Genomic DNA, 44029 nt, shown 5'->3' on the forward strand with positions numbered 1-44029 from the left:
TTGCACCATCAAAATCCCCGCCGCAATGACCGAGGCCCCCAGCGCATCCGACAGCCCAAACCGTTCCCCCAGCAGCGCCGCTGCGATGGTGACGCCGAAAAACGGGCTGAGAAAGTGAAACGTCGCCGCGCGCACCGCGCCGATATGGGTGACCAGCCGGAACCAGACAAAGGTCGCCGCGATCCCCGGCACCAGCACGGTATACAGAAACGCAATCGCCAGTTGCGGCGTCACCCGGATCGCGACCGGCCATTCCAGCCATGCCGCCGCCGGCAGCAGCGCCAGCGCGCCGACGCCCATCTGCAAGCCGACGATCATCAGCACATTGGCGCGACTGCCCGCCCCGCGCGCCACCAGCGTCGCGGCGGTCAGCGCCACCACCCCGATCAGGCACCAGGCCAGCCCCAGCAGGTCCAGCCCGTGCGACAGGCGCACCCCCATGATGGTGGTCACGCCGATCACCCCCAGCACCAGCCCCGCCACCGCCATTGGCCGCAGCGGCTGGTTCAGCACCACCCAGCCAAAAAACGCCACCAGCAGCGGCATCATCGAGGCGATGATCGCGGCGGCAGATGCCTCGACCCGCTGCATCGCCAGCCAGTTAAAGCCCAGATACAGCGCGTTCTGGCACAGGCCGAACAGGATGACGGTGCGCCATTCGGCCCGGTTCAGCCGCCAGCTTTGGCCCATGGCGCGGGCCAGCCCCACCGCCAGCAGCGCCGACAGCGCAAAGCGGATCGACAGCGCGGTCAGCGGCGGCGCCGCGGTCACGATCATCCGCGTGGTGGTAAAGGCCGAGGCCCACATGGCCGCGAAAGCCAGCCCCATGACGATTGCTTTTGCGTCCATTGCCTTCCCCAAGCGCCCCGACGGCCATCGCGGCAAGGTGCAAAGCGCGGCAGGCCGGGTCAAGGGCGAAAGCCGCCCGTCCGGCCCCAACCGCCGGATCGGGCAAAGAAAAAGGCCGCCCCAAGGGCGGCCCCGCGCGCAACGATCCGGGTGGATCAGTTGTTGACGCTGTCTTTCAGCGCCTTGGCAATGGTCATCTTGACCACTTTGTCGGCGGGTTTGGTCATCATTTCCTGGGTCTGCGGGTTGCGGACCTGACGCTCGGGGCGGGCACGGCAGGCGATTTTGCCAACGCCCGGAATGGTCAGCGCGCCGCCTTCGGAAACGGTGCGGGTGATGACCGCGGCAACAGCGTCCAGCGCGGCAGCAGCGGATTTCTTGTCCGAGCCAAGCTCTTCGGCCAGTTCGGCAACGAACTGGGTCTTGGTCAGCGGTTTGGCAGCAGGCGTGTTGGCCATGTTCTGTCTCCTCGTTCGGTTCCCCATCGGGGTTATTCGTGTCACCACCTAAGCGGCATACATCCTGCTACACAAGGTTTTGCCGCGCGTTTCAAGCGCCTTTGCATGTTTTCCACCGGGAAATGCGCTGCTTTGTCGCTTTTGACGGCTTTTCACCGCCTACAAAAAGGCAGTTTCGGCAAAAGACCGCAGCTTGCGGCTGTGAATCCGTTCCAGCGGCATGTCCCGCAGCTTTTCCATCGCCCGCACCCCGATCAGCAGATGGCTGGCCACCTGTGTGCGGTAAAATTCGGTTGCCATGCCGGGCAGTTTCAGCTCCCCATGCAGCGGCTTGTCGGACACGCAGAGCAGCGTGCCATAGGGCACCCGAAAGCGGAACCCGTTGGCGGCGATGGTGGCGCTTTCCATGTCCAGCGCGATGGCACGGCTTTGCGACAGGCGGTGCACGGGGCCGGACTGGTCGCGCAATTCCCAGTTGCGGTTGTCGATGGTGGCGACGGTGCCGGTGCGCATGACGCGCTTCAGCTCGTATCCGTCCAGCCGGGTGATCTCGGCCACGGCTTCTTGCAGGGCGACCTGCACCTCGGCCAGCGCCGGGATCGGCACCCAGACCGGCAGGTCGTCATCCAGAACGTGATCCTCGCGCAGATAGGCATGGGCCAGCACGAAATCGCCAAGGCTCTGGCTGTTGCGCAGCCCGGCACAGTGACCGACCATCAGCCACGCATGTGGCCGCAGCACGGCAATATGGTCGGTAATGGTCTTGGCGTTGGACGGGCCGACGCCGATATTGACCAGCGTGATCCCCTGCCCATCGGCGCGTTTCAGGTGATAGGCCGGCATTTGCGGCATTTTGGGCAGCACCGGCAGGTCGCCATCGGGGCTGTCGATCTGTTGGTTGCCCGGCGCGACAAAGGCGGTATAGCCGCTGTCACCCCCCAGCACGCCACGGGCGAAGGCCTCGAATTCGTCGACATAGAACTGATAGTTGGTGAACAGCACGAAATTCTGGAAATGCTCGGGCGCGGTGGCGGTGTAATGCGCCAGCCGCGCCAGGGAATAGTCGATGCGCTGCGCGGTGAAGGCGGCCAGATGGCGGCTGCCATCGGGGTTGGTCTCGGACATGCCATTGACGATGTCGTCATTGACATTGTTCAGGTCCGGCACGTCGAACACATCGCGCAGCGAATAGTCCAGCACCCCTTCCTGCGGCACATTCAGCGCGCTTTGCGTCGAGACCGCGAAATGCACCGGAATCGGGGTTTCGCTTTCGCCCACCGCCACCGGCACATCGTGGTTCTTCATCAGCAGGCGGATCTGCTGGGTCAGGTAATGGCGGAACAAATCGGGCCGCGTCACCGTCGCGGCATAGACGCCGGGCATGGCGACATGGCCAAAGGACAGGCGCGAATCCGTATGGCCGTGATGGGCCACCGACAGCCGCAATTCAGGGTAAAACGCGCGGTAACGCGCCTTGGGCCGCACCCCGTTCAGCGTATCCACGAAATGCTGGTGCAGGAAACCGGTCGCGCGGTCATACAGCGCCGTCAGCCGCTGAACCGCGGCTTCGGGGGTAGTGAAAATCTCGCGCTCGACCGGTTCGGGTGTCTCGACCGGAAGAAAACGGCTGTCCTGCGCCATGGGATGAACTCCTCAATTTTGCGGACCATGCCACCCGCGCCGGGGCCTGACAAGCCACGCGCGGATGCGGTGACGGGCGGGGCTGGAAATGACCCTGCCGCCTGCTTATCTGCCCCGCATGACACAGACCCAGATCCCCTGGTCCGTGCTGGATCTGGCCCCGGTGCCGGAAGGCTCGGACACCGCCACCGCGATTGCCAACAGCGTCGCGCTGGCCCGCCACACCGAGGCGCTTGGCGCCCACCGCTTCTGGCTGGCCGAGCATCACAACATGCCCGGCATCGCCAGCGCCGCCACCAGCGTGCTGATCGGCCATGTCGCAGACGCCACCACGCGCATCCGCGTCGGCGCCGGCGGGGTGATGCTGCCCAACCACGCGCCGCTTCAGATCGCGGAACAGTTCGGCACGCTGGCCACCATTCATCCGGGGCGCATCGACCTTGGCATCGGGCGGGCGCCGGGGGGTGATGGCGCCGTCGCCCATGCCCTGCGCCGCAATATGTCCCGTGACGAAGATTTCCCCAATGATGTGGTGGAACTGATGTCCTATCTTGGCCCGGCCCGTCCGGGCGCGGCGGTGCAGGCGCACCCCGGTCAGGGCACGAATGTGCCGGTCTGGATTCTGGGATCGTCGCTTTACGGCGCGCAGCTGGCGGCGGCTTTGGGCCTGCCCTATGCCTTTGCCAGCCATTTCGCGCCTTTCGCGCTGGATCAGGCGCTGCAAACCTATCGCACGCGGTTCCGCGCCGGGCTGACCAGCGACACGCCCCGGTTCATGCTGGCGGTCAATGTCATCGCCGCCGATACCGATGCCGAGGCGGAATTGCTGGCCACCTCGATCCGTCAGTCTTTCGCACGGCTGCGCATGGGCCGCCCCGGCCTGATGCCGCCGCCCCGCGCCGACTGGGACCGCGACATTCCCGCCCCGGTCCGTCAACAGGTCGAGGCCGCGCTGTCCATCACCGCCTGTGGCGGCCCCGACCGGGTGGGCGCGCAACTGGCGGCGCTGATCGCGCGCTATCAGCCCGATGAACTGATCCTGACCGGCCAGATCCACGACTTTGCCGCCCGCAAACACAGCTTTGACATCGCGGCGGCGGCCATGCACAAGCTGGGGGCATGAAACACGCCCTCATCCTTGGCCACGGCTATTCCGCTGCGGCGCTGACGCCCCTGCTGCTGGCCGATGGCTGGCAGGTTTCCGGCACCACCCGAGGCCGCCACGACGCCGTTGCCGCCAGCGGCGCGCAACCGCTGGACTGGGGCGACGGGGATGCCATCCGCAGGGCCATCGCCGGGGCGGACGCGATTCTGGTGTCGGCCGGGCCGGATGCCAGCGGCGACCCGGTTCTGGCCCGGTTTCGCGATGATTTGCAGGCCGCGCAGCCCGGCTGGGTCGGCTATCTGTCGACCACGGCGGTGTATGGCGATCACGACGGCGACTGGGTGACCGAGGATACCGCCACCGACCCCGCCAGCGCCCGTGGCAAGGCCCGTGTGCAGGCCGAACAGGCGTGGCAGGCACTGGCCGGACAGGCTGGCTGGCCGCTGCATATCTTTCGTCTGGCCGGCATCTATGGCCCCGGTCGCAGCCCGGTGGACAAGCTGCGTCAGGGGACATCGCGGCGCATCATCAAGCCGGGCCAGATCTTTTCGCGCATCCATGTCGATGACATCGCGCAGGCACTGGCCGCCAGCATTCGCCAGCCACGACCCGGCGCGGTCTATAACCTGTGCGACGACCACCCCTGCCCCCCGCAGGAGGTCATCGAATATGCCGCCGCCCAAACCGGCCTGCCCCTGCCCAGGGCCGAGGATTTCGCCACCGCACAGATGACCCCGATGGCGCGGTCCTTCTATTCGGAATCCAAGCGCGTCTCGAACGCGCGCATCAAGGCCGATCTGGGACTGCGCCTGATCCACCCGGATTATAAATCAGGGCTGGCCGGGCTGATTTAAGGGCGCATCCCCGTATGGACAAGGAACGATCCTGCGTTGCCGCGTGCTATGAGGCCAAAGCCGGTTCATCCCCGCGTGGGCGGGGAACAGTGTATTTTGAAATTGTTCGCGCGCATTGGTTTCGGTTCATCCCCGCGTGGGCGGGGAACAGATGCTGTGACTCCTGCCGGTGCCGGGCAAGCTCGGTTCATCCCCGCGTGGGCGGGGAACAGTAATAGCGCCCACCAACCCGCGCCATAGAACGCGGTTCATCCCCGCGTGGGCGGGGAACAGCCCACCACCTCGAACAGCAGGCGGGGCAGCCCCGGTTCATCCCCGCGTGGGCGGGGAACAGAGCCGCGATCGGTCGCGCGCCGGGATCAGCTGCGGTTCATCCCCGCGTGGGCGGGGAACAGGGAACCAAAGGACTGATGCAGGTTGGGGCGGCTGGTTCATCCCCGCGTGGGCGGGGAACAGATCGCGCGGCCTATCTTTGCAGGTCGGACGGGCGGTTCATCCCCGCGTGGGCGGGGAACAGCAAATTTTCGGGCGTCAGGGACATTTTCTGTCCGGTTCATCCCCGCGTGGGCGGGGAACAGGATCGAAACCTGCTGGTTGGATGACGAATTCACGGTTCATCCCCGCGTGGGCGGGGAACAGATCGCGCCGGGCTGGATGGTGGCGTGAATTTCCGGTTCATCCCCGCGTGGGCGGGGAACAGATCGGTTGTCGTTTTTCCCATGACTCGACTCCCGGTTCATCCCCGCGTGGGCGGGGAACAGGACCCGGCGCTCGGCTCGGGCACGCACCCGGCCGGTTCATCCCCGCGTGGGCGGGGAACAGACGAATTGCTGATCTCGATCTTCCTGTTCCTGAGGTTCATCCCCGCGTGGGCGGGGAACAGCGGTCCTCAAGCCGGACCTCGATCTCATCGGACGGTTCATCCCCGCGTGGGCGGGGAACAGGGCAACTGGAACAACGGCAGCAATGCTGGCGTCGGTTCATCCCCGCGTGGGCGGGGAACAGCGGTAGGTGGCCAGCACATCCGCGCCCGCGACCGGTTCATCCCCGCGTGGGCGGGGAACAGGGCAAGCTCCGCCTCGGGGTTGCAGTAGCTGACGGTTCATCCCCGCGTGGGCGGGGAACAGTCTTGCTGCAGTTTATTGATCTTACAGCACAATCACGATTTTAAAAAGCGTACCGAGGTTTACAGCCCCTTTTTCGGTGCAAATCTGACCAGATGCAAGGCGTCGAATTTCACCGGCACAGGCCGGCAGCAACCGGTTTGTTCAGACGACGATATCGAACAGCCAGCCAATGCCAGCGGTGATGGCCATGGCGACGCTGCCCCAGCACATCACGCGCAGCACCGCGCGCAGCACCGGCGCGCCCCCGGCCCGCGCCCCGGCAGCGCCAAGCAGCGCCAGCGCCAGCAGCGTGACCAACAGAACCACCGGGATGATGCGGCCATCAGGTGCCAGCAACGCCGCCAGAACCGGCAGCGCCCCCGCCACGGTGAATGTCCCCCCCGAGGCCAGCGCCGCCTGCACCGGATTCGCGGCGTGGACCTCATGCATCCCCAATTCGTCACGCAGATGGGCGCCAAGGGCGTCATGTTCGGTCAATTCGCGGGCCACCAGCCGCGCGGTGTCGGGCGCCAGACCGCGCGCCTCATAGATGGTGACCAGTTCTTCCATCTCGATATGCGGGTTCTCCCGCAGCAGGCGCTGCTCGCGCGCGATGTCGGCCCGTTCGATGTCGGACTGCGAACTGACCGACACATATTCCCCCGCCGCCATCGACAAGGCCCCCGCCCCCAGCCCGGCGAACCCGGCCAGAAGCACCGGTTCGGCGCTTGCGCTGGCACTGGCAACCCCGACGATCAGCGAACTGATCGACACGATGCCGTCATTTGCCCCCAGAACCGCCGCCCGCAACCAGCCGCTGCGGGTGATGTAATGGGGGTCCTCGACATGCCAGGAAAACAAGCCGCTCATGGTCTTTGCCCTTGCAACACAATCTTGGCCCGCGGCCATCCGGTGCCGCGGTTCATCATCCGGGTCAGGCCAAAGGCCGGGGCGTGGTTACGCGCGGCGCCCCGTTGCCAGCGTCACGCCCAGAACCTCAAGCACCTTTTCCTCGATCTGCGGGGCGTTCATGCCGGCGCTGGCATACATCGCCTCGGGGCTGGCATGGTCGATAAAGGTATCGGGAAGGACCATGCTGCGGAACCGCAGGCCGCCATCGAACAGGCCATGCCCGGCCAGAAGCTGCGCGACATGGCTGCCAAAGCCGCCAATCGCCCCTTCTTCAACGGTGATCAGGGCCTCGTGTTCGCGGGCAAGGCGCAGGATCAGGTCGCAATCCAGCGGCTTGGCAAAGCGCGCGTCGACAACCGTCGGGGCCAGCCCCCGCGCCGCCAGCGATTCACGCGCCGCCATCACCTCGGACAGGCGGGTGCCGAAGGACAGGATGGCCACGCGCCCGCCCTCGGCCACGACCCGCCCGCGCCCGATCTCAAGCGGGGTGCCGCGCTCGGGCATGTCGATGCCCGTGCCCTCGCCACGCGGAAAGCGGAAGGCGATGGGGCCGTCGTCATGGGCACAGGCGGTGGCGACCATGTGGCGCAGCTCGGCCTCGTCGGCGGCGGCCATCACCACCATTCCCGGCAGATTGGCCAGAAACGCCACATCGAAAGCGCCGGCATGGGTTGCCCCATCGGCGCCCACCAGCCCGGCGCGGTCAATGGCAAAGCGCACCGGCAGGCGCTGGATGGCCACATCGTGAACGATCTGGTCATAACCGCGTTGCAAAAAGGTGGAATACAGCGCGCAGAACGGCTTCAGCCCCCCGGCGGCCAGCCCGGCGGAAAAGGTCACGGCATGTTGTTCGGCAATGCCGACATCGAAACAACGACGGGGAAAGCGTTCCGCGAACAGGTTCAGCCCGGTGCCATCCGGCATGGCGGCGGTCACCGCGACGATTTTATCGTCACGCGTGGCCTCGTCGACCAGGGTTTTGGCAAACACGCTGGTATAGCTGGGGGCGTTCGATTTCGCCTTGGCCTGCTGGCCGGTCACCACGTCGAACCTGCCCGTCGCATGTCCGCGATCGGCGGCGCGTTCCGCCGGGGCATAGCCCTTGCCCTTGCGCGTGATCGCATGGATCAGCACCGGCCCCGTCGCCCGCGATTTCAGCACCCGCAACAGCGGCAAAAGCTGGTCCAGGTCATGCCCGTCGACCGGCCCGACATAGGAAAAACCCAGTTCTTCGAACAGGGTGCCGCCGACGGTCATGCCTTTCAGCATTTCCTTGGCACGGCGCGCGCCCTCTTGCAGGGGGGGCGGCAACAGGCTGACCGCGCCCTTGGCGGCGGCCTTCAGTTCCTGAAACGGGCCTTCAGTATAAAGCCGCGTCAGATAGCTGGACAGCGCCCCGACCGGCGGCGCGATGGACATTTCATTGTCGTTCAGCACCACGAACAGCCGCTTGCCCAGATGGCCGGCATTGTTCATCGCCTCGAAGGCCATGCCCGCCGACATGGCGCCATCACCGATCACCGCAATGGCATCGCCCGGATCGCCGCCCAGTTCACGGGCCATGGCAAACCCCAGCGCCGCGCTGATCGAGGTGCTGGAATGCCCGGCCCCGAACGGGTCATAGGGACTTTCCGACCGCTTGGTGAACCCCGACAGCCCGCCACCCTGACGCAGCGTGCGGATACGGTCGCGACGCCCGGTCAGGATCTTGTGCGGATAGCACTGGTGCCCGACATCCCAGATGATCTTGTCGCGCGGCGTGTCAAACACGGCGTGCAGGGCCACGGTCAGTTCCACCACCCCCAGACCCGCGCCCAGATGGCCGCCGGTTTCGCTGACCGCGCTGATGGTTTCGGCGCGCAGCTCGTCCGCCAGCTGATGCAACTGGCGGTCGGTCAGCGCCTTCAGGTCGGACGGCAGGCTGACGCGGTCCAGCACGGGGGTTTGGGGTCGTTGGGGGGTCTCTGTCATGGCTTGCCCCCTCCTTCGGGGGCGGCTGTCCTAGGTGTTACGCTCGATCACGAAGCGCGCCAGCTGGCGCAGCGGTTCCGCCCGGTCGTCGAATGGCGCAAGTGCGGCGACGGCCTCTTCGGTCAGGGCGGTGGCGCGGTCGCGCGCGCCCTCAAGCCCCAGCAGCGACACGAAGGTCGCCTTGTTCGCCGCGGCATCCTTGCCGACGCGCTTGCCGGTCTGTTCAGGGTCGCCGGTGACATCCAGAATGTCATCCGCAATCTGAAAGGCCAGCCCCAGCGCGCGGGCGTAATCCTGCATTGGCCTGGGATCGGCACCGGCGATCAGCGCCCCCGAGGCGGCGGCAAAGCTGATCAGCGCGCCGGTCTTGGCGCGTTGCAGGCGGGTGATCTGGTCCAGCGTCAGGGGCTGGGGCGCGTCCTCGGCGGCGATGTCCAGCGCCTGACCCCAGACCATGCCCTGCGCGCCCACGGCACGGGCCAGTTCCTGAACCAGCGCAATCCGGGTGTCCGCCGCGCCGATGGCCGGGTCGGACAGGCGTTCGAAAGCCATGCTTTGCAAGGCATCGCCCGCCAGAATGGCCGTGGCCTGCGACCATTGCACATGCACCGTCGGCATTCCTCGGCGCAGGTCGTCGTCGTCCATCGCCGGCAGGTCGTCATGGACCAGCGAATAGGCGTGCAGCGCCTCGACCGCGGTGGCGACGGGCAGTGCCGCCGCATCGTCCACGCCATGCAGCCGCGCCGATTCCATCACCAGAAACGCCCGCACCCGTTTGCCGCCAACGCAGGCATAGCGCATGGCATCGGCCAGATCGCCCTGCGGCAGCGGCGCCATTGCGTGGTCCAGCGCGGCCTGCACCTGTGCCTTAACCGCATCCAGCCGGGCCTGCATCACAGGCCCTCGGCCGGGGTGGTGCCGGTGGGCTGGCCGCTGGCGTCGAGGGTAATTTTCTCGACCCGTTCCTCGGCTTCTTTCAGGCGGGCCTCGCAATGCTGGCGCAGCGCGGCACCGCGTTCATACAGGGTGATGGATTGTTCCAGCGTGGCGTCGCCATGTTCCAGCTTGCCCACCACGGCCTCCAGTTCCTTCATCGCGTCCTCGAAGGACAGCGCCTTGATGTCATCGGCCATGTCGCACCTTTGTCAGCCAGTCGGAACGGCGATCATATCGCCCTTCACGACCGGATGCCACCATCCGGGGTCAGGCTTCAAGACCGATATTGTCGATCAGCCGCACCGGTCCCAGCCATGCCGCCGCCAACAGCCGCGCCGGGGCCGTGGGGCGGTCCAGCGGCGTCAGGTCATGGGCGTGGCGCAATTCCAGATATTCCACCCGGTCGAACCCGGCGGCCACGACCTGTGCGCGGGCCGCATCCAGCGCCTGCGCCACCGGCTGACCGGCGCCGATGGCACGGGCGGCATCGCGCATCGCGGCGTAAAGCGCCGGGGCGGTGGCGCGGTCGGCGGGCGACAGCCGCTGGTTGCGCGACGACATGGCAAGCCCATCCGCCGCGCGCAGGGTCGGGCAGCCATGCACGGTGACGGGCAGGTTCAGATCCGCGACCAGCCGCCGCACGATCTGAAGCTGTTGCCAGTCTTTTTCCCCGAAAAACGCATCATCGGCCTGGGTCATGGTGAACAGCTTGGTCACCACCGTGGCCATGCCGTCGAAATGACCGGGGCGGAAATCGCCGCACAGGCCCTGCGACAGCCCCGCCACCGACACCGTCGTGGCAAACCCCTGCGGATAGACCTGCGCCACATCGGGCGCGAACAACAGGTCAACCCCATGCGGGGCCAGCGCGGCGCGGTCGCTGTCCTCGGTCCGGGGATAGGTCGACAGATCGTCAGGGTTGTCGAACTGGCGCGGGTTGACAAACAGCGTCACGATGACCCGGTCACAGGCGGCCCGCGCCGCCGCGACCAGCGACAAATGGCCGTCATGCAAGGCGCCCATCGTCGGCACCACGGCAACGCGCTGACCCGCCGCCTTCCACGCGGCCACGCGGGCGCGCAGATCATTGAGGTTGCGTATCAGGTCCATGACCTAGCCCTCGGCAAAGGTGTGTTCGGGGGCCGGGAAGGCGCGGTCGCGGACCTCGGCGGCATAGGCGGCGATGGCGGCCTCGGCATCCTGCGCCAGCTGCGCATAGCGTTTGACGAATTTGGGCCGGAAATCCGCGAACAGCCCCAGCATGTCATCCACCACCAGCACCTGACCGTCGCATTGCGCCGACGCGCCAATGCCGATGGTCGGCACGGCAATGTCGCGGGTGATGCGCCCGGCCAGCGCCTCGGGCAGTTTTTCCAGCACCACGGCGATGGCCCCGGCATCGGCCACGGCGCGGGCATCGGCCAGCACACGGTCGCCATCCGCGCCCCGCCCCTGCACGCGATAGCCGCCAAGCGTGTTCACCGCCTGCGGTGTCAGCCCGACATGGCCAACCACGGGAATGCCGCGCGCGGTCAGAAAGGCGATGGTGTCGGCCATATGGGCACCGCCCTCCAGCTTGACTGCCCCGGCGCCGGTTTCGCGCATGACCCGCGCGGCGGCGTCAAAGGCGGCGGCGGGGCCAGCCTCGTAGCTGCCAAAGGGCAGGTCGACCACCACCAGCGCCTTTTGCGCGCCGCGCATGACCGCCTGCGCGTGCAGGATCATCATGTCCAGCGTGACGCCAAGGGTCGATTCCATGCCGTGCAGCACCATCCCCAGGCTGTCGCCCACCAGCAGCAGGTCGCAATGCGGGTCGGCCAGCCGCGCGATCGGCGTGGTATAGGCCGTCAGGCAGACCAGCGGCACCCCACCCTTGGCGGCGCGGATGTCCTGCGCCGTGCGGCGGCGGATCTGTGTCGAAGCACTCATCTTGGGTTCCCCTCCCCCCCCTCAATTCGCTTGCCGGGGGTTTTAGCCGCAGTGCAGCAATTCACCAAGCGTTTCGTGACGTTTCCGTGTCAGGAACCGGGCTGGCCCGCCAAAAGCCGCGTTCCGTCATCGCCCCGGATCATCACCTGCATCAATGTGCCCTCGGGCTGATCGGTATCAAAACGGACTTCGGTGAACTGTTCGGTGCGGCCCAGTCGCGGGCCTTCGGTCAGCACGGTGTGGCGGGTGCCGTGCTGCGCCTGCAAATGCGCGGCCAGCGCCGCGTCACCCACCGCCCGCAGCCGCGCCGCCCGGTCGCGGATAACCCCGCCCGTGACCGCAGGCATCCGCGCCGCCGGCGTGCCCTTGCGCGCGGAATAGGGGAACACATGCAGAAAGGTCAGCCCGCATTCCGACACCAGCCGGACCGAGTTTTCGAACATCGCGTCCGTTTCGGTCGGGAAACCCGCGATGATATCGGCCCCGAACACGATATCGGGGCGCAGCTTGCGCGCATCCTCGCAAAAGCGGATGGCATCGTCGCGCAGGTGGCGGCGCTTCATCCGTTTCAGGATCATGTCGTCACCCGCCTGCAAGGACAGGTGCAGATGCGGCATCAGGCGCGGCTCGGACGCGATGGCCAGCATCAGGTTCTGATCGGCCTCGATACTGTCGATGCTGGAAATCCGCAGACGCGGCAGGTCCGGCACCAGCCGCAGAATCCGCATCACCAGGTCGCCAAGCCGGGGCTGGCCGGGCAGATCGGCCCCCCAGCTGGTCAGGTCGACGCCGGTCAGCACGACCTCGTTAAAGCCGCGCCCGACCAGTCGCTTGATCTGTTCGACCACGACGCCCGCCGGAACGCTGCGCGAATTGCCGCGGCCATAAGGGATGATGCAGAACGTGCAGCGGTGGTCACAGCCGTTTTGCACCTGAACATAGGCGCGATGGCGGCCGAACCCGTCAATCAGGTGGCCCGCGGTTTCGCGCACCGACATGATGTCATCGACCTGCACCTTTTCAGTATCGCCAATCAGGTCGGGCGCGCGCAGGCCGACCCATGTTTCGGGCTGCATCTTTTCGTGATTGCCGATGACGCGCGTGACCTCGGGCATGGCGGCGAAGGTCTGGGGTTCGGTCTGCGCGGCGCAGCCGGTCACGATGATCGGGGCGCCGGGGTTTTCGCGTGACAGGCGGCGGATCTCTTGCCGGGCCTTGCGGACGGCCTCGGCGGTGACGGCGCAGGTGTTGACGACCACCGCGCCCTCCAGCCCGGCGGCCTGCGCCATCTCGCGCATGGCCTCGGATTCGTAGGCGTTCAGGCGGCAGCCAAGCGTGGCGAAAACGGGCGGCTTTGCGGTCATGACGCCATCCAGTCCGGGGTCAGGACGCCGCTGAACACATGCGCCGTGGGGCCGGTCATCCAGACGCCGTCCGCGCGCCAGTCAATCTCCAGCTGGCCACCATCGACAATGACCCGCACCCGGCGTTCGGTCAGGCCCCGCCGCGCCGCCGCAACCGCCGCCGCGCAGGAACACGACCCCGAGGCCAGCGTCACCCCCGCCCCGCGTTCCCAGATCCGCAGGCGGATGGTGTCGCGGTCGATGACCTGCACGACCTCCACATTGGTGCGCTCGGGATAAAGCGGGTGGTGCTCGTGCGCGGCACCAAAGGCTGGCAGATCAACAGCATTCGCATCCGCGACGAAAAAGGTAAGATGCGGGTTGCCCATTCCGGTGGCCACCGGGTCGCCCGCGATGGGCAGGTGGTCAATATCGACCGCCTGCGCCAGCGGGATCGCGCGCCAGTCCAGCACCGGGGCACCCATATTGACGCGGGTCAGGCCGTTGCCCGCATCCTCGGCCAGCAGGGTGGCGTGGTCGGTGCGCAGGCGCAGGTGGGTCTGGCCGGTTTCATCCATCAGCCGCCGCGCAATACAGCGCGTGGCATTGCCACAGGCCCCGGACCGCGACCCATCGGCGTTCAGAAACACCAGCCGCGCGTCCGCCTGATCGTCGTCATGGATGGTCGCAAGCTGGTCAAACCCCACCCCCATATGCCGGTCCGCGATCCGGCGCACCAGATCGGGCGCGGGCAGGACACCCCCCGCGCGCAGATCAAGAATCACGAAATCATTGCCCAGACCGTGCATTTTGACGAAGGGCAGGCCGTTTTGCTGCTGTTCCATCGCGCCGATATAGGGCCGCCGAAAAGATTTTGCCAGAGACCGCATTTTTCCGCTTGACCCCACCGGCGCCAAACCCTAGGAAGCCCCCCACAAGCGTGGGCCCGTAGCTCAGTTGGTAGAGCAACTGACTTTTAATCAGTGGGTCACAGGTTCGAATCCTGTCGGGCTCACCACTGTATTTCCAGACATCACTGTGTTTCCACACAGCGTCAGACATTGACGCCGCAAGGCGGGTTTGGCCTGTGGTGGCGTCTTGTTTTGCCCTGGCGGTGCGCTGCCGGGGGATGGCCGTTATTGGCGGCTTGGGATCACGCGAGGTCAGGCGCGACCGGTCAGGTTGCGCGGGGCAGGATTTTTCATGAAACAGGTAAACTGGTGCCGCAGAAGGGACTCGAACCCCCGACCCACGCATTACGAATGCGTTGCTCTACCAGCTGAGCTACTGCGGCGCCTGCCGGTCAGGCAGATGCCGCGCCGGATAGCATCTTCCGGCGCGGGGGAAAAGGGGGGTCAGCGTTTTTTCACGCCCCCGTCAGGGGTCTCAGGCAAGTCAACTTCGGGCGGCTCGACATCGGGACGCACCGGCAGGTAAGTCGCCTGCGCCTCGACCAAGCCCGATTCGGCGGTCGCGATCGGGTGCGCATCGCCCGCATCGACAGGCCGCGCAGCAGCGTCGGGCGCAGGGCGGGGCGCCTGACGCGGAACGGAGCGCGGCGGCGATGACACCTCGGGGTCGGTGACGGTCGATGACGGCTCGTAATCCGGTTCCGGGGCAACCATGCCGGGCTGGACGGGGCGCGCCCCGGACGCCGGGCGCGGGGCCGGTCGGGCCGGGCCGCGCGGGGTCGGCGCGTCCAGATCGTCGGGCGTGACCATGCCGGGCTGCGCCAGCGGCGTGGTGCCGGCGGGCCGGGCCGCGTCATCGGCACCCTCGGCATAGGCATCGGCCTCGGCAAAGGTGCGGGTGACATGGTCGGCGGACCCGGCAGGGCGGCCCACGATCAGGGGCAGCATCTCGGCCCCGGTGGGGCTGACGCTGGCGGCGGCGCTGCGGGCGCTGTCCGGTTCGCGCCAGGTCAGGGTGTCGAAACCGCCGCAGCTGTCACAGACCGGCGCCCATTCGGCCATGACATTGTGGCATTTGTCGCAGACCCATTGCGGGCCACGGCTGGCGGTCAGCGCACGCGCCAGCCAGCCACGCACCACGGCGTCATCGGCACCTTCGCCACGCTCGATCGCGGCCATGATGGACAGGGTGCGCGTGGTCGGGTGGGTTTCGGCCAGCTTGCCAAGGGCGCGGCGGGCGGCGGGGAAATCCTCGGCGGCAAGGGCCAGTTCGGCCTTCAGCAGATGCGCTTCCTCGTGGTCGGGGTTCTTGCGGATCAGGTCCCCGAACCGGCGCTGACGGGCCTGCGGGGCCTCGTCCGGGGCGATCTCGGCATAGGCGGCGGCAATGGCGGGGTGGGGCTGAACCGACCAGGTCTTTTGCAGCACCCGGCTGGCATTGCGCGTGTCGCCTTTGGCGATATAGCTGCGCGCCGCCAGCACCGCCGCCGGCACCAGATCGGGCGAGGCCGCCGCCGCCGAAATCGCGGCTTCGCGGGCGCTGATATTGTTGCCATGGGCCAGCACGTCGGAGGCCTCTTGCAGGGCCAGAACGGCGTCGCGGCGGATGTGAACATCCTTGGGCAACTGGCCCTGACGGCGCTTGTCCTTCAGAACCTGACGCGCGCCCTTCCAGTCATGTTCGCGCGCCTGAAGCTGCAACAGCGTGTCCTGCACCTCGCCATGGCGGGGCTTCAGCGCATAGGCTTTTTCGGCCAGTTTCAATGCCTTGGCGGTGTGGCCCTTGTCCAGTTCCTGCCGCATCAGGCCGCGAATACCGACAAAGCGGGTGCGGTCATCGCCCAACAGCCGGCGATAGACACGTTCGGCGGTGGCGGAATCGCCCGCGACCTCGGCGGCCTGCGCGGCCAGCAGGTCGGTCACATGCGGCTGGTCAAGGTATTTCGCGGCTTTCGCGGCCTTGTCCTGCGCCAGCTTACCCTCGCCCGAGGCAACGGCCAGCATCCCCTCGGACAGCGCGTCATAGCCCTTGCGCTGGCGCGAGCGCGCGAAATAACGGTTGATGGCGGTCTCGTCCCCCATCAGGAAGCGCAGGAACGCCACCAGCAGGCCGACCAGCCGCAGCGCGGCCCATCCCAGCACCACCAGCACCGCCAGCGCCACCAGCGCCGTCACCGGCCCCAGCGTATATTCGGTGCCGTCATAGGTCAGCATCAAGGGCTGGCCATTTTCGGCCAGATGAATGGCCCCCAGCGCCACCGCCAGCACCACGGCAAAGAACAGCAGAATTTTCAACAGCGACAACAGCATGGCACGCCCCCTTATTTCGCGTCCGAGGACAGGTCGTTCAGCGCCGCCTGCGCCGCGGCGTGGCGGCGGGCCTGACCGATCCAGCCGTCCATCGCCTGTCGGGCGCTGTCGGGCAGGCTGTCGATCTCGGCCAGCGCGGCGGCGATGTCGCCCGCCTTGACCGCCGCGCCCGCGCGCGACAGCACCGCATCGGCATCGCTGCCTGCACGCGGGGTCACCGACCGGGCGCCAGTCTGGGCCTTCAGGAAATTGCCGATCACGCCCATGGCGCCATCGCGTTGCGATTTGTCCTGCAAGGCGGCGCGCAGCCCGGCGCGGGCGGCCTCGTCAAAGCCCTGCTGAAGGCTGACCAGCGACGGCACGTCCTGCGCCAGCGCTGCCGGGGTCTCGACCCCCGCTGCGTTCAGGTCGGCCAGCGCGGCGGCGGTGTCGCCGCCTTCGGACAGCGCGCCATGCAGCCGCGCCACGGCGGCCTGACCCAGCGCCGATTTGCTGGCGGCGATCACGTCGGATTCCAGCTTGTCAGCCTGCGCGCGGGCTGCGTCGATCTGTTGGCGCACATCCTCGGCGGCCTTGGTCATGCGGTCCTGCATCGCCTCGGCATCCTGCGCCAGCGATTGCAGTTTTTTCGCGGCCTCCGGGTCCAGCGCCGGGCGCTGGGACAGTTCCGCCACGCGGTCTTGCAGGGTGGATACGGTTTCCTTCAGCCCGGCCAGCTCTGCCGGGCCAATGGCCGCGACGCCCGTCGCCTGACCCGCGGTCGAGGGGTCGCCCGCCCCGCCCTTGTCATCCTTGCCCCCGGCATTCGCGGCGGGCACGGATGCGGACAGCGCCGCAACCGCCTGATCCAGCGCCGCGATCTGTGCGGCCTGCTGGTCCAGCTGATCACTTAGCCCCTGTGGCAGGGCCGCAGGTTCGGCGGCGGCATCGGTTTCGGACCCGGCCTTGGGGGCGGCAGCATCCAGCGCCTGCCGCGCGGCATCGGCCCCCGCATCGGCACCGGCCTGCGCACCCGCGTCACGCCCGGCATCGCGGGCGGCGGCAAGGGCCTGATCGGTCAGCGCCTGCATATCCGGGGCGGCGGCCGGGGCGGTGCGCCAGCCTTCGGGCAGTTGCGGCATGACGTAATACATCGCGGCGGCCCCCAGCCCGGCAGCGACGACGCCACCCAGAACCGTGGGCAGGAACCCGGTCTTGCGCACCACCACCGGGGCCGGTTTTGCAGCAGGCCCCGCATCGGCGCTGGCTTTGGACGTGGTGGGCGGAACGCTGCTGGGGACGGTCTTATCAGCGGGCTTGTCGGCGGGCATGGCCGGGGTCGCGGGTTTCGCGCCGGATGTGCCGACAGATGTCCCAGCGGACTTTACATCAGCCTGTTCCGGCGAGGCGGGCTTGGCCGCCTTCGCGTCCTGCGCGCCGCTGGCTTTGGGCTGTGCCGCCGGGCGGTCGCCATTTTCCCCCAGCAGGGTCGATTTCACCGGCTTGACCTGCCCGCCTTTGGCCGCTGCATCGCCGCTGCCCGCCGTCACCGGGGCCGAGTCGACCGCCCGCCCCTGCTTGGGCTGCGGGCGTGGGTCGGATGCGCCTTTCGCGGATGCTGTCGCCGTGGCTTGCCCGTCAGCGGCCTGTTTGCCCTGACCCGTCTTGCTGCTGTCCAACCGTCCGTCCCCCTCTTGGATCTGCCCGTGCCGCGCCGGTTCGGCGGGCCGTCGCATGTCTGTCGCGCAACTTTGCCGCGCATCTGCTGCGCAGCTTAGCCGCGACGCGGCAATCGCTCAACCCGCCTGCGATGTGGTTCGTTCCGCCTGCCAGACCGCCGTGACGGCACGACACATCGCCGCTGCATCGGGGCTTTGTGCAATCACCCGCTGGCGGGCGGGGCCGGGCCATTGCGCATCGGCGGCGGCGCTGATCGACACCACCACCGGATTGGCGCGCATCTGACCCACCGCCTGCGCCAACAGCCGGGCCGAGCGCGGCGAAAACAGCGTCACGATGACGCGCGCCGCCGAATCGTCCAGCAACGCGCGGGCGGCGGCATCCAGCGGCTGTGCAATCTGGTCATACACCACCACCCCCGGCACCGGCAGCACCCGCGCCACATGGCGGCCATGCGGATGCACCAGTCCGGGACCGGCAGCGCGGATCAGCGGTTCAAGCCGCAGGGCGTCGCCCGGCCCCTCGGTCACGGCAAAGCCACGGGCACGGGCGGCCGCGGCGGTGCGCGGTCCGACGCACAGCGCCGGCCGGCCGCGCCCCGCGCCCGCCATCGCCACCGCATGTTCCGAGGTAAATACCAGCCCCCGCGCCGCATCCAGCAGCGCCGGGTCAAAGGCGACCGGCGCAATGGTCATCAGCGGCGCGATCAGCGCCCGCATCCCCTGCGGCAGCATCGCCGCGAACCGGTCCGAAGCCGCCTGCGGCCGGGTCAGCAGCACCACCGGATCGGCGGATGCGGGCGGCAGGTGCGGAACGGACGCGGCGGCCATTGGTTTTCCTTCCGTCGGGTGTTAGCTTCACGGTTGTTTCCCCGACCGGCTTAGGCGCTGCTGCCCGCGCCGGCAAGCATCACGAGCCTTCGCCGACATGAGCTTAACCATCCTGGGCATCGAAAGCAGTTGCGACGACACCGCCGCCGCCATTGTCCGCGACGACCGCACGATCCTGTCATCCGTCGTTGCGTCGCAAACCGACCTTCATGCCGATTTCGGCGGCGTGGTGCCCGAAATCGCCGCCCGCGCCCATACCGAAAAGCTGGATTTGTGCGTCGAACAGGCGCTGGAACAGGCCGGGCTGGGGCTGACCGATCTGGACGCCATCGCCGTGACCGCCGGGCCGGGGCTGATCGGCGGGGTGATGGCGGGGGTGATGCTGGCCAAGGGGCTGGCGGCGGGGTCGGGCCTGCCGCTGATCGGGGTGAACCATCTGGCCGGTCACGCGCTGACCCCGCGGCTGACCGACGGGGTCGAATATCCCTATCTGATGCTGCTGGTGTCAGGCGGGCATTGCCAGTTTCTGCATGTCGCCGGACCCGAGGCGTTTACCCGGCTTGGCGGCACCATCGACGACGCCCCCGGCGAGGCATTCGACAAGGCCGCCAAGATGCTTGGCCTGCCCCAGCCCGGCGGTCCCGCGGTCGAGTCCTGCGCCCGCAGCGGTGACGCCAGCCGCCACCCGATGCCGCGCCCGCTGCTGGACCGCCCCGGTTGCGATATGTCGTTTTCGGGGCTGAAAACCGCCATGCTGCGCGCCCGCGATCAGCTGGTCGCGGTGCAGGGCGGGCTGTATGAACAGGACCGCGCCGATCTGTGCGCGGCGTTTCAGGCGGCCGTGGCGGCGGTGCTGGCCGAAAAGACCCGCCGGGCGCTGGCCGCCGCGCCCGCGCCGGTTCTCGCGGTGGCGGGCGGGGTCGCCGCCAACACCGCGATCCGGGCGGCGCTGGAACAGGTCGCGGCACAGGCCGGGGCGCGTTTCGTCGCGCCCCCCCTGCGGCTGTGCACCGACAATGCCGCGATGATCGCATGGGCCGGGATAGAGGCCTTTCGCGCCGGGCGCCGCGACGGCATGGACTTGGCCGCCCGCCCGCGCTGGCCGCTGGACAGCAAGGCCGCCCCGATGCTGGGCGCGGGCCGCAAGGGGGCCAAGGCATGACCCGCATCGCCGTTCTGGGGGCCGGCGCCTTTGGCACCGCGCTGGCCATATCGGTGGCGGCACAGGCCGATGTCACCCTTTGGGGCCGCGATACCGGCTGGTCGCGCGGTCCGGCGGCGCTGGGGCGCGAAAACCCCCGCCTGCCGGGGGTGGTGCTGCCGCAGGCGCTGTGCGTGACCGATGATCTGGACCGCGCCCTGGCGGGGGCGCAGACCGTGCTGCTGGCGCTGCCGGCCCAGACGCTGCGCGGTTTTCTGACCGAAAACGCCACCCGGCTGTGCCCCCCCGCGACCGGTCCCCGCGCGCCCGTCACCCGCGCGCTGGTCAGTTGCGCCAAGGGCATTGACCTGACCGACCTGACCGGGCCGTCCACGCTGATCGCCCATGCCTGCCCGCAGGCCACCGCCGCCGTGCTGACCGGACCCAGCTTTGCCGCCGATATCGCACGCGGGCTGCCCACCGCGCTGACGCTGGCCTGCACCGATGCGCCGGCGGGCAAGCGGCTGCAACATGACCTGTCGACCCCGGCGCTGCGGCTGTATCGCAGCACCGATGTGGCGGGGGCGGAACTGGGCGGGGCGCTGAAAAACGTCATTGCCATTGCCGCCGGGGCCGCGATTGGCGCCGGGTTCGGGGACAGTGCCCGCGCCGCCATCGTCACCCGCGGCTTTGCCGAAATGCTGCGGCTGGCCCCGGTTCTGGGCGCCCGGCCCCAGACCCTGAACGGCCTGTCCGGGCTTGGCGACCTGATGCTGACCTGCACCTCGGAGCAGTCGCGCAATTTCCGCTTTGGGCTGTCACTGGGGTCCGGCGCAGGTTTCGACCCCGCCATCACGGTCGAGGGCGCGGCCACCGCCCGCGCCGTCACCCGGCTGGCCCGCGAAAAGGCGCTGGACCTGCCGGTTTCCGCCATGGTGGCGCGGCTTGCGGCGGGCGATCTGGCGGTGCAAGACGCGATGAAATCCCTGCTGAACCGACCTTTGAAAGAGGAATAACCCCGATGCCGCTTTTCGCCCTTATCTGCCGCGACCGCGACGGCGCGCAGCAAACCCGCCTTGATAACCGCGCCGCGCATCTGGCCTATCTGAAGGACAGCGGCGACCGCGTGGTCATGGCTGGCCCGTTTCTGGACGGCGCGGCAATGACCGGGTCGCTGGTGGTGCTGGACATGCCCGACCGCGCGGCGGCACAGGCCTGGGCCGATGCCGACCCCTATGCCCGTGCCGGACTGTTCGACAGCGTCGTGATTGAGGAATGGAAAAAGGTGATCGGCTGATGGCATACTGGCTGTTCAAATCCGAACCCAACGTGTTTTCCTGGGACGATCTGGTGGCCAGGGGCCAGCAGGGCGAAGAATGGGACGGGGTGCGCAACTATCAGGCGCGCAACTTCATGCGGCAGATGGCGGTGGGCGATCAGGGGCTGTTCTATCACTCCAATATCGGCAAAGAGGCCGTCGGCATCGTCGAAATCATTGCCCCGGCCCACCCTGACAGCACCGCCGCCGACCCGAAATGGGAATGTGTCGATATCCGCGCGGTCAAACCGCTGGCGCGTGCGGTTTCGCTTGACGACTGCAAGGCGGAACCGCGACTGTCAAAGATGGTTCTGGTCAATAACAGCCGGCTGTCGGTCCAGCCCGTGACCGGGGATGAATGGGCCACGATACTGGAAATGGCCGGCATGTAAGCCACCGGAGCGCAAAGGACCAACCTGAAGGAGGGCAGGAATGGAACTGATGATCGTAATCGCCGCAGCCATCGTCGCATGGGCGGCAGGGTCGCTGTGGTATATGGTGTTTGCCGGGCCGTGGGTGCGGATTTCATCGCTTCAGGTGGAAAACCGCGGCGCACTGCGCAGCGGGATGCCGATGCCCTATCTGATGTCCGGGCTGGCGATGGTCGTGTTCGTGGGGATGATGCGCTATCTCTGGTTGCGCGCTGGCATCGACAGCCTTGCCGAGGGGCTGGTTCTGGGCCTGATGGTGGGCGCGTTCATCATTCTGCCATGGACGGTGATCAACCACAGCTATGCCCGCCGCCCGCTGATGCAGACGCTGATCGCCGGTGGCTATGTCATTCTGGCCGGCGGGGTCGCGGGGGCGATTCTGGGCGCCATCTGACCGCAGTCTGGCGCATGTCCCGGCAGGGTGTCGATTTGGCTGGTCCGACCTGTTGCCTTTTGCCGCATTTGGCCTAGGTTGCGCGGCATCAGATCCAAAGGGACTTTACCATGCCACAACGTCTGCACCTGGTTTTCGGCGGCGAACTGACCGACCCCCAGCGCACCGAATTTCGCAATACCGACGACATCCATATCGTCGGTATCTTTCCCGATTACGCCAGCGCCCACGCGGCATGGAAAGCCGAATCGCACCGCACCGTGGACAGCGCCCATACCCGTTACTTCATCGCCCATCTGCACCGCCTGCGCGACGAGGAACGCGAGGCCAGCACCACCGAGGAACTGGGCGCCTGATGTCGCTGACCCGGTCCCTTGGGCTGTGGTGGCATCTGCGCCGTCACAGCGGGACCGTCGGGCTTGGCCCGATCCGGGTGCCGGGCGGGTCCGGGCCGCTGGTCTGGATCTGCTGCACCGATGGCGGCGACAGCGCCCTGCGTCAGGTGCTGCGCGCCTTGCAGGCGCACCCGGTCCTGCGCATCGCCATCAGCCTGCCGGGGGCTGGCACGACCGCCCCGGCCACCACCCTGCCCGAAATGTCGGGACAGCAGGTGTCCATCGTGCCCGGCCCCGGCCATGACCCCCGCGCGACGCGCAAGCTGCTGACGGCGCTGCGCCCGGACGCAGTGCTGGCGCTGGGGTCGTCGGTTCCAGCGGCACTGGCGGTGGAATGCAGCGATGCCGCCCTGCCCCTGCTGCTGGCCGAAATGCAGTGCAGTCAGAATTGCCACGATCACTGCATCTGCCAGTATCGGCTGGCGGCGCGGGCCAGCCGCATTCTGGTGACAGATGAAAACAGCCGTCAGGTGATTCAGGCCTGCGGTGCCCTGCCCGACCGGGTCAGCGTGACCGGGCCGGTCTCGGACCTGCGCGAACCGCTGGGATGTCTGGAACCCGAACGCGCCATGCTGGCCGATCAGCTGGCGCGGCGTCAGGTCTGGCTGGCCGCCGCCCTGCCCCCGTCCGAGGAAATCGCCTGGCTGACTGCCCATCGCGCCGCGCTGCGCCACAGCCACCGGGCGCTGGCCATCGTCATGCCCGCCGACCCGGCGCGCGGCCCCGACCTGACCCGCTGGCTGGAATCCGAGGGGCTGACCGTGGCCGAACGCGCCCGTGACGAGGAACCCGAACCCGATATTCAAGTGCTGGTGGCCGACGATCCGGCGGAAATGGGGCTGTGGTATCGGCTGGCCTCGGTCTGTTTCATGGGCGGCACCCTGTCGGGCCATGACAGCGCCGCGCGCCACCCGTTCGAGCCTGCGGCACTGGGGTCAGCCATCCTGCACGGCCCCTATACCGAGCGCCACCAGACCGCATGGGGCCAGCTGGACGGGGCTTGCGCGGCACGTCCGGTGCGCGATGCTGCCGGGCTGGCGCAGGGGGTGGCCGACCTGATCGCCCCCGATCAGGCCGCGCAACTGGCCACCAATGCATGGGCCGTGGCCACCGGCGGCGCCGAGGCCGCCCAACAGATCGCCCAAGCCTGCCTGCACGCCGCGCAGGCCCATGCCGAAAGGATCAGCGCATGACCGGCCACCGCGCCCCCGCCTTCTGGTTTCGCCGCCCGCCGGTGCTGGCGGCCCGGCTGTTACAGCCGCTGGGGGCGCTGTATGCCCGCGCCACCGCCCGCCGCCTGTCGCGCGGGGCACGGGCCAAGGTGGGGGTGCCGGTGATCTGTATCGGCAACCTGAATGCGGGCGGCACCGGCAAGACGCCGACCGTAACCCTGTTGATGCAGATGTTACAGGCGCGCGGGGTCGCGGCACATGTGGTCAGCCGCGGCTATGGCGGGCGCGAAGCCGGGCCGCTGCGGGTGTCGGAACGCCAGCATGATGCCGCACAGGTGGGGGACGAACCGCTGCTGCTGTCGGCCTTCGGCCCGGTCTGGGTGGCGCGCGACCGTCTGGCCGGGGCGCGGGCGGCGGTGGCGGCAGGGGCGCAGGCGATCTTGCTGGATGACGGGTTTCAGGACCCGGCCCTGCGCCATGACCTGTCGCTGATCGTGGTCGATGCCGCCAAGGGCTTTGGCAATGGGTTGTGCATCCCCGCCGGGCCGCTGCGCGAACCGGTGCCGGTCGGGCTTGGCCGTGCTGACCTGTTGCTGTCCATCGGCCCGCCCGCGATGCAGGACCGCTTTGCCGCGACGCCCCTGCCGCCCGGCCTGCCGCATCTGCGCGGCACGCTGGCACCGTTGCAGACCGGCATCGACTGGCAGGGGCACCGGGTGCTGGCCTTTGCCGGGATCGGCCACCCCGAGAAATTCTTTGCCACGCTGCGCGGGCTTGGCGCCGATCTGGCGCGGGCCGAGCCGCTGGACGATCACCAGCCGTTCACCCCGGCGCTGCTGACCCGGCTGACGACCGAGGCCCGCGCCCTTGGCGCGCAACTGGTCACCACCGAAAAGGACGCCGTGCGCCTGCCCGCCGATTTCCGCCAACAGGTGCTGGCCCTGCCGGTGCGGCTGGTGCTGGATGATCCGGCCCCGCTGGACGCCGCGCTGGACGCGCTGTTTCCGGCCTGATCGCCCTGTATATTGCCCGTTAAACTGGTCGTGAATCTGGCCCCGCAGACGGTCCCATCAAAGCCTGAGCCACCGCAGCCTGACCCACAGCGCCCGGACCCACAGCGCCCGGACCTGACACCCTTGCCCTGACGCCCCCGAACCCGCCGCGCGCTGCCCCATCACACCCGGCCACGCAGCCCCGCGCGTGGCCACGCAAAAGGGCGGACCACACGGCCCGCCCTTTCCAGTCGCCCCAGCGATGGGGTCGGTGATGTGAGGTCAGTTGCCCCCGGCGGCCTTGTCATCCGCCTGTTCGGCGGCAGGGGCCGGTTGGGCGGTTTTTTCAGCTTCGGCCAGTTTGGCGTCGATGATCGCCTTCAGCTTGTCCCAGTCCTGATTGGGCACCTGTTCGCCGGCGATGACAAAGCTGGGGGTGGCCTCGACCTTGTCGTCGGTGGCGTGTTTCTGGAAGGTCGCGACCAGCTGTTCGACCTTGGCGGTGTCGTTCCAGCAGGCATCGACCTGTTGCGCGCTGATCCCGGCCTTGGCGCCGATCTTTTTCAGATTGGCGGCGATTGCCTCGCCATCCTTGCCGCTGATCCAGTCGCGCTGTTCGTCAAACAGCATTCCGCCCACGGCATAATATTTGTCATCGCCGCCACAGCGCGCCAGAATGCCCGCCCACAGCCCGACCGCGTCGAAATAGATGTCGCGCTGAACGAACCGCACCTTGCCGGTGTCGATGTAATCGGCCTTCAGTTTGGGGAAGGTCTCGGTGTGGAAATCGGCGCAGTGGCTGCAGGTAAAGCTGGCATATTCAAAGATCGTCAGCGGCGCATCCGCTGACCCCAGCGCGATGTCAGGCAGGATCGCCGGCGCGGCAGGCTGGGTCGCGGGGGCGGCCGGGGCCTTGGGGGCCTCGGCGGTCTGGGCCAGCGCCGGTAATGCGGCGAAACCAAGCGCCAGCGCGGTCAGCGCGGGGCGAAGCAGGGTCATGGGAATACCTTCCTTTTGTGATTCCGGTCCCGTCGGGACAAAATATTCTGGGCCAAACGCAACAGCTTGTTGCGCAGTTCACTGTCATCGAATTGCGGCACCATATCCTGCGCGGCCTGCTGGCGGGCGCGTTCCGCCGCCGGGTCGGGGCGGGGTTTGGGCGCCGGGGCGAACACCGCCTGCCCATCGGCAAAGCCCGTTGGCGCGGTCTGGGTCACGCGCACCCGCGCCACGGCGTTGAAACCGTAACAGGCATTGACCTTTTCGCGGATCAGCGGGGCCTGCATCTCGACCATGGGGGCGGTCGGGCCGGTGGTCAGCAGCACCAGCGTGGCGCCGAACCCGTCGCGCGGGTGGGTGATGCGCACGGGGCGACAGATCGCGGCCAGATCGCGGCCCACCACCTCGGGCCAGTTGGTCAGCAGGCGCGACACGGCAAAGCCCCGGCTTTCCCCGGCCTGCCGGATGCGGCCCGCCAGCAGGGTCGAGGCGGCCTCGAACCCGCGCATCCGCCGCCGGGGCGGCGCGTCCTGCCCCTTTGGGCGACGCGTGCTGCGCGATTGCGGTTTTGCCATGCGGTCCCCCTGTTGCCCGCGCCGGTGATCGCCTGCGCCCCTGTCGGTGGCCGGCAAATCCCGATAAACTGGTCCCAACATGACACATCGCGCCTGCGGATGCCAGAGGGCGACCGCACAAGGATTTTAAACATTGCGTGACGACCCCGCCGCCATCGCCCCCCTGCTGCTGGACTGGTATGACCGCCACGCCCGCGACCTGCCATGGCGCGTCGGGCCTGCGGCGCACGCGGCAGGGGTGGTGGCTGACCCTTACCGCGTCTGGCTGTCGGAAATCATGCTGCAACAGACAACGGTGGCGGCGGTCAGGGGCTATTTCCAGCGTTTTACCGACCGCTGGCCGGATGTGGACGCGCTGGCGGCGGCGGATGATACGGATGTGATGGCCGAATGGGCGGGGCTTGGTTATTACGCGCGCGCCCGCAACCTGTTGGCCTGCGCGCGGGCGGTGGCGGCGCGGGGCGGGTTTCCGCGCGATTATGCCGGGCTGATCGCGCTGCCGGGGGTTGGCCCCTATACCGCCGCCGCGATTGCCGCGATTGCCTTTGACCAGCCCGAAACCGTGGTCGACGGCAATGTCGAGCGCGTCGTGGCGCGGCTGTTTGCCGTGCCGGACCCGCTGCCCGGTGTCAGGCCCCGGCTGCGCGCGCTGGCCGATACGCTGACCCCGCAGCGGCGCCCCGGCGATTTCGCGCAGGCGATGATGGATCTGGGGGCGACGATCTGTACCCCGCGCCGTCCCGCCTGTGGCATTTGCCCGCTGCACCACCCCTGCGCCGCCCGCGTGGCGGGCCTTGCCGCCGACCTGCCCCGGCGCGCGCCCAAACCGGCCAGGCCGCTGCGGCACGGTCAGGTCTGGATCGGGCTGCAACGCGGTGCGGTGCTGGTCGAACAGCGCCCGCCCAAAGGCTTGCTGGGGGGCGTGCTGGCCTTTCCGTCCGCCCATTGGGACGGGCGCGACCTGCCGCCGCCCGCGCAGGCCGACTGGCACCGGATTGGCACGGTGCGGCATGTCTTTACCCATTTCACGCTGGATCTGGACGTGCATTTCGCGCGTTTCACCGCCAACCCCCAGCGCGGTTTTCTGATGCCGCTGGATGATTTTCACCCCGACGCCCTGCCCGGCCTGATGCGCAAGGCATGGGCGCTGACAAAGGACCACCGATGACCAACCCGACCGATGGCTTTACCCTGACCCACACCATGATCCGCATCGCCCGGCCCGAACGGTCGCTGGCATTTTACCGCGATGCGCTGGGGATGCGGCTGGCGCGCAGGCTGGATTTTCAGGACTGGAAATTCAGCCTGTATTTCCTGCAAGCACCGGGGAATGGCGCGCCTGCGGATTCGCTGTCGCAGACCTTCAGCCGCCCCGGCCTGCTGGAGCTGACGCATAACTGGGGCGACGAGGACGCGCAGTTCCACGATGGCAATTCCGACCCCAAAGGTTACGGCCATATCTGCATCGCCGTGCCCGACCTTGCCGCCGCCTGCGCGCATTTCGACGCGTTGGGGGTGCGTTTCCACAAGCGCCCGGACGAGGGCGGGATGAAAAACGTCGCCTTCATTCTGGACCCCGACGGATACCGGATCGAGGTTGTCCAGCCCGACCTGATGGACGGGGTCGTGGGGTTTGCCGACAAAACCGCCTGATCCGCACCAACGCAACGCTGGATCGGCGGGAAAAACGCGATTATCCTGTCAGTCAGGCTGATTTGACAGGTTGTTATGCCCGCTGGACCCCGCGCTGCGCTGCCCTTCTGGCTGTCCCTTGGGATGGTGCCTTTGGTGATTCTGGCGGCAACACAGGGTGGCTGGTGGTTTTTGTGCCTGCCCGCCTATGGCTGGCTGATGGTGACGCTGATGGATGCGGCGCTGGGGCTGAACACCGCCAATCCCGACCCGCAGACGCCGGAACGCGACCTGATCTGGTATCGCGCCATCACGCTGATCTGGTTCCCGATCCAGTTCTGCCTGATCTTTGGCGGCATCTGGTATGCCACCCACAGCGGGCATCTGTCGGGCTGGGAAAAGGTCGGGCTGTTTTTCGGCATCGGCGTGGCCAGCGGCACCATCGGCATCGTGTACGCGCATGAATTGCTGCATCAGCGCAACCCGCTGGAACGCTGGCTTGGCGACCTGCTGCTGGCCTCGGTGCTGTATTCGCATTTTCGGACGGAACATCTGCTGGTGCATCATTCCTGGGTCGGCACCCCGCGCGACCCGGTGACCGCGCGCTATAACGAGGGTTTTCACCGGTTTTTTCTGCGCGTTCTGCGCGACTGCCCCCGCAGCGCGTGGCGGGCCGAGTCAAACCGGCTGCGCCGCGCCAACCGCCCCGTCACCGACCGGCGCAACCCGTTCTGGCGCTATGCCGCGTTGCAAGGCGCGATGCTGGCGCTGGCGGCGCTGATCGGCGGCTGGCTGGGGCTGGCGCTGTTCGTGTGGCAGGCTTTCGTCGCGGTCTGGCAGCTGGAGCTGACGAATTACGTCGAACATTACGGCCTGACCCGGCGGCATCTGGGGGCGGGCAAATATGAACATGTCCGTCCGCATCATTCGTGGAACGCGGCGCATACGGCGTCGAACTGGCTGCTGATCAACCTGCAACGCCATTCCGACCACCACTATAAACCCGACCGGCGCTTTCCTTTGCTGCAAACCTATGACCGGGATCAGGCGCCGCAGCTGCCGCTGGGATACCCGGCGATGACCTTCATGGCGATGGTGCCGCCGCTGTGGCGACGGCGCGTGAACCCGCGGGTGCGGGCGTGGCGGCAACAGTTTTATCCCGATATTCAGGATTGGGCGCCCTATAACCGCGCCGAAACCCCGATGCCGCGCAGCGCGCTTTAGCGGCGGGCCAGAATGCGGGCAATGCCGAACAGGCTGATGCCGATCCAGAAGGCCTCGATCACCGCCGAGGCCAGATTAAAGTTGAAATACAGCGAAATCGACAACAGGATCGCCCCGGTCAGGTTGATCAGCGGAAACGCGATCTGGTCGGCGCGCAGCCACCCCGCCTGCGTCGCCAGATAAGCCCCCACCACGCAGGCGGTGCCGGAAAGTCCGATCAGGTCGGGCAGTGTCAGCATCGTTCTTCCTTTTTCGCACCAACGGCCAGATGGCCCTGTGGCCGGTTCTGAACCGGCAGGGGCGTTACGCCGTTTCGGACGGAATGAAAAGGCCCTGCCGGGCAGATGCGCGGCAGGGCAAGGCGGATTCCGGCCGCACGATGCGAACAGGCCGGAACCATGGCGAAACCGTAAAAACCTTAATTGGCGCGGGGGGCATCGGCGGCCGACATCTCGGCCCGGATCTGCTGGCGCAGGATGTCGATGGGGACCATGCGCCCTTCGCGCTTGAAATGCCAATAGGTCCAGCCGTTGCAGGACGGCGCCCCTTCCAGCTTGGCACCGACCTGATGGATGCTGCCCTTGACGTCATTGCCGATCAGGCTGCCATCGGCGCGCACCTTGGCCTTGTGGCGGTTGCCGATGGAAAACAGCTCTTCGCCCGGACGCAACATGCCGCGTTCGACCACCTGACCAAAGGGCACGCGCGGTTCGGCGCGTTTGCCGGTGGTGGTGGACAGCGCGCTGGAATCAAAGCGGCGAATCCGCGACAGGCGCTTTTCGGCGGCGGCGCGATAGGTGTCCTCGCGCTCGATACCGATGAAATCGCGCCCCAGCATCTTGGCCACCGCGCCGGTGGTGCCGGTGCCAAAGAACGGGTCCAGCACCACGTCGCCGGGGTTGGTGGTGCCGACCAGCACCCGGTGCAACAGCGATTCGGGCTTTTGCGTGGGATGGGCCTTGTCGCCATTGTCGTCTTTCAGACGCTCGCCACCGTTACAGATCGGCAGCACCCAGTCGCTGCGCATCTGCACACCCTCGTTCAGCGATTTCAACGCCTCATAGTTGAAGGTGTATTTCGCGCCCTCGGATTTGCTGGCCCAGATCAGCGTTTCATGGGCGTTGGTCAGGCGCTTGCCGCGAAAATTCGGCATCGGGTTGGATTTGCGCCACACCACGTCGTTCAGAATCCAGAAACCCTGATTCTGAAGCTCGGCCCCCATGCGGAACACGTTGTGATAGCTGCCGATCACCCAGATCGCGCCATTGGGTTTCAGCAGCCGCCGCGCCGCCGCCAGCCAGTCGCGGGTAAAGCGGTCATAGGCGGCAAAGCTGTCGAACTGGTCCCAGTGGTCGTCGACCGCATCCACCTTGCTGTTGTCGGGGCGATGCAGATCGCCGCGCAATTGCAGGTTATAGGGCGGGTCGGCAAAGATCAGATCGACGCTGCCGGCGGGCAGGCTGTTCATGATGTCGATACAGTCGCCAGCCAGAATCTGGTTCAGCGGAAGCGACCGCGCGGACGCGGGTTTGGTGTCGGTTTTGCTCATCTCGGCCTCAAGGAAGTGCTGCGGCTTTGCGCCGTCTGTCTGCCCCTAAAGATGAGTCACAGATGATTCGCCGTCAATTTCTTTTTTGAATCAACGGGTTGAGTTTTTGCCTTGCCACAAGATATTGTGGACGGGTGCGAAGGAACGCCTATGATGCGGGGTCACCCCCAAATCTAGCAGCGCCTTTTTATGCGCCGGCGTCGGATAGCCCGCATTCTGTTCCCAGCCATATCCGGGGTGCTGTTGCGCCAAATCAACCATGATGCGATCACGCAACACCTTGGCCAGCACAGACGCCGCCGCGATCGACAGCGACCGGGCATCGCCCTTGACGATGGCCCGCCCCGGCAGGCCCAGATCGCGCGGCACGACATTGCCGTCGATCAGCGCAAGGTCGGGCCGGCGCGGCAGCCCCGCCACCGCGCGGCACATCGCCAGATGGCTGGCGTGAAAGATGTTCAGCCGGTCGATATCTGCCACATCGACATGGGCAACGGACCATTCGGTCTGATCCATGATCTGCTGCACCAGCGCCTCGCGCCGGGCGGCGGTCAATTTTTTGGAATCGTTCAGCCCGTCTGGGATCTGTCGCGGGTCCAGAATCACCGCGGCGGCGGTGACCGGCCCGGCCAGCGGCCCGCGACCGACCTCGTCCACACCGGCGATGCAGCGCGCGCCATCGTCCAGCGCCGCCTGTTCAAAGGAAAAATCGGGGATTGTCGTCATCACAGCCATGCCGCCCGCAATGACCGCAACCGGGCGCCAAGGCAACCCCGCCGCCCTCTGTCGGGGTGACGCAACGTCACGGCAACAGCCGAACCCCCGGACAGACGCCAAAACCGGGCAGTTCAATTTAACGTTAGCGTCAGCCTCGACGGTTTAGTATGGTCTGACCGGCCTGACAGCGTTAACAGGCCACGTCGAACAAGGCCCCCTGCCCTTTTGGACAGGTTCTTCCTGACCGGTGAACGTGTCACACAGATGATGGGGGGCAATAATCACGAACCGGGCACAATGCCCCAAACTCGTCGATCAGGTTTTTAAAATGAAAACGTTTTCCGTACACAGCCTTGTTCCCGCGCCCGGCGGAACACGCGGCAAAGTCCGTCGGACCCACACCTGGCTTAGCGTCAAGGCCGAGGTTCTGGACCGCATCCGTTCCGGTCGCTGGGGGGCGGGCCAGATGATCCCCACCGAACACGCACTGGCCGCCGAACTGGGCTGCGCCCGCGCGACGGTCAACCGTGCGTTGCGCGAACTGGCCGACAGCGGCATTCTGGAACGCCGCCGCAAGGTCGGCACCCGCGTCGCCGCACAGCCCGATCCGGGCGCGCTGGCCAGCCTGCCCATGCTGACATCGCAGATCGAAAAGACCGGCATGGCCGCCGTTTATCGCCTGCTGACACAGGACACGGTGCCCGCCCCCGCCGATGTGGCCAAGCGGCTGCACCTGCCCGAGGCGACGCCGCTTTTGTATCTGGTCAGCCTGTTTACCGCCGACGACGCGCCCTATTGCGTGGAACATCGCTGGATCAACCCGGCGCTGATCGGTGACCCGCAGCCGGATTTCACCCGCATCAGCGCGAATGAATGGGTGCTGACCCATCCGGGCGCACCCATGGCAATATGATCATCCACCCCGACAGCGCGCGCACCGATTGCTGCAACCTTCAGGTCACCAAGGGCCAGCCCCTGCTGGTGATCGAGGCCGACAACTGGGCCGGCGCGCAACCCATCAGCCTGACGCGCCAGTATTTTCCGCCCACGCATCAGTTGCACCTGCCCATCTGAACGCCAGCCCACCTGACCATCGGGATCGCCCGCGCCAGCCAGCCACCATTTGCCAGACCCAGCCTGTCAGCCAGCCGCCAGCCTGCCCCGCCAGGGCGCGGCATTCACCGGCACGTCAGGGCGGGTCCAGCGGCAATTCGAGGCCAGCCCGCCGCGCCGCACACCCCCGCCCCCCTTAACCGCAGATGCGGGCGCGGGCCTGCGCGGCCTCGGCAATCAGGCCCTTCACAATCGCGGCCAGCGGCTGCGGGCTGTGGGTCAGCGCCAGCGCCTGCCCTGCCGCATACAGCCCCTGTTCCACATCACCGCTGCGATAACCCTGCCGCGCGATCTGGCCCGATACCAGCGGCAACAGATCGGCAATGGTGACATCGGGCTTTTCACGTTCCAGCCGCGCCACGGCATCGGTGGTGGCATTGCGCAGCGTGCGCACGGTATTGCGCACCGACTGCATGGTCAGCACCGTGTCGCGTTCATTCGCCTGCGCGATACGCTGTTTAAAGGCGGGATGGGCCGGGATCTCGTCCGCGACCAGAAACCGGGTGCCGATGACCACGCCCGCCGCGCCCATGGCCAGTGCCGCGATGATCTGGTCACCGGTCGCGATGCCGCCGCCGATCAGGAAGGGAATGTCCAGCGCCCGCGCCGCCATGGCCGCATTGACCATGGTGCCGGTCATGTCCATCCCCGGATGACCGCCGCATTCCGCCCCCACGATCGACACCATATCGACCCCGGCGCGCTGTGCGCTGACGGCATAGCGCACCGCCGGAACCTTGTGGATCAACAGCGCATTACCCTGACGGATGATCGGCATGTATTCCTCGGGGGACCGCCCCGAGGTTTCGATATAATCCACGCCCTCATCGACGATCAGGCGGAACACATCCGCCGTTTTTTCGCCCGGCACCAGCTTGGGCAGCATCGAGACATTGACCCCGAAAGGCCGGCCATCGGCCTCGGCCCGGCAGCGGCGGATCTGGTCGCGCAGATCATCAGGGTCGGGAAAGCTGGCGGCGGTGATAAAGCCCAGAATCCCCGCCCGCGCACAGGCCGCGACATAGCCCGCATCGGCCAGCCACATCAGGCCACCGGCCAGAACAGGGGCCGCCAGTGGAATGCGGCGGGTCAGCGCGGTCTGGGGGAAAGGGGTCATCGGGGCCTCCGGCTTGTGATACCGGCCAAGGCTGCCGCGAAGCGCGCGGCGGCGCAAGACGGCGCATGCCGTCACCGCCGCCTGCCGCAGCGGCGCGTTGCGTCACGCCGCGCCACGTCACCGGCTTGTGAGGCACCCCCCGTGGCGCCGCCGGCGCGGCCCGGCTATAAGCAGGTTTCCGCCACAGCATCAGCCACGGAGACCCGGATGCGCGACCCCAACAGGCCACGATTTTCCCGCATGGCGCGGGTTGCGTTGATACTGTGCCTGCCGGCGATGGCGGCAACGCAGGCCATGGCACAGGCGGGAACGCAGGCGGGCGCACAAGCCGCCACGCCGCGCTTTACCGCCGCCGATATCGAGGCCGCGCGTTTTGACGGCACCGCCATGCCAGCGGGAAAATCGGCACTGGGGGCGCGGTTACAGGTGCTGCTGGACCGCGCCGGGATTTCGCCGGGTGTGACCGACGGCTTTAATGGCGGCATGAGCCGCAGCGCGATCGAGACCTTCGAACGCCGCGCCGGGCTGCGGGTTGACGGGGTGCTGGACCTTCAGGTCTGGGATCTGCTTGGCGCCTATGCGGTCGCGCCGATCACCCGCAGCTATACCATCACCCCCGCCGATGCGCAGGGGCTGGTGCCCAACATCCCGTCCGATTACGCGCAAAAAGCGCAGATGAGCACCCAGGGCTATACCAGCATTGCCGAAAAGCTGGCCGAGCGGTTCCACATGGACGAAAAATTCCTGACCTATCTGAACCCCGGCATTCCCATCCTGCCCGGCGAGACGATCACCGTCACCGACCCCGGCCCCGAACGGCGCGGCACCGTCGCCCGCGTCAGCGTCGACAAGGACAGGCGCCGCGTGACCGGTTACGATGCCAACGGCCAGATCTTGGTGGATTACCCGGCGACGATCGGGTCGACCGATACGCCCTCGCCCTCGGGGTCTTACAAGGTGCGGGCCATCGCGCTGGACCCGGTTTATACCTACAACCCCTCGCGCAATTTCAAGCAGGGCGACAATGACAAGGTGCTGTCGATCCCGCCGGGGCCGAACGGGCCGGTGGGCGATGTCTGGATCGCGCTGACCAAGCCGACCTATGGCATCCACGGCACCGCCACCCCGGCGCGGCTGTTCGTCAGCCAGTCGCATGGCTGTGTGCGGCTGACCAACTGGGACGCGCGCGAACTGGCGCATATGGTCCAGCCGGGCGTGACCACGGTCGATTTCCTGCCGCTGGCCGATGCCCCGGCCGATGCGGCGGCAGACGCGGGGGCAGCGCCTTCACGCCTCAGCCTTCGGGAAAACGGCCCGGTTTCGGCGCTGTCCTCGGCCCGCAGGCCGGTGCCGGCACCGCGGCTGCGCCCGGCGCAGGGGACCGATGCGGTCGGCGCCGCCGCGCTGGATGGCACTGCGGCGCCGGTCCCCTCCGCCAGCCAGCCGGCCCCACGCTGATGGTTTGCGGGCCGGTCCCGGCGGCGGGTGGGGCGGCGCGCTGGCTGCTGCTGGCGGCGATGGCCGTGGCACCGGCCCTGCCCGGCGCGGCCCAACAGCGCCCGCCACAGCGGCCCCAGCAGCCACAGGCCATACCCGGTGCAGCACCGCCGCAGGCACCCGCCAGCGCGCCGTCAGGCATCGCCCTGTCGGCGGCACCCAAGCCCCCGCCGCCCAAGCCCGCACCCCCCAAGCCCGCACCGCCCGGCACCGCCGCCCAAGCCGACCCCGAACCTGACAGCGCCGCCCCACCCGAGGTCAGCCCGGACGCCGCCACGCCCGGCAGGTCAGCCGACCCTGACACCGCCCCGCCCCCTGCGCCGCCCGCATGGCAGGCGCTGCGGGAAAGCGATTTTGATCACGCCGCCTGTCGGCTGGGTCTGTTCGCGCTGGGGGCAAAATGGCAGGCCACCGCGCCGGTCAGCGACCCGCAGGACCGCGATTGCGGCATTGCCCGGCCGATCCGGCTGATGCAGGTGGTGCCGGGTGTGGACATCCCCGGCGGCGCACTGATGCGCTGTGATCTGGCGCTGGCACTGGGGCTGTGGACCCGCGATTTCGTCCAGCCCGCGGCACAGCATCTGCCCGGGTCGCCACGGCTGACGGGGCTTGTCCCCGGATCGACCTATAAGTGCCGGATGCGGGTGGGCAGCGGTCAGGACCGGATCTCGCAGCACGCGCTGGGGAATGCCTTTGACGTTATGGCCTTTCGCTTTGAAGGCCGCGACGACCTGCCCGTCAGCCCGCGTCAGGACAGCGGCGACATGGCCGAGGCCTTTCAGCGCGCCGTGCGGGGTGCGGCCTGCCTGTATTTCACCACCGTTCTGGGACCGGGCAGCAATGCCGCCCATGACGACCACCTGCATCTGGATCTGGCGGCGCGCAAGGGCGGCTGGCGGCTGTGCCAGTAACCGCCCGTCAGGCGGTCAGCGGCGCATCTTTTCGATGTCCAGATAGGCCGGGTCGAACCGGGCCAGCCGCACCAGCCCTTCCCAGTTCAGGATCTGCACCTCGGTCCCGGACCAGCGCACCAGCGCGCGGTCGCGCAGGTCACGCACCGCGCGGTTGACGTGGATCGGGCTGTAACCCAGCAGATCCGCCAGTTCCCGCTGTAACAGCGGCAGGACAAAACGGTCATCGGTCGCCGCACCCACCAGGCTGAGCCGGGTGAACAATTCGCACAGCAGATGCGCCAGATGCGCGCTGGACCGCAGCGAGGCCGCCGCCACCAGCCATTGCCGGTGAATCGCCGCATCAATTACCGTCGACATCCATAACAGGCGCGACAGATGCGGGTAATTCTCGGTGATTTCGGTCAGCTCGTCATGGTCGACAAATTCGACCACCACCTGCCCCATGGCAACGACAGTATGTTCCAGACCGGCCAGAACAAAGCCGTGCAGGTCAACGAAATCGCCCGGCACATGCAGCGCGGTGATCACCCGCCCCTCGGGGCGCCCGACCAGCCGGTGCGACCGCGCGGTCATGCCGCTTAACATCATGCAACTGCGCGTCGCGATCATCCCGGCGGGAACCACCACCTCGCCGGGGGCGAAGGCGACTTTTTGCGTGGGCAGGGTCTGAAGCCGCCGGATGTCAGCCGTATCCAGATCGTCACGCCGCTCAAGATACCGAATGAAGAAATCGGTAATCGCCATGACATTTTCCCCCTGTCTGCGTCTTTGCGCGGTTGCCGGAACCTGTCAAATCGGCCCCGGCGGCGCAATGCCGGACAAGGTCGCCTTAACAATCATTAAGCAGCCCCGGCGACACGGAAAAATACGCGGTTTCAGCCCGCTATCTGCGCCGTCCCGGATGCTGCACGGACGACCCCGAACGCGCGCGACCCGCCGGGGGTTTCAATGCCGCCGCCAGTGCCGCGAAACTGTCAGTGACGCCATCGGGCGATTTGCGCCCCACAAAAGCGTCCAGCGCAGGCCAGATCTGCACCGCCTCGTCCAGCATCGGGTCGCTGCCTGCGGCATAAAGCCCCGCCTTGATCATCGTCTCGGATTCGGCGTAGGCCCCCAGCGTGGCGCGGGCCTTGCGGATCAGCTCGTTCTCGGGGTCGCTGGCCGCCCCCGGCAAGGACCGCGAGACCGAGCGCAGCACATCAATCGCCGGAAAGCGCCCGCGTTCGGCAATGGCGCGGTCCATCACCACATGGCCGTCCAGAACGCCGCGCAGAATATCGGCCACCGGCTCGTCCATGTCGGACCCGGCCACCAGAACACTGAAGATGCCGGTAATGTCGCCACTGCCCTCGGGTCCGGGACCGGCGCGCTCCGCCAGCCCCATGATCAGGTTCGAGGTCGAGGGCGGGAACCCCCGGTCGCTGGCCGATTCCCCGCCCGCCAGCGCGATTTCGCGATGCGCCTCGGCAAAGCGGGTGATGGAATCGGCCAGAAACAGCACATGCTTGCCCGCATCGCGGAAATGTTCGGCCACGCTCATCGCGGCCCAGGCGCAGCGCCGCCGCACCAGCGGCGACTGGTCCGAGGTCGCCGCCACCACAACCGACCGCGCCATCCCCTGCGGCCCCAGAACTGATTCGACGAATTCGCGCAATTCGCGCCCACGCTCGCCAATCATCGCGATCACGATGACATCGGCCTCGACCCCGCGGGCAAGGTTCGACAGCAGCGTCGATTTCCCCACCCCCGACCCGGCGAACAGGCCGATCCGCTGGCCCTGAACCAGCGGCAGAAGCGTGTCGAACACCGCCATCCCGGTGGCCATGCGCGCCCCCAGCCGCTTGCGCGAGGCGGCGGGCGGCGGCGGGCGGCGATAGCCCCGGCTGGCCCGGCCCTGCCGCAGCACCCGCCCGTCAAGCGGCTGACCGAACGGGTCGACCACCCGACCGATCCACGAATCATCCGGGGCGATTCGCGGCGCGAATAACAATTCGACCGCATCGCCAATCGCCAGCCCTTCCAGCGGCCCTTCGGCCAGAATCACCGCATCGCCCTGTGACAGCGCCAGCACCTCGCCATGCAGGGGGTCACCGCAACTTGTTGAAAAAACAACACGATCCCCAACGGATGCGTGCCCATCCAGCCCAGATACATGCACCAGCCCGGCCCATATCCGCGTCACCCGCCCAAAATGCCGCGCCAGCCGCAGCCGCGCGATTTCCGCCGAGATCGAGTCAATTTTATCCAATTTTTCGCCCTCCGGTTGCCGGAATCACCCGGCTCGAAAGGGTTTATAAACCTATTGGGGTTAAGACAGGGTTTATCGCAATGAGGAGAAAGCCTTGTTTGATCAACTCGACACCTTTCGCATGGCCCGTGCGCTGACCGGTCATGCCACGGCCCGTCAGGCGATCATGGCCCGCAACGTGGCCAATGCCGATACGCCGGGCTATCGCGCCGGCGATCTGCGCGATTTCACCGAATCTTATGCACGCGCGGGCGATGTTACCTTGCGGCGCACCGACCCCCGGCATCTGGCCGGGGCGGGGCCGGACCTGACGGACCGCATCATTGATGCCGGCGGCGAACCTTCGCCCAACGGAAACACCGTCTCGCTTGAGGGTGAAATGTTGCGACAGGCCCAGATCCGCAAACAGCATGATCTGGCGGTGACGGTTTATAAATCGTCGCTGACGCTGCTGCGCACCAGCCTTGGCCGCAGGGGGTAACAGATGTCAGACCTCTCTGCGCTTGAACTGGCGGCCTCGGGGATGCGCGCGCAAAGCGTCCGCCTGCGGCACAGCGCCGAAAACATCGCCAATGCCGACACCCCCGGCTATCACCGCAAGCTGGTCGGCTTCGAGCCGGAGGTGGATTTCGGGCGTGCAACCGGCCGGGTTCAGCCCAGCCCGACACGGCTGGACCGGACGGCGCCGGAACGGGTCTATGACCCCGCACATCCGATGGCCGGGCCGGATGGCTATTACGAAGGCTCGAACGTCAACCTGATCGTCGAGATCGCAGACACGCGTGAGGCCAGCCGCAGCTACGAGGCCAATCTGCGCGTCTTTGAACAATCCCGCCAGATGAGCAGCTCTTTACTGGACCTCATCCGCCGATAACCCGCTGACATAGGAGAATCCATGATCACCGCAACCAACGCCGCCAATGCCTTCCGCGCCGCCCAACAGCATCTGGGCCCGCGCCCTGGCGAGGCCACCGAAAAAACCTCGTTCGAACAGGTGCTGCAACAGGCCGATCAGGCCGCTATCGGCGCCATGACCGGTAAAACCGACACCCCGCAGCTGGTGCAATCCATCGCCGAGGCAGAGCTGGCGCTGGAAACCGCCGTCGCCATCCGGGACAAGGTTGTCGAGGCTTATCAGGAACTGATGCGGATGCCGGTCTGATCGCCATGACCGACAATCTGATCTTCGACATCGTGCGGCAAAGCCTGTGGGTGGCAGTGGTGATTTCATCGCCGCTGCTGGTCGTGGCGCTGGTTGCCGGTGTCATTATCGGCCTGTTTCAGGCGCTGACCTCGATTCAGGAAATGACCCTGACTTTCGTGCCCAAGGTCGGCCTGATGCTGGCCGTGTTCTGGGTCACGATGAGCTTCATGACCACCACGCTCAGCAGCTTTTACACCGACCAGATCATCCCCCTGATCGAGGAAGCCCCCTGATGGACAATGCGATCTATACCTCGCTGACCCGCCAATCCGGCCTGATGCGCGAAATGCGGGTCATCGCCAACAACATCGCCAATGCCGATACCACCGGGTTCCGGCGTGAAGGTGTGGTGTTTTCGGAATATATGAAATCGCTCGATTCAACCGGCGAAACGCTGTCGATGGCCAATGCCCGCGGACGGCTGGTCGATCTGACGCAGGCCGGGCTGTCACAGACAAACGGCCCGCTGGATATGGGGATCGAGGGCGAGGGTTTCTTCATGATCGAAACCCCGGACGGTCCGCGCCTGACCCGCGCCGGCAATTTCCTGACCTCGCCCGAGGGCGAGCTTGTCACCCCCGACGGCCATCGCGTCCTGGACGAGGGTCGGGCCCCGATCACCCTGCCGCAGAACCCCGGCGCGGTCTCGGTCGGGCCGGATGGCACCATCACCGCCAACGCCGTTCCCATTGCCCGCATCGGCCTGTTCCGCCCGTCCGACCCAAACAGCATCCTGCATCAGGGCGGCACCAGCTTCAGCTTCGAGGGCGAGGCCGAACCCGCAGCGGATGCCCGCCTTCGGCAGGGGTTTTTGGAAGGCTCGAATGTCGATCCGATGTTCGAAATCTCGCGCATGATCGAGGTCCAGCGCGCCTACGAAATGGGGCAGGCCATGCTGGAACGCGAGGACCAGCGCATCCGTAACGCCATCACCTCGATGACGCGCTGAAAGGATACATCATGAAAGCACTGCAAATCGCCGCCACCGGCATGAGCGCCCAGCAGACCCGCGTCGAGGTGATCTCGAACAACCTGGCGAACATGTCCACCACCGGTTACAATGCCCGCCGCGCCGAATTCGCGGATCTGCATTACCAGCAGGCCGCCCGCCCCGGTGCGATTACCGCCGCTGATGGCACCATGGTGCCAGCCGGGGTTCAGCTTGGTCTGGGGGTGCGCCCCAGCGCCGTGACCGTCAGCATTGCCCAGGGGTCGCTGAATCAGACCAATAACGATCTGGATGTGGCGATTGACGGGCATGGCTATCTGGAGGTGCGGATGCCCTCGGGCGCCTCGGGATATACCCGCGACGGCAGCCTGAAACGCTCGGCCGAGGGGCTGGTGGTGACCTCGGACGGCTATCCCGTCATGCCCGAAATCACCGTGCCGTCGGATGCGCGCTCGATCTCGATCAATGCCGCGGGCGAGGTTTATGCCTATTTCAACGACCGCATCGAACCCGAATTGATGGGCCAGTTCACCCTGACCCAGTTCACCAATGAAAAGGGGCTGGAAGCGATCGGCTCGAACCTGTTTCTGGAAACCCCCGCTTCGGGCGCTCCGCAAACCGCCAACCCCGGAACCGAGGGGCTGGGAACCCTGCGGCAGGGCTATCTGGAGGAAAGCTCGGTCGATGCGGTGCGCGAAATCACCGAACTGATCAAGGCACAGCGGGGCTATGAAATGAATGCCAAGGTCATCACCGCCGCCGACCAGATGCTTGGCGCAACCGTGCAGGTGCGGTGATGCGCTGGATCGTTCTGCTGGCCCTGACCGCGCTGCCGGCATCGGCGCTGACCGCGGCGCGCACACTGCCCGCCGGCACCGTTCTGGCCGCCGCCGACATCATCGCAGATGGCGACGAGGCCCGTCACGCCGTCGGGTTGCAAACCCGCATGACGGTCTATGAAGGCCGCCCCATCAACCCTGCGCAATTGCGGCCGCCGCTGCTGATTGACCGCAACGATCTGGTCACCGTGCGCTTTCACAAGGGCGGCATCGACATCACCACCGAGGCCCGCGCCCTGGAACCCGGCGCGGCAGGTCAGCGGATCCGGCTGATGAACCTGACCTCGCGCAACACGATCTCGGGCTATGTCACGGCGGATGGCAGTGTCTCGACCAACCCGCCGGAGGACCGGAAATGAAAAGACTGTTTGTCACACTGGCCGTTCTGGGCGCGCTGTCGGCCTGCGGGCGCGTCGCCAATATCGGCCGGCCCCCGGCGCTGGACGAGCAGCGCGCCTCGGCCGAATTCGAGGCCATGGCCAACCCCGAACTCGATTTCTCGCTGGCGGCACAGCCCCCGGCACGCGGGGCGTCGCTGTGGCAGGGACCGCAGCATTCCATTGTCGGTGACCGCCGTGCGGTGGCGCGGGGCGATATTCTGACCGTGGTAATCGAAATCGACGACCGCGCCGAGATGAGCAACACCTCGGGGCGATCGCGCAATGCGTCGGACAAGATGGGCATTTCGCAGCTTGCCGGCCTGCCCCAGCGCCTGCAACGCCAACTGCCCGAGGGGGCGACGGTCGACCCGCTGGTCGAAGGCAAATCGGCCTCGACCTTCAAGGGCACCGGCAGCGTCTCGCGTCGCGAAAAGCTGACGCTGCGCGTTGCCGCCACGGTGCTGGACCGGCTGCCCAACGGCGTCTTGCACATTCAGGGCACCCAGCAGGTTCGCGTAAATTACGAAATGCGCGACCTGACCGTCAGCGGCTTTGTCCGCCCGATGGACATCGACCGCAATAACGAGATCCGTTATGACCGCATCGCCGGCGCGCGGATCTCCTACGGGGGGGAAGGCCAGATCAGCGACGTGCAACAGCCCCGCTATGGCCAGCAGATCGCTGACATCCTTCTGCCGTATTAAGGTGCAAGATATGAAAAAGATCCTTCTGATCGTGCTGCCGGTGCTGGCATTCTTGGGTGGCGGTTTCGCGGGCGGAATGCTGGCGGGTCCGTCCGAAAGCGACAGCGCTGCCAAAGATCATTCAACGGCGGAAAAGAAAGACGCTGACAGTCACGGCGATGACGGCCATGGCGGTGACGCCGGACATGACGATGGTCACGGGGATGATCACGGCGATGGGGGTAACCCTGACGCCTTGTCCTGGTATCGGTTTCCCAGCCAGTTTTTCATCCCCCTGATCCGTCAGGGTCAGGTGGCGGATATCATGGTCGTCACGGCCACGATCGAGATGCCCAAATCCGCCGAGGAAGAGGTTTACCGTCAGGAACATCGCCTGCGTGACGCGCTGCTGCGGCAGATGCTGATCCATGCCAACAGCGGCGGCTTCGATGGCAACTTTACTTCCGAGGCGCATTTGCAGGCGTTGCGGCGCGAATTGCTGGTCGCGGCCCAACAGGTTTCGGGCGATCTGGTTCATGCCGTTCTGATCGAAGATATCGTCAAGCAGAAGCCCTGATGCAACGGATGGCAGGCGCGCGCCAAAACGCCTATAGCACGGTCATGAAAGCCGCGCCGCCAACCACAGCCATCCTGCTGGCGACCCGCAACGGGGCGCCGTTTCTGCAAGCCCAGCTTGACAGCATCGCCGCGCAACGCGCTGTGCCCTGGCGGCTGATTGCCTCTGACGACGGCTCGACAGACGACACCATCAGCTTGTTGGAGGGCTTTGCACAGCGCTTTCCCGGAAAGGTGACCGTGCTGGCGGGTCCGCGTCAGGGGGCCAGCGCGAATTTCCTGCATCTGATTAGCCATGTTGCCCCCGGCGAAGCGCTGGCCTTTTGCGATCAGGACGATGTCTGGCTTGAGGACAAGCTGGCCCGCGCATGGGCACGGCTGACAACGGCCCAAGGGCCGGCCCTGTATGGCGCCAGCACCCTGATCAGCGATGCCGCGCTGCGCCCGCAGAAGGTGTCGCGGCGCTTTGCCCGCCCGCTGCGGCTGGAAAATGTGCTGGTGCAGGTGCCCTTTGGCGGCAACACAATGCTGGCCAACCCCGCTGCGGTGGCGCTGTTGCAACAGGGCGCGACGCAGGCGGCGGCGCTGGGGGTGGTGTCGCATGACTGGTGGACCGCACTGGTGGTGTCGGCCTGCGGCGGGGCGCTGCTGCGCGACGAAGACCCGGTGCTGTTGTATCGACAGCATGACGGAAACGAGGTCGGGCGCAATGACACCCTGCGCGGTATGGCCGCGCGTTTTGCGATGCTGACCAATGGCCGTTTCGGCGGCTGGATGGCGCGCAATCTGGCGGCGTTACGCGCTTATGAATGTCTGGTTCCGGCGCGGAACCGCGCCATGCTGGGACAACTGACCGCGGCGCTGGCGCAACCCGGACCGGTTGCTGCATGGCGTCTGTGGCAGCTGGGTCTGTATCGCCAGACCCGCAGCGGCAGCGCGGCGCTGTTTCTGGCGGCGGCATTGGGGGCGATGCGCGTCCGCGCTGAAAATCGCCGGGACTGACAGCACCATCGCAGACGGCATCCACCGGGCGACGCAAGTCAGGTCGCTGGGATGGTGATGGCCGCGATAACCTATCGCGCCAGATTTTTCAGATATTTTCCGTATTGGTTTTTTCCGCAAAGGTCTGCGCGTTTGATGAGGTCTTCGCGGGTGA

The 44029-nt window shown here is 67.1% G+C and carries 49 protein-coding genes, 2 tRNA genes and 1 CRISPR repeat array (1 of these 52 only partly in view); of the genes, 28 read left to right on the plus strand and 23 right to left on the minus strand.

From position 1 onward, the window contains the following. The 3 genes from ACFXP9_RS05865 to ACFXP9_RS05875 all read right to left on the minus strand — a co-directional run. On the minus strand, positions 1 to 849 hold the 5' portion of the coding sequence (locus ACFXP9_RS05865) for a DMT family transporter (protein WP_397208970.1). Its footprint begins 36 nt before the window's first position; only the first 849 of its 885 coding nucleotides appear in the window; it begins with the start codon at positions 847 to 849; its stop codon lies off the left edge, out of view. 155 nt (positions 850 to 1004) lie between these two features. After that, on the minus strand, positions 1005 to 1307 hold the full coding sequence (locus ACFXP9_RS05870; protein ID WP_397208971.1) for an HU family DNA-binding protein: 303 nt from the start codon (positions 1305 to 1307) through the stop codon (positions 1005 to 1007). A gap of 159 nt (positions 1308 to 1466) precedes the next feature. Further along, positions 1467 to 2948 carry an AMP nucleosidase gene (locus tag ACFXP9_RS05875; RefSeq protein WP_397208972.1) on the minus strand — a complete coding sequence of 494 codons (1482 nt, stop codon included), beginning with the start codon at positions 2946 to 2948 and terminating at the stop codon, positions 1467 to 1469. 88 nt (positions 2949 to 3036) lie between these two features. Here ACFXP9_RS05875 and ACFXP9_RS05880 point away from each other — a divergent pair, with 88 nt between their 5' ends. Both ACFXP9_RS05880 and ACFXP9_RS05885 read left to right on the plus strand, forming a co-directional pair. After that, complete coding sequence (locus tag ACFXP9_RS05880) at positions 3037 to 4071, plus strand: LLM class flavin-dependent oxidoreductase (protein WP_397208973.1); 1035 nt, start codon at positions 3037 to 3039, stop codon at positions 4069 to 4071. Further along, positions 4068 to 4907, plus strand: a complete 840-nt coding sequence (locus ACFXP9_RS05885; protein ID WP_397208974.1) for an SDR family oxidoreductase — start codon at positions 4068 to 4070, stop codon at positions 4905 to 4907. Before ACFXP9_RS05880 ends, ACFXP9_RS05885 begins: the two co-directional genes overlap by 4 nt. Before the next feature lie 61 nt (positions 4908 to 4968). Continuing rightward, positions 4969 to 6034: a CRISPR direct-repeat array (repeat unit 29 nt; unit sequence CGGTTCATCCCCGCGTGGGCGGGGAACAG). A 141-nt stretch (positions 6035 to 6175) separates the two neighbouring features. Here ACFXP9_RS05885 and ACFXP9_RS05890 read toward each other — a convergent pair. The 8 genes from ACFXP9_RS05890 to dapF form a co-directional block, all read right to left on the minus strand. Further along, positions 6176 to 6883, minus strand: a complete 708-nt coding sequence (locus tag ACFXP9_RS05890) for a VIT1/CCC1 transporter family protein (RefSeq protein ID WP_397208975.1) — start codon at positions 6881 to 6883, stop codon at positions 6176 to 6178. 87 nt (positions 6884 to 6970) lie between these two features. Continuing rightward, positions 6971 to 8896: a 1-deoxy-D-xylulose-5-phosphate synthase gene (gene dxs / locus ACFXP9_RS05895; protein WP_397208976.1), complete on the minus strand. Its 1926-nt coding sequence runs from the start codon at positions 8894 to 8896 to the stop codon at positions 6971 to 6973. Between the two features lie 30 nt (positions 8897 to 8926). Further along, positions 8927 to 9790, minus strand: a complete 864-nt coding sequence (locus ACFXP9_RS05900; RefSeq protein WP_397208977.1) for a polyprenyl synthetase family protein — start codon at positions 9788 to 9790, stop codon at positions 8927 to 8929. After that, complete coding sequence (locus ACFXP9_RS05905) at positions 9790 to 10029, minus strand: exodeoxyribonuclease VII small subunit (protein ID WP_397208978.1); 240 nt, start codon at positions 10027 to 10029, stop codon at positions 9790 to 9792. Before ACFXP9_RS05905 ends, ACFXP9_RS05900 begins: the two co-directional genes overlap by 1 nt. A gap of 70 nt (positions 10030 to 10099) precedes the next feature. Further along, complete coding sequence (gene panC, locus ACFXP9_RS05910) at positions 10100 to 10942, minus strand: pantoate--beta-alanine ligase (RefSeq protein WP_397208979.1); 843 nt, start codon at positions 10940 to 10942, stop codon at positions 10100 to 10102. Between the two features lie 3 nt (positions 10943 to 10945). Next, positions 10946 to 11761, minus strand: coding sequence for a 3-methyl-2-oxobutanoate hydroxymethyltransferase (gene panB / locus ACFXP9_RS05915; protein ID WP_397208980.1), 816 nt, complete (start codon positions 11759 to 11761; stop codon positions 10946 to 10948). An 89-nt stretch (positions 11762 to 11850) separates the two neighbouring features. Next, positions 11851 to 13125: a tRNA (N(6)-L-threonylcarbamoyladenosine(37)-C(2))-methylthiotransferase MtaB gene (mtaB, locus tag ACFXP9_RS05920; protein WP_397208981.1), complete on the minus strand. Its 1275-nt coding sequence runs from the start codon at positions 13123 to 13125 to the stop codon at positions 11851 to 11853. Further along, positions 13122 to 13949: a diaminopimelate epimerase gene (dapF, locus tag ACFXP9_RS05925; RefSeq protein ID WP_397209014.1), complete on the minus strand. Its 828-nt coding sequence runs from the start codon at positions 13947 to 13949 to the stop codon at positions 13122 to 13124. The genes mtaB and dapF overlap by 4 nt, the downstream gene beginning before the upstream one ends. A gap of 97 nt (positions 13950 to 14046) precedes the next feature. Between dapF and ACFXP9_RS05930 the strand changes: the two genes are divergently transcribed. Next, a tRNA-Lys gene (locus tag ACFXP9_RS05930) sits at positions 14047 to 14122 on the plus strand. Between the two features lie 200 nt (positions 14123 to 14322). On the opposite strand, the gene ACFXP9_RS05935 is transcribed toward ACFXP9_RS05930, so the two are convergent. The 4 genes from ACFXP9_RS05935 to ACFXP9_RS05950 form a co-directional block, all read right to left on the minus strand. Next, positions 14323 to 14398 (minus strand) — tRNA-Thr (locus ACFXP9_RS05935). A 61-nt stretch (positions 14399 to 14459) separates the two neighbouring features. Continuing rightward, positions 14460 to 16325 (minus strand): heme biosynthesis HemY N-terminal domain-containing protein, encoded by a 1866-nt coding sequence (locus tag ACFXP9_RS05940; RefSeq protein WP_397208982.1) that lies wholly within the window; start codon positions 16323 to 16325, stop codon positions 14460 to 14462. Between the two features lie 11 nt (positions 16326 to 16336). Continuing rightward, positions 16337 to 17983 carry a mitofilin family membrane protein gene (locus ACFXP9_RS05945; RefSeq protein WP_397208983.1) on the minus strand — a complete coding sequence of 549 codons (1647 nt, stop codon included), beginning with the start codon at positions 17981 to 17983 and terminating at the stop codon, positions 16337 to 16339. 117 nt (positions 17984 to 18100) lie between these two features. Further along, positions 18101 to 18814 (minus strand): uroporphyrinogen-III synthase, encoded by a 714-nt coding sequence (locus ACFXP9_RS05950; RefSeq protein ID WP_397208984.1) that lies wholly within the window; start codon positions 18812 to 18814, stop codon positions 18101 to 18103. Positions 18815 to 18911: 97 nt separating this feature from the next. Here ACFXP9_RS05950 and tsaD point away from each other — a divergent pair, with 97 nt between their 5' ends. The 8 genes from tsaD (at position 18912) to lpxK (ending at position 24678) form a co-directional block, all read left to right on the plus strand. Then, on the plus strand, positions 18912 to 19976 hold the full coding sequence (gene tsaD, locus ACFXP9_RS05955; protein ID WP_397208985.1) for a tRNA (adenosine(37)-N6)-threonylcarbamoyltransferase complex transferase subunit TsaD: 1065 nt from the start codon (positions 18912 to 18914) through the stop codon (positions 19974 to 19976). Next, positions 19973 to 20971: an NAD(P)H-dependent glycerol-3-phosphate dehydrogenase gene (locus ACFXP9_RS05960; protein WP_397208986.1), complete on the plus strand. Its 999-nt coding sequence runs from the start codon at positions 19973 to 19975 to the stop codon at positions 20969 to 20971. Before tsaD ends, ACFXP9_RS05960 begins: the two co-directional genes overlap by 4 nt. Positions 20972 to 20976: 5 nt before the next feature. Continuing rightward, on the plus strand, positions 20977 to 21252 hold the full coding sequence (locus ACFXP9_RS05965) for a YciI family protein (RefSeq protein WP_397208987.1): 276 nt from the start codon (positions 20977 to 20979) through the stop codon (positions 21250 to 21252). Then, complete coding sequence (locus tag ACFXP9_RS05970) at positions 21252 to 21665, plus strand: EVE domain-containing protein (RefSeq protein WP_397209015.1); 414 nt, start codon at positions 21252 to 21254, stop codon at positions 21663 to 21665. Before ACFXP9_RS05965 ends, ACFXP9_RS05970 begins: the two co-directional genes overlap by 1 nt. A 40-nt stretch (positions 21666 to 21705) precedes the next feature. After that, entirely contained in the window at positions 21706 to 22098 is a 393-nt protein-coding gene (locus ACFXP9_RS05975; protein WP_397208988.1) for a DUF1761 domain-containing protein, read from the plus strand. Between the two features lie 110 nt (positions 22099 to 22208). Continuing rightward, positions 22209 to 22454 carry a DUF4170 domain-containing protein gene (locus ACFXP9_RS05980; RefSeq protein WP_397208989.1) on the plus strand — a complete coding sequence of 82 codons (246 nt, stop codon included), beginning with the start codon at positions 22209 to 22211 and terminating at the stop codon, positions 22452 to 22454. After that, on the plus strand, positions 22454 to 23686 hold the full coding sequence (locus ACFXP9_RS05985; RefSeq protein ID WP_397210046.1) for a 3-deoxy-D-manno-octulosonic acid transferase: 1233 nt from the start codon (positions 22454 to 22456) through the stop codon (positions 23684 to 23686). Before ACFXP9_RS05980 ends, ACFXP9_RS05985 begins: the two co-directional genes overlap by 1 nt. Next, positions 23683 to 24678, plus strand: a complete 996-nt coding sequence (lpxK, locus tag ACFXP9_RS05990; RefSeq protein WP_397210048.1) for a tetraacyldisaccharide 4'-kinase — start codon at positions 23683 to 23685, stop codon at positions 24676 to 24678. The genes ACFXP9_RS05985 and lpxK overlap by 4 nt, the downstream gene beginning before the upstream one ends. A gap of 261 nt (positions 24679 to 24939) precedes the next feature. Here lpxK and ACFXP9_RS05995 read toward each other — a convergent pair whose 3' ends face one another. Both ACFXP9_RS05995 and ACFXP9_RS06000 read right to left on the minus strand, forming a co-directional pair. Further along, positions 24940 to 25656, minus strand: a complete 717-nt coding sequence (locus tag ACFXP9_RS05995) for a thioredoxin domain-containing protein (protein ID WP_397208992.1) — start codon at positions 25654 to 25656, stop codon at positions 24940 to 24942. After that, entirely contained in the window at positions 25653 to 26231 is a 579-nt protein-coding gene (locus tag ACFXP9_RS06000) for a DUF721 domain-containing protein (RefSeq protein WP_397208993.1), read from the minus strand. Before ACFXP9_RS06000 ends, ACFXP9_RS05995 begins: the two co-directional genes overlap by 4 nt. A gap of 133 nt (positions 26232 to 26364) precedes the next feature. On the opposite strand from ACFXP9_RS06000, the gene ACFXP9_RS06005 reads away from it, so the two are divergent. From ACFXP9_RS06005 to ACFXP9_RS06015, 3 genes are all read left to right on the plus strand, one after another. Then, positions 26365 to 27399: an A/G-specific adenine glycosylase gene (locus ACFXP9_RS06005; protein WP_397208994.1), complete on the plus strand. Its 1035-nt coding sequence runs from the start codon at positions 26365 to 26367 to the stop codon at positions 27397 to 27399. Beyond that, positions 27396 to 27884 carry a lactoylglutathione lyase gene (gloA, locus tag ACFXP9_RS06010; RefSeq protein ID WP_397208995.1) on the plus strand — a complete coding sequence of 163 codons (489 nt, stop codon included), beginning with the start codon at positions 27396 to 27398 and terminating at the stop codon, positions 27882 to 27884. The genes ACFXP9_RS06005 and gloA overlap by 4 nt, the downstream gene beginning before the upstream one ends. A 75-nt stretch (positions 27885 to 27959) precedes the next feature. Continuing rightward, complete coding sequence (locus ACFXP9_RS06015; RefSeq protein ID WP_397208996.1) at positions 27960 to 29087, plus strand: alkane 1-monooxygenase; 1128 nt, start codon at positions 27960 to 27962, stop codon at positions 29085 to 29087. On the opposite strand, the gene ACFXP9_RS06020 is transcribed toward ACFXP9_RS06015, so the two are convergent. The 3 genes from ACFXP9_RS06020 to ACFXP9_RS06030 form a co-directional block, all read right to left on the minus strand. After that, positions 29084 to 29326, minus strand: coding sequence for a CBU_0592 family membrane protein (locus ACFXP9_RS06020; RefSeq protein WP_397208997.1), 243 nt, complete (start codon positions 29324 to 29326; stop codon positions 29084 to 29086). The two genes, ACFXP9_RS06015 and ACFXP9_RS06020, sit on opposite strands and share 4 nt — an antisense overlap. A 179-nt stretch (positions 29327 to 29505) precedes the next feature. Continuing rightward, positions 29506 to 30636 carry a site-specific DNA-methyltransferase gene (locus ACFXP9_RS06025; RefSeq protein ID WP_397208998.1) on the minus strand — a complete coding sequence of 377 codons (1131 nt, stop codon included), beginning with the start codon at positions 30634 to 30636 and terminating at the stop codon, positions 29506 to 29508. A 90-nt stretch (positions 30637 to 30726) separates the two neighbouring features. Further along, positions 30727 to 31365 (minus strand): ribonuclease HII, encoded by a 639-nt coding sequence (locus ACFXP9_RS06030; RefSeq protein WP_397209016.1) that lies wholly within the window; start codon positions 31363 to 31365, stop codon positions 30727 to 30729. Positions 31366 to 31681: 316 nt separating this feature from the next. Between ACFXP9_RS06030 and ACFXP9_RS06035 the strand changes: the two genes are divergently transcribed. Together ACFXP9_RS06035 and ACFXP9_RS06040 are read left to right on the plus strand one after the other, a co-directional pair. Beyond that, positions 31682 to 32266 (plus strand): GntR family transcriptional regulator, encoded by a 585-nt coding sequence (locus ACFXP9_RS06035; protein ID WP_397210050.1) that lies wholly within the window; start codon positions 31682 to 31684, stop codon positions 32264 to 32266. After that, the gene (locus ACFXP9_RS06040) at positions 32263 to 32427 is read left to right on the plus strand and encodes a hypothetical protein (protein WP_397210052.1); all 165 of its coding nucleotides are present in this window, start codon (positions 32263 to 32265) and stop codon (positions 32425 to 32427) included. The genes ACFXP9_RS06035 and ACFXP9_RS06040 overlap by 4 nt, the downstream gene beginning before the upstream one ends. 175 nt (positions 32428 to 32602) lie before the next feature. Here ACFXP9_RS06040 and ACFXP9_RS06045 read toward each other — a convergent pair whose 3' ends face one another. Beyond that, complete coding sequence (locus ACFXP9_RS06045) at positions 32603 to 33583, minus strand: NAD(P)H-dependent flavin oxidoreductase (RefSeq protein WP_397209000.1); 981 nt, start codon at positions 33581 to 33583, stop codon at positions 32603 to 32605. A gap of 207 nt (positions 33584 to 33790) precedes the next feature. Here ACFXP9_RS06045 and ACFXP9_RS06050 point away from each other — a divergent pair, with 207 nt between their 5' ends. Both ACFXP9_RS06050 and ACFXP9_RS06055 read left to right on the plus strand, forming a co-directional pair. Further along, a complete protein-coding gene (locus ACFXP9_RS06050; protein WP_397209001.1) occupies positions 33791 to 35041 on the plus strand; it encodes a L,D-transpeptidase family protein in 1251 nt (416 codons plus the stop codon). Further along, positions 35041 to 35991, plus strand: a complete 951-nt coding sequence (locus ACFXP9_RS06055; protein ID WP_397209002.1) for an extensin-like domain-containing protein — start codon at positions 35041 to 35043, stop codon at positions 35989 to 35991. Before ACFXP9_RS06050 ends, ACFXP9_RS06055 begins: the two co-directional genes overlap by 1 nt. Positions 35992 to 36006: 15 nt before the next feature. On the opposite strand, the gene ACFXP9_RS06060 is transcribed toward ACFXP9_RS06055, so the two are convergent. Continuing rightward, entirely contained in the window at positions 36007 to 36738 is a 732-nt protein-coding gene (locus ACFXP9_RS06060; RefSeq protein WP_397209003.1) for a Crp/Fnr family transcriptional regulator, read from the minus strand. A 139-nt stretch (positions 36739 to 36877) separates the two neighbouring features. Continuing rightward, positions 36878 to 38233, minus strand: a complete 1356-nt coding sequence (locus ACFXP9_RS06065; RefSeq protein ID WP_397210056.1) for a FliI/YscN family ATPase — start codon at positions 38231 to 38233, stop codon at positions 36878 to 36880. Positions 38234 to 38336: 103 nt separating this feature from the next. Here ACFXP9_RS06065 and ACFXP9_RS06070 point away from each other — a divergent pair, with 103 nt between their 5' ends. Genes ACFXP9_RS06070 through ACFXP9_RS06115 form a run of 10 tightly spaced genes read left to right on the plus strand, consistent with a single transcriptional unit; the run spans position 38337 to position 43875 of the window. Beyond that, positions 38337 to 38723 (plus strand): FlgB family protein, encoded by a 387-nt coding sequence (locus ACFXP9_RS06070; RefSeq protein WP_397209004.1) that lies wholly within the window; start codon positions 38337 to 38339, stop codon positions 38721 to 38723. A gap of 3 nt (positions 38724 to 38726) precedes the next feature. Further along, positions 38727 to 39116, plus strand: a complete 390-nt coding sequence (flgC, locus tag ACFXP9_RS06075; RefSeq protein WP_397209005.1) for a flagellar basal body rod protein FlgC — start codon at positions 38727 to 38729, stop codon at positions 39114 to 39116. A 21-nt stretch (positions 39117 to 39137) separates the two neighbouring features. Then, the gene (locus ACFXP9_RS06080; protein ID WP_397209006.1) at positions 39138 to 39404 is read left to right on the plus strand and encodes a flagellar hook-basal body complex protein FliE; all 267 of its coding nucleotides are present in this window, start codon (positions 39138 to 39140) and stop codon (positions 39402 to 39404) included. Positions 39405 to 39409: 5 nt separating this feature from the next. Beyond that, complete coding sequence (locus ACFXP9_RS06085) at positions 39410 to 39679, plus strand: flagellar biosynthetic protein FliQ (protein WP_397209007.1); 270 nt, start codon at positions 39410 to 39412, stop codon at positions 39677 to 39679. After that, entirely contained in the window at positions 39679 to 40395 is a 717-nt protein-coding gene (locus ACFXP9_RS06090) for a flagellar hook-basal body complex protein (protein ID WP_397209008.1), read from the plus strand. Before ACFXP9_RS06085 ends, ACFXP9_RS06090 begins: the two co-directional genes overlap by 1 nt. Before the next feature lie 11 nt (positions 40396 to 40406). After that, a complete protein-coding gene (flgG, locus tag ACFXP9_RS06095) occupies positions 40407 to 41192 on the plus strand; it encodes a flagellar basal-body rod protein FlgG (protein WP_397209009.1) in 786 nt (261 codons plus the stop codon). Next, positions 41192 to 41593, plus strand: a complete 402-nt coding sequence (gene flgA / locus ACFXP9_RS06100; protein ID WP_397209010.1) for a flagellar basal body P-ring formation chaperone FlgA — start codon at positions 41192 to 41194, stop codon at positions 41591 to 41593. Before flgG ends, flgA begins: the two co-directional genes overlap by 1 nt. Then, positions 41590 to 42318 (plus strand): flagellar basal body L-ring protein FlgH, encoded by a 729-nt coding sequence (gene flgH, locus ACFXP9_RS06105; RefSeq protein WP_397209011.1) that lies wholly within the window; start codon positions 41590 to 41592, stop codon positions 42316 to 42318. Before flgA ends, flgH begins: the two co-directional genes overlap by 4 nt. Before the next feature lie 10 nt (positions 42319 to 42328). Next, positions 42329 to 42874: a hypothetical protein gene (locus ACFXP9_RS06110; RefSeq protein WP_397209012.1), complete on the plus strand. Its 546-nt coding sequence runs from the start codon at positions 42329 to 42331 to the stop codon at positions 42872 to 42874. Then, positions 42874 to 43875: a glycosyltransferase gene (locus tag ACFXP9_RS06115; protein ID WP_397209013.1), complete on the plus strand. Its 1002-nt coding sequence runs from the start codon at positions 42874 to 42876 to the stop codon at positions 43873 to 43875. The genes ACFXP9_RS06110 and ACFXP9_RS06115 overlap by 1 nt, the downstream gene beginning before the upstream one ends. Positions 43876 to 44029 lie beyond the last annotated feature (154 nt).

This window comes from Paracoccus jiaweipingae, assembly GCF_044335505.1.
Taxonomy (GTDB): Bacteria; Pseudomonadota; Alphaproteobacteria; order Rhodobacterales; family Rhodobacteraceae; genus Paracoccus.

Bases quoted from the DNA above. Each gene is read 5' to 3' on its own strand.
- ACFXP9_RS05870 (WP_397208971.1), bottom strand. From the start codon at position 1,307: ATGGCCAACACGCCTGCTGCCAAACCGCTGACCAAGACCCAGTTCGTT.
- ACFXP9_RS05875 (WP_397208972.1), bottom strand. From the start codon at position 2,948: ATGGCGCAGGACAGCCGTTTTCTTCCGGTCGAGACACCCGAACCGGTC.
- ACFXP9_RS05880 (WP_397208973.1), top strand. From the start codon at position 3,037: ATGACCCTGCCGCCTGCTTATCTGCCCCGCATGACACAGACCCAGATC.
- ACFXP9_RS05885 (WP_397208974.1), top strand. From the start codon at position 4,068: ATGAAACACGCCCTCATCCTTGGCCACGGCTATTCCGCTGCGGCGCTG.
- ACFXP9_RS05890 (WP_397208975.1), bottom strand. From the start codon at position 6,883: ATGAGCGGCTTGTTTTCCTGGCATGTCGAGGACCCCCATTACATCACC.
- dxs (WP_397208976.1), bottom strand. From the start codon at position 8,896: ATGACAGAGACCCCCCAACGACCCCAAACCCCCGTGCTGGACCGCGTC.
- ACFXP9_RS05900 (WP_397208977.1), bottom strand. From the start codon at position 9,790: ATGCAGGCCCGGCTGGATGCGGTTAAGGCACAGGTGCAGGCCGCGCTG.
- ACFXP9_RS05905 (WP_397208978.1), bottom strand. From the start codon at position 10,029: ATGGCCGATGACATCAAGGCGCTGTCCTTCGAGGACGCGATGAAGGAA.
- panC (WP_397208979.1), bottom strand. From the start codon at position 10,942: ATGGACCTGATACGCAACCTCAATGATCTGCGCGCCCGCGTGGCCGCG.
- panB (WP_397208980.1), bottom strand. From the start codon at position 11,761: ATGAGTGCTTCGACACAGATCCGCCGCCGCACGGCGCAGGACATCCGC.
- mtaB (WP_397208981.1), bottom strand. From the start codon at position 13,125: ATGACCGCAAAGCCGCCCGTTTTCGCCACGCTTGGCTGCCGCCTGAAC.
- dapF (WP_397209014.1), bottom strand. From the start codon at position 13,949: ATGGAACAGCAGCAAAACGGCCTGCCCTTCGTCAAAATGCACGGTCTG.
- ACFXP9_RS05940 (WP_397208982.1), bottom strand. From the start codon at position 16,325: ATGCTGTTGTCGCTGTTGAAAATTCTGCTGTTCTTTGCCGTGGTGCTG.
- ACFXP9_RS05950 (WP_397208984.1), bottom strand. From the start codon at position 18,814: ATGGCCGCCGCGTCCGTTCCGCACCTGCCGCCCGCATCCGCCGATCCG.
- tsaD (WP_397208985.1), top strand. From the start codon at position 18,912: ATGAGCTTAACCATCCTGGGCATCGAAAGCAGTTGCGACGACACCGCC.
- ACFXP9_RS05960 (WP_397208986.1), top strand. From the start codon at position 19,973: ATGACCCGCATCGCCGTTCTGGGGGCCGGCGCCTTTGGCACCGCGCTG.
- ACFXP9_RS05965 (WP_397208987.1), top strand. From the start codon at position 20,977: ATGCCGCTTTTCGCCCTTATCTGCCGCGACCGCGACGGCGCGCAGCAA.
- ACFXP9_RS05970 (WP_397209015.1), top strand. From the start codon at position 21,252: ATGGCATACTGGCTGTTCAAATCCGAACCCAACGTGTTTTCCTGGGAC.
- ACFXP9_RS05975 (WP_397208988.1), top strand. From the start codon at position 21,706: ATGGAACTGATGATCGTAATCGCCGCAGCCATCGTCGCATGGGCGGCA.
- ACFXP9_RS05980 (WP_397208989.1), top strand. From the start codon at position 22,209: ATGCCACAACGTCTGCACCTGGTTTTCGGCGGCGAACTGACCGACCCC.
- ACFXP9_RS05985 (WP_397210046.1), top strand. From the start codon at position 22,454: ATGTCGCTGACCCGGTCCCTTGGGCTGTGGTGGCATCTGCGCCGTCAC.
- lpxK (WP_397210048.1), top strand. From the start codon at position 23,683: ATGACCGGCCACCGCGCCCCCGCCTTCTGGTTTCGCCGCCCGCCGGTG.
- ACFXP9_RS05995 (WP_397208992.1), bottom strand. From the start codon at position 25,656: ATGACCCTGCTTCGCCCCGCGCTGACCGCGCTGGCGCTTGGTTTCGCC.
- ACFXP9_RS06000 (WP_397208993.1), bottom strand. From the start codon at position 26,231: ATGGCAAAACCGCAATCGCGCAGCACGCGTCGCCCAAAGGGGCAGGAC.
- gloA (WP_397208995.1), top strand. From the start codon at position 27,396: ATGACCAACCCGACCGATGGCTTTACCCTGACCCACACCATGATCCGC.
- ACFXP9_RS06015 (WP_397208996.1), top strand. From the start codon at position 27,960: ATGCCCGCTGGACCCCGCGCTGCGCTGCCCTTCTGGCTGTCCCTTGGG.
- ACFXP9_RS06020 (WP_397208997.1), bottom strand. From the start codon at position 29,326: ATGCTGACACTGCCCGACCTGATCGGACTTTCCGGCACCGCCTGCGTG.
- ACFXP9_RS06025 (WP_397208998.1), bottom strand. From the start codon at position 30,636: ATGAGCAAAACCGACACCAAACCCGCGTCCGCGCGGTCGCTTCCGCTG.
- ACFXP9_RS06035 (WP_397210050.1), top strand. From the start codon at position 31,682: ATGAAAACGTTTTCCGTACACAGCCTTGTTCCCGCGCCCGGCGGAACA.
- ACFXP9_RS06040 (WP_397210052.1), top strand. From the start codon at position 32,263: ATGATCATCCACCCCGACAGCGCGCGCACCGATTGCTGCAACCTTCAG.
- ACFXP9_RS06045 (WP_397209000.1), bottom strand. From the start codon at position 33,583: ATGACCCCTTTCCCCCAGACCGCGCTGACCCGCCGCATTCCACTGGCG.
- ACFXP9_RS06050 (WP_397209001.1), top strand. From the start codon at position 33,791: ATGCGCGACCCCAACAGGCCACGATTTTCCCGCATGGCGCGGGTTGCG.
- ACFXP9_RS06055 (WP_397209002.1), top strand. From the start codon at position 35,041: ATGGTTTGCGGGCCGGTCCCGGCGGCGGGTGGGGCGGCGCGCTGGCTG.
- ACFXP9_RS06060 (WP_397209003.1), bottom strand. From the start codon at position 36,738: ATGGCGATTACCGATTTCTTCATTCGGTATCTTGAGCGGCGTGACGAT.
- flgC (WP_397209005.1), top strand. From the start codon at position 38,727: ATGTCAGACCTCTCTGCGCTTGAACTGGCGGCCTCGGGGATGCGCGCG.
- ACFXP9_RS06080 (WP_397209006.1), top strand. From the start codon at position 39,138: ATGATCACCGCAACCAACGCCGCCAATGCCTTCCGCGCCGCCCAACAG.
- ACFXP9_RS06085 (WP_397209007.1), top strand. From the start codon at position 39,410: ATGACCGACAATCTGATCTTCGACATCGTGCGGCAAAGCCTGTGGGTG.
- ACFXP9_RS06090 (WP_397209008.1), top strand. From the start codon at position 39,679: ATGGACAATGCGATCTATACCTCGCTGACCCGCCAATCCGGCCTGATG.
- flgG (WP_397209009.1), top strand. From the start codon at position 40,407: ATGAAAGCACTGCAAATCGCCGCCACCGGCATGAGCGCCCAGCAGACC.
- flgA (WP_397209010.1), top strand. From the start codon at position 41,192: ATGCGCTGGATCGTTCTGCTGGCCCTGACCGCGCTGCCGGCATCGGCG.
- flgH (WP_397209011.1), top strand. From the start codon at position 41,590: ATGAAAAGACTGTTTGTCACACTGGCCGTTCTGGGCGCGCTGTCGGCC.
- ACFXP9_RS06110 (WP_397209012.1), top strand. From the start codon at position 42,329: ATGAAAAAGATCCTTCTGATCGTGCTGCCGGTGCTGGCATTCTTGGGT.
- ACFXP9_RS06115 (WP_397209013.1), top strand. From the start codon at position 42,874: ATGCAACGGATGGCAGGCGCGCGCCAAAACGCCTATAGCACGGTCATG.